The organism is Sporosarcina sp. E16_8 (genome assembly GCF_017347095.1).
Taxonomy (GTDB): Bacteria; Bacillota; Bacilli; order Bacillales_A; family Planococcaceae; genus Sporosarcina.
In genome coordinates, this window is sequence record NZ_JADPRZ010000011.1 from 1 (window position 1) to 57,671 (window position 57,671).

Genomic DNA, 57,671 nt, shown 5'->3' on the forward strand with positions numbered 1-57,671 from the left:
TCTAACGAGGACAGCGTCCTTCATTTCCTGCGTATATCTAATTGTAATTTCGTTCTTCATGTCGCACGACCTCCATCTATTATTTAAAGTATAACAGGAGAGCATCCTACGACAACTAGCCTAACAGAGGGGGGTCATACAGTGTGAACAAGAGCTACTGATTAGAATACCTAATAAATTTCCTTTAGTAATATCTTTTATATTAATTGAATCTTTACCATTAAATACTTCTACACTGTTCATTTTCCTTCCGATTCCTTTAGGAAATTGAGATTCTTCGGTTTTCTTTATTATTGATTTTTCAATTTCCCTTTTATTTTTATATACTACGACAAGTATTATTATTATTATAAGTACTAGCATTAAGTTTAAAATGTTCAATTAATTACCTCGTTTTTTATATTTTTTCTGAGATGATATTGGTTTTTTATGTGTCTAACCAACCATCAATAAACTCTCTATTTTCCTCACCGAAATACTCAATAAAGAATCGGGAAAAGTTCTTACTATTTACATACTTAAATTGGTGTTCATTAAAGTAATCAGATAAAAATTGAATTGCTTCTTCTTGTCCTCCACGTTCTCTAAAAAAATCCCTTAATATGAGTGGGGTTTTTCCATAAATAATGGATGTATATTCAGACTTTTTAAATTCATCTAATGAAAGATTTACTTTACTACTTGTACTAGTAATTTTTGCTGAATTACTAGCAAATTCATACCCGATTGTCTCGTCTTTGTACTTATCTGTTAAGAACATCGAGGCAACAAATACTGTTAAACTTTCATCGAGCCAAGCATCATGGTATGGATCATTCGAAACCATATTATAAAACCATTGATGTGCTATTTCATGAACAAGCGTATCCTCATAATTATCTTCACTATTCGAAACTTCTACTACATACGGATACTCCATATTCCCTCCATTTCCTATCAAATCTAGCTCAGGGTAAGGATAGTCCCCAATCTTCTTCTCAAAATAAGCAAAGACATCCCCTGCAACTTCAAGTTCTTCCATCAAAATTCCACTTCTGTTAAGTGGAAGAAATATCCTCAATGTGGTGTCATTAACTTTTAATGATTCACTGGTCCATTCCTTTGGATTTAAGAGTGCCATGTAAAAGTCTTTAATGTTTTCTCCTTCAAGTTTTCCTGTCATGGACGGACGCATGTCTCTATCTTCTACTGAACTAACCACAAGAAATTCTTCTGGAAGACTGTAGTTCACTTTATATCTACCATAACTTGTATGATAAGACTCTCCTTTCATATCATAGTCTTCAATATTCCAGCCATTTTGGTAGTGTGCTAACATTGGATACCATTGGGCCAAATAGAAGTTTGTACCCACTCTAGATAATCTGTTCCCATGTTCAGGGATTTTCATTGTGTAATCAATTTTCACTCGCTTCTTCGCACCTGGCAATAGCTCATTACCCAGTTTAAGTAACAGCTTATTGTTCAATAAATCGTATTGTATTTCTTCTCCTGATACCGTAACAGATGTAATAGAAACATCCGCGGCGTCCTGTAAAATTTTAGGTTTATATTCTTCAGTGAACGCATTTGGAATAAAATAGAATCCAATATCATTCCAAGTATCTGGAGAATCATTTGTAACATCTATTTCAGTACTTATTTGAAATAGATTATTTTTATCTAATTTAATGTCTATTAAGTAAGCCCCACTTGCACCAGGAAGAATAACCTCTTCCTCGGGTAACTTTATATCTGCGTTTGAGGGTTTCGAAACTTCTATCAGTTCCCCATCGGTTTTTAATTCCGTATTCAACGTAACTTTTTCAGACGATTCATTTTCTAAATTCGGTTTTGAAATTACTAAAAGCATAATAATACCAAGAAATATTGCTCCAGCAAAACTAAAGATAACTTTAAATCGATTTTCAGTTTTTTTAGAATTACTAAGTATGCCTTTAGCCCCTTCAATAGGTTGCATTTTCACCGCAATCCTAGATGGAATCCAACTTCCTAACATCCCTACTATAAATGGAATTAAACAACTTATTAGTGGTAACCATAATTCAGTTAGGGGTATAGGTCCATACATAAAGTAAATGATTATGAATGACAATACTCCACCAACTACGCCTCCAACTAGTCCTATAACTGCACCCTCAACTAACACCATTTTTCGTATATGTGAATTCTTCCATCCTAATGCTTTTAATAGGGATATCTCATTCCTACGTTCCTTAATATTTTGCCACATGATTTCCGTAGTGGTGAGTATAGAAATAATTAAAGAAATTGAAACAGCGATATAATGATGTATTCCAACTTCCATAGAAACATATTGACCTAACCAAGAGGTGTATAAAACACCGTTTAAACGAAAGGTAACATAGATAAACATTATTAATAATGCAGTTGGTAATGCTATTGCTAAGATAGAAACTAAATTTCTCTGTATTCTGCCCATCACTGTGTTGAAAACCATTGAGAATAAGCCTTTTGTTTTAATTACTCTTTTCCCTGTCAGATTAGTTTCACCTGTTCTCATTACATGCCAAGGGTGTATTTTAGTAATTAAAAGGGAAGGAAGTAAAGAACCAATGATATAAATAAATAATATAAAAAATGTTAATAAAAGAATCTCTGATATCGATAAAGTATCCGCGTCTTTAAAACTTAGCCCTAACTGAACCACGAATGTTAATACGGAAACAATTATGCCTATTAGAAAAGACTCTATTAAGAGAATATTTTTTAATTCCCTTAGTTTCCAGCCTATAGAAAGAAGAATCGCAAACTCTTTTTTTCTTGATAGATATGAAACTAAGTTGGTTGAGAATACATAAATAATCGCGACAAGGATTACACTCATAATTAATCCTGTGTACCCTAATTTTGTTTCTTTAAATATATTAATGGAAGATCCTTTTTTCAACCAAAGTTGTTCTACCCAACCAACTTCTTCATTCTTTCCTGCTTTAGGGATATTTATTAATAAAGGTTGTGGCGATGATCCTAACGTAATATCCGTATGCAGCCCTGTTTGTTTTTCAATTTCTTTTGCTACAATTTCTAATTTTTTCTGGCTCTCTTCACCAATTGTCGCGACATTCTTAACCTTTATTCTAATCGCAGATATTGGTTTATCTCCTAAAATTTGTTCCGCAGCTTCGATGGTTGTAAGCATTGTAGGTGGCTGCATTAAAAATCCATAAATGTTCGAATTAGAATTTATTTTTTTAGGTGGATTAACAGGTTGTCCGTAATTATTTAAAACATGAGTTGCAGTTGGGATACTGTATGTTTCCATTGGTAATTCATTCAATGGGTCCTTTGAAATGTTCAACTTTGACGGATCGTACAAACCAATAAAATATGGACTTAATCTCGGGTTACTTGCCATACTTTCTTCTGTTATTTGAGGTTTACGGTAGGTATCTCCCATTAACTCATTTGAATCGTCTTCATAAGGAATTACCTGAAGTGCTTTTTCCCACCTTTCAGGAAACGGACTTTCTATTGATTGATATGTAAGTGGTCCAGTTTTTTCCCGGAGAATACTACCTAAGCTTAATGTAGATGAATCATTTTTTTTAATTTTATCTCCTGTTTTACTATCAATTCCAGTCAAGTTCTCTATTAAAGATGCATGTACTTTCTCGGAATTATATGTATAATCTTTTACATCTTTTGATGACAACAACTTTAAGTATTTTTCTCCTCCATTTTTTTCAATAATGTCTAAGGACTTTTTCATCTTTGACTCGTTGTTAAACGGAATATCTAATCTTTCTAGTTTAAAGTTTAAATTCTGATTTAAAAATGATCTATTAGATAAGAGTATAGGGAATTTAGTATCTTTTACATTTATTTCCTTTCCGTCAATTCCTTCAAAGCTGAAATCGGTTGAATAAACTTTACTACTATCTGAAAAATACTTCTGTCCTTCTAATGGCAATACGGCATTTTCTAAACCAATTAGTCTTGCTTCCTCAATTGGATCTACACCTGCTAACAAGACTCTTGTATAACTTGATAAATTATTTTCAAAAGCAATTAATCCATATTTTTGATATAGAGTTGAATCAACTTGTTCGTAAATTCCCTTTGAAAAATATAACTCCTCCTTGTCTTCCTTAGAATCAAATCCCTCAAGATCTTGCGTTATAATTGTCAGTCTATAGATTCCAGGTTCCGATATAACAATATGTTTTAAAATAACATTATATCCAGTAAACCCGATCATACTAATAGGAGCTGCTATATCAATATCTTTGATTTCTTTTATTTTTTTGTAATCATCCAAAGAAATTCCACCTGATATCCCACTTATATAATTCGGATCAAAAAAATTGTCGTTTTGGGAAATACCTTTAGTACCTTCTGGTCTTACAACAATATGATAAGAAGCATCCCATTTCTTCTGTAAAGAATCAATTACTGTTCCTTTAGTTGATTCAGACAACCCGATTAATGTACTTAAGCCTCCGCTGATTAGTAAGGCACCTATCATCATCAGTAAAAATCGTTCCTTTTGCCTCATCCATCCTTTAACAATAAATGAAATCATACTGTTCTACCTGCTCGTTCTTTTATTATTGAACCATCCTTCATTTCAATTATCCGTTCTGCTTTTTCAGCTAATAATAGGTCATGTGTGACAAAAATTACTCCGCATTTTTCGTCTCTGTTTAATTGTTGTAGTAGTTCAAAGATAGTGTTACCAGTGTTCGTATCCAAGTTCCCTGTCGGTTCATCAGCCAAAATCCAATCAGGGCGAGCAATTAAGGCACGGGCAATTGCAACACGTTGTTGTTGACCACCAGATAATTGAGAAGGGAATGAATTTAACTTATCGGCAAGTCCTACTAAATTTAAGAGCTCTATTGCTCTCTCCTTTTTATTAAAGTTAACGGTTCTATTAAATAATGGAATCAAAACATTTTCTAAAGCAGTTAATGTTGCTAATAGATGGAATTGTTGAAAGACAAATCCAATATTATTAAATCTAATATCAGCTAATTCATCTAAACCAAGACCGTTAATTAGTTTATCTTCAAAATAAATCTGTCCACTTGTTTGTTGATCTAGAGTTCCCATAATACTAAGTAAGGTAGATTTACCCGAACCCGAAGGGCCCATAATTGAAACAAATTCCCCTTTAGTAAACTCAATACTCACATCAGATAACGCCTTATATTCGACTCCGTCACCTTTAAAATGTTTGGATACATTTTTAACAACAATATTTTCCAAAGATTACAAACCTCCCAAAGTAATTATAAAAATAAACAGACCCCTAAAGAGAAAGAGGCCTTTTGATTTCAAGCTATAAATAATCTATTAACCGACTTTAGCCATATTTAATGAAGTATTCTACAAACTTTTCCTTCGGATTTAGAGTAGATAATGTCTAATAGCTTTGAGATTTATTTGTTTAATATTATTTATAAAATACAGAATTAGGAGTTTATAGTTGTAGAAAAAAACTACAAAAATCCAGAGTGACATTATGAAAACCTCTTAATTTATATTAAGAAGTTTTCATAACTTTAATTAACAGCCACAGTACATGAAATACTTAGGACTACATTCTGAACCATCACGGTCATCGATTAACAGTTGATGACTTGCTTTGCCTGAACACTCTGGATGTGTACCACATACAATTGATACTTTTGTTCTTGTACATGGAATATACCTTGGTTGAATAAAAGAAGATAAGATTTTCATAATTTCACCCCTCTTAAAATTAATTTTAAACGAGAATATGCTAAAATTAACCTTAACTACCATTCCCATTTATAGTAACTTATAATAATGTAAAAAGTATATTCCGTCAATTTTTAATTAACAGTTTTTAATTATTGACAGTCATTTTTATGGAAATAAATTAATTAATGTAACAATTATCAATTTGATTACATTAATATGGAGGGATTGATTAGCATTATTTTAACTGTTTTATTTTATTTAGGGAAATTTTCTCTAGCGTTGGTTTTTCTTTTTTCTTTTGTAGACAAGATATTAAATAAGGAGAAACATCTTATATCTTTTAAAGCGTATAGAATCCTTACAGAACGCTTGGTTTATATTGGATTTTATCTTGTCCTGCTCTTTGAAGTGTTAATATTTTGTAATTTATTATTAGGAAGAATAAACATATTTACTGTCGTTATATTCAGTTCAGCGCTTTTAATATTTTCAATTGCAGTTACTAAAAATATAGTACTAGGAAATACAGACCAATCCTGTGGATGTGGCGGAATTTTAGAAAATAGTGTATTGCATTGGGGAATAGTTTTTAGAAATTTTTTCTTAATAATGGTTATTTCCCTATTATTTAAGTTGGAGAATGATAATATTCTATATATCATAAATTTTTGGGAAAAATTACTTATTTTTTCACTTTCTATATGTTTATTATTAACTATCATGATCAAAAAAGAAATAGGAAAAATAATTATCAAAAGAAATAACATTTTAAAATACTTATATTGAAAGGAATAATCATGTTATCAAATATATTACTATCAATCGTTCTTGTATTATTAATTATTCAATTTTATATAATACATTTCATCATCAAATATACTAGAGGTTTTCTAGAAGAAATAAGAGGGGTTAAAGGCTTTCAATTTAGCACTTTAGATATAGGTGATAATGCACCATTATTTCGTGTTTCCGATTCTAATAATCACAAAATAGTTCTGAAAGACAAACTAGAGAACAGCGATACTATTATGTTATTTGTTAATACTGAATGCTCAAGTTGTAATACTCTTATTCAGTCAATTTCAGAATCAAATTCCAAATATTCATTACCTATTTTTCTAATTAACAATGATACTAGTAACTCGGACTTTGTGTTTCTGGAGTTATTAAAAGACAAAGTTAATTATATAAAATCACCACAAATTTTTTCGAATTATCATATTAATATAACCCCATATTTTGTTTTAGTTGGAATGAATGAAAAAATAAAATCCCAAGGTGAAATAAAAGATTTTAAGCATTTACAATATATTTTAGTGAATTATATAGAATTGGATTCTCACAAACAAGACACTCTTATTACATCGTAGCAAAAATACTAAATAAAGATGTTACTGCCCAGGTTGTCTTTATACACATTCATTGTTTTACTGACTGTAGAATTCTAATGAGACTTTTTAGAGCCTTTTCGAGGGCGTACACTTCGAAAAGGCTCTTTTTCGTTATATTAAGTACTTTATGATTTCCCGTTCTATTTAACCAACATTTGTTCCCAAATCATCTGACGAAAAGATTATGGTATTGATTGTTTTACCGCAGCACCGCATATGCTGTCCGTTAGGGGCAATAAAACGTTGATAAAGCGCAATGTCATGCTTTGAATCGTAAAATTCTACCCTTGTCCCGCGGATGGGCATCGTCCTCGCAACTTCTTTTTGAATTCGATCGGCAAGTTCTTCGGAAATCGAGTACCCTTTCCCTTCGTCACCTAGCAGAATTACATCGACGGGTAAAGTGTTATCTTTTATGATTGTGTAGATCCTCGTTGCCGGTACACCTAATTGTTTTGCAAGTTCAGAAGGGCGTAGACCCGTTGGTTGGTTCTGCTTACGTTCTACTGCAAGCGCATCCACTTCCTCCCGCCTATACCTAGCTTCACGGTTCAATCGATGTGGATCCGCAATTTTTATGATTTTCTTTTGTTTTGCATAGTGATAAACTGTGGGTTTCGAAACACCGAGTATGTCTGCTACTTCTTGTCTAGTGTACCAGTCATTCAATTAAATCACTCCATTCTATTGAAATATTTGAAGTCTTTTTGTCATCCATTACACCCTCTATATAATTATGTCGCTTTATTGGGGTACCGTTAAGACTTATTAACGTACTGTGAACTGTTAGAATGCAGGGCTAGATTATCACCTTCTAATAATCGTTCAAATGATTTCTCCAACATCTCTGAAACGATCGAGTAGGTGGGTCTTGAACCAATGGTGTAGATAATAATCTCTTCAATAAATAAATCTAAAATGGGGGATACATACAGTTTCTCTCAAAATAATATAAACTCTGTAATGTCTGTTACCCATTTTACATTTGATTTTTCCGCCTTGAATTTGCAAACTCAAATATTGGGCGCAATCTTGCCAACTGTCCCCTTGTACGATCGATATTTCTTTATACGTACTAAACATTTCAAACCTAATTCTTTTATGATGCTGCATTTTTTTATAATTTGCGGTTGCAACTGCTTGATTGGCGGTAACTCCAAAATCATTCATATAGTTAAGTACATCCATATTATAGTGTAAATCATAACTTGAATAGGAAGAATTAAAAGCCTCTTCTCCATGTTCCGCATAAAGGAATACCCCGCTCTTTATAAGTGTTAAACCGACACCAAATATTTTCGCGAAAGCTTTAAAATAATCATTATTTTCCAAAAAATCAATAACGTCTTCTAATTTAGGGGATACTGAACAACTCTCTTTACGCAACTTTATACGTAAGTCTGTATTGTAAACGAGATAATATACCTTGAAGCCAGTTTTGGAAAATAGGCAAAAAAGAATCCCGGAGGATCTTTTCTATGTTCATAATGAGAAATTGGAGGGAAATGACTGTCTCACTCGTCTCCATAAGGCCTAGCCCATACTTGCGCTTGCCTTCACCGAATTTCCCTTCGATTGCGTTACGATCTGAATTATCCTTCCGTTCTATCCGCTTCTGTTCTGCATTTATCTGTTGGTCTTTTGAAGGTCTGCCCAGTTTAGGGCCGCTCAGCCTAATGCCTAAATCCTTGCAGTGCTGGCGGTTTTCACGGGTCCGATAGATTGTATCGGCTAGGACCGCTTCAGGATAGTAACCGAATCGCTCTTTGTAACTTTCAATAGATTCCTTAAGAAAGATACCTTCGTGATAGGCATCCCAACTTAATGTATCTATGAAGGCATACCCATCTACTAGGCTGACGGATAGCTTTGCACCGAATTCTACAGGGGCATTTGCCTTCCCTCTCACAATCGGGCGAATATGCGGTTGACTGATGCTGACAATCCGATCTTCGATCGAATGGGATTGATTCTTATACATGATACTCTGCTGACGATAGATTTCCTGGATGACAAACAAGTCACGATATCGTTTGGAAGTCAACTGGTCGAGACCGACTTGGGTAACAAGCTTCTCGATATGAAGCAGATTCCGTTTGACATAGCCCAATTGACATTCAATACCTTCCTGGATTTTCTGATAACCTGGCTTTCGTTGTTTCGTCAAGGATAGGTACTCTTTACGGGCTTTGACTCGATAAGTACGCGGTTTTTTCTGCTTGCCGGCAAGTGGTCGATGAAGCGTGTCGATGAACTTCTCGAGTTTCTCGCGTGACTTGTTTAGTAAACCGATATCCGTAGGATACGTGATGTCGGAAGGTGCGCAAGTGGCGTCTAAAAGTAGTTTACCTTGATTCGGAGGCAACACGGATTCCATCGAACTCGAAGAGTTAGGCTCTTCAGAAGTGTGTCCACCCCCATTTGGCGGCTCGTCATCGGGAACTTTTTCATCTTTCTTCCGCTGCGTCAACACGAGGGACTCATTGAGTTCATTGATTAGCTCTCCATTGAAACGCTTGCGAAAATGTGTCATGGAAGAGGAATGAAAGGGAGCTGTTTGTTGAAAGGAATGCAGCCCGATGAAGTATTGCAGATAAGGATTTTCTGTGATGGCTTCTACGGTTTCTTCGTCACTTAGACCCAGTCTTTCCTTGATAATCAAAGAACCAAGTGCAAGTCGGACATTGTAGGCTTTGCTTCCCTGTTTGGTATCTCCAAGCGTCTCGATATATGCCTCTTCGACTTCGTTCCAAGGGATGAGGGAAGCCATGACAACCCAGCGGTTATCAGGGTTCAACTGACCTCCGAATGGTAAGAAGAATTCGTGTGGCATGATGATCTGATTTTCGTTGTGTTCGTACATGGTAAGCCCTCCAAGTCTACATTCCTGAGTTTTTTGTTGTTTTGTCTTTGCATCTTTATTCGACAAATAATGCAAAAACCCTTTTAGATAGAGGGATATTGGGTTGTTCAGTATCCCCTAATTTAGTTCCCATGAATATTTTGTCATACAATAACTGCACCCCAATTGTTAGATAGTGCCTAACAATTGGGGTGCAGTTCATTTACGGTCCTTTTTGCTGTATTCATATTAAGCTAACGCACAACAGTTGAAAATTTACACTGATTAGAACGAACTACTAATCGAAATCCAAAAGCGAATTGTTACTTGTCACTTTTTTGATGCTTCTTTAAATAATTCTAACCTTCTATCCTTTTCCTCTTTGTTTTGGAAGCTTGATATAGCTTTACTCTTTGATACAACGTGTCCATCTTTTGAACGTTTTATTAGTTGATTAAGCTTATCTTGGATAAATTTTTCTGCTTTTTTATCTTTTGTCACAGAGTGCAATAATGTCAATTTCATAAAAGCGAAATCGTTTACTGCAGATGAATTATACTTATGCATTATTCTATTTAATTTTGACTGGTAATCGTTTGCGTTCGAGTCAATATATAAGAAAATAGCAAGATATTTTTCTACATCTGAAACGCTATCATTTTCTATATTTTCATTTAAGTAGTCTCGAATGACTGGCAGTAATTTCGTTGTACCTATCACTGAAAATAAATGTACCTCATGTACGACTAAAGCGAAACGAGTGAAAAAAGAAAAGAATGAGTACATTTCCGGATTACTTTTCATCAATTCCGATTTTCTATTGCTATCACTTAGATATAGCTCCATTTTCCTTTTATGAACAGATACTGTGATTAAAGAACACAACATAATACTCCTAAATGCTCGGTCTTTTAAATCACCAATTTCAACTTCTTCAGTGTTTTTCAATACTTTTGCAGCTATAATCCATGTTTTTTGCAGCTTTTCATCATTCGACAATTCAGATTGTGGGACTTTATTCGGAATAACAGATGAGTGCTCATTATCATTTCCACGCTCTAATAAACTATCATTGGCAGTAATAGCATCTTCATCATTTTGTTTATTTCTTTTCAGTATTTCATCCAATTGATTTTCTCTCATTGATTCAATAAGCGGCTTTCTAGAATCTGGATCACGTAATGAAAATAAATGATCGAAAGAAATAGTTATTGTATTGTCCGTAAATATAGATTGATTGAATTCAAGATAAGACGCAAAACACTTTTCCTTCCTATTGACTACCGATTCTAAAATATCGCCTTGAGTTCTATCTAGGCCTGTGAAGTAATCTATTTCATCGATAAACGTTAAATAATTTTCTTCACTTAAGACTTCCTCTTTGAAGTCTTTGTTAAACTCCATGTTCTTGGCTAAACAATATTGAAAAAAGCAATCTAATTTGAATTTGTAATACTCTGCACCTTGATCCAATTCTCTTACCAAAACACCTTTGTCAACAAACTCTGTTAATATCCAGTCATGGAATGCGATTGGACCTGATAATTGAATCTCCATTTTCTTTTTTTTATACAACTCCCTGATGAATTCTTTCAATTCCAAAGATTCAATTCGGTAATTAGCATTATTTTTCCTATACATTTGTAATGCGATTTGCGCTAGTAAGTGGATTTTATTACTGTAATCGAAGTCCTCAGAGAAAATCTGCTCTTTTGTATGTTTTTCAAATAACTTTTCGATAAAGTTTTGAACCATTGCAGCGTTATTAACTGGCCTAAAGTCCTTTTGTTTTTCATAAATCCATAAAAACATCGATACAGCGAGCGGTGTACTTGGAATGTTAAGATAATGAAAATTCTTTATTAGATGGTTCAATTTTTCATTCTCTTCTTGACTCCCGCCTGTATTAAACCATCTCTTCATTAACGACTGAATTTCCGTCGTTTGGAAATATTGAATATTAGCCGATTCGAATTCTTTTGCAATTGGACTATTCACAAATTCGATTGGTTTTTCTTGATCATTTATCGTTTCGGCTGAAGCTATAATTGATAAATTTGGAAATGTTTTAGACAACTCACTAATTTCTTCGAAAATCACATTTTGATGAACATGATTAAATCGGAAGTTGTCAAGTAGTAAAACAATTTTTTGGTTTTCTAATATTTTATTAAACTTACTCGTGCTTTTCCCAATGAATCTACTCATCTTTTTCTTGATATCACCTTTATTTAAACCTTTCAAGTCAACATAAATGGGAATTTTTTGATATAAAGCATGTTTATCAATGAGTTCAGAAATTATCCGGAATAAGATAGTCGTTTTCCCTGTTTCCCTTTGTCCGAAGAGTACCAGGTTATTTTCAAGTAAACACAAATCTTCTAAATTTAATATTTCCTCTTTCTTGTTTACTTCCTTACCATCATTGTTAATTGACGTTTCATAGTTTGACTTCACAATTCGTGGCAATACAAATAGACTTTTTAAATCCTTTGGTGCAACAGTATCTGTGTTATAACTAATTAAGTTTTGGTTTATATCGTCAGTAAAGATATCCTTTATATAACCAATTATTTCTGTTTGCTCATTATATAGCTTTTTGTTTTCTGTAGAACTAGATTCAAATCTCTTAGTGCCTGAATCACCTTCTCCGGCATCTGTATTACTGATAAATTGATTTTTCTCGAAGTTGAATTTCCTGAAGTGAAATTCTATATATTTTGATTTCCCCGGATCCTCAATTATATCAATAATATTATATCCATTTTGATATTTGGATAATGTTTGGTGATTATTACTGACCCAGTTTGCAGGTGCAGTGGAAAGTATGCAGCCATTTCCTAAACTAAATGACAATGAAAACGTTGAGGATTTATGAGTGTGTCCGACTAACAGTAAATCATAGTCCCTTACAATCATATCCCTTACAAATTCCGTGTCTTCAGGATGTAATGATTCATAACTATGATGCATCAAAGCAATACGTAAATCTAAATCTTGTCCCTCGAACGAATCTTGAATGAAGTCCAATTGCTTTCGACCAACAAACAATTTTTTATCATCACCATCGTCTTTACACATCCAAGACGAATTTATACCGCCGATACCTATCTTCTTACCGTTCAGCATATGCAAAAATGAATATCCAAATTTATTTGGCTTATATGCATCTGAATCATCATAATATATGTTTTCGAAAAGTTTGTACGGCTCCATTCCGCTAAAATCCGACGGCTTAATATTGTGCATAATGCTATCGATGTCATTTCTTGTGTTCATTTTATTTAACAAACCATCATGACTGTACTCATTAATTTTCGTACGATCAACATCATGATTTCCTGGTATGAAGAGGAATTGGTGTTTCGACATATTTAGGTTCTCTAGCAACGGCTTAATAAAATCCTCTTCAAATTTCTCGAATGCAATCAAAGGATCAACAGAATTTTTACCTGCGAAACCGCCTTTATCTATTAAATCGCCTGTAAAGCATATTAAGTTAATCGGCTTGTTTTTAGTGAATGATTGAAGATCCTTAATTAATGGGTCTAAGCAATACCTCTTAAAAGATTTTTGGGAAGGGTGATAGTGAATATCTGATAAATGTATGATTCTCAATGCTTGTCCCCCTAAATTGAATAATACATTTAACATACCATTTCGACAACAAATTTCCAATTTTGCAAGTCATCACTACAATGTTAGTAGTTCGATCTTCCCCTATTGATAGGTTTGTTGTGTGAGTTGCAGCCTCGTACATATGAATTATTCCAACACAATATTCCTAAGTAAAAATTCACCAAGGACAGGAACTCTATTTTTATCTCTCAAAAATCGGCTTTTCGCAAGTATCTGATGTGGTTGGCCACATAGTCCGATGATCCGTCACCAGATACAATAGAACGGTTTTGTATTTGGATGTGGATTTCTTGAATGTCTTAAACTAATACCTCTTGGTCTTTTTATCTGATTACATCGCTTTGACTTCAACAAAGAAATTCTCATAAGAATATAATGTGATTAACTTCTTTTTCTCTCATCTATCCCCCTCTTTAATCATGGACCTTCGCATTTCTTGTGATGACTAAGTATTACATATGGATTGAACCACTTGTGAGTAGTTTAAATAAACGAAAAAACTAGCTATCTTATCAATTTGTGAGCCTAAAACTTAAACACCTTTGTTTGTCATCTATCCAACACAATTCATCAAATGATCGATCTAAATTTCGAGCGCAACTAATTCCTCAAAGTAGATGGTTTTTTGTCGTTAATTGTCGAATGATTTGTATTCCATTTAAGGACCACGCACTAAAAATGTATATCAAAGATGAAAGACAAGAAACTATTTATCAAGGCTGGATTAACGAAAACAACTCCATTAGATACAACAATGGTAGGGGGCAGTTCGTACCGTTCGGTATACGGCGGTTCAATTAAGATTGATGATGCAAATTTGCGTAACGTGATAGTAGACTTTTGAGCCCTGGGGAACTCCAGTAGGAGTTCCTCAGGGTTCAGGACTTTTAGAAATCTTTCAGTAACTTTTACGCGAGTTACCCCATTCGTATGCCTTATCTTTCGGCGCACCTAATCCAATGAGCTTCCTCACTTTCGTACTTGGTTTCTTCCAGTTTTTCCACATACACATTCGAAGTCTTCTTCTAATCCATGAATCGAAAGCTCTGAAAACGCTTGGCGTATCCGCCAATGACCGCACCAACCCATAAGGTATTCATTTAGTCTCTTGATTCGATAATCCATCGAATAAGGTTTCTTCCTAGAGGTAATCTCACGGATTTTATTCTTCATCCGTATCATACTTTCTTTGGCAATCGGGGTCTACCGCTGATTTATTCAGATTAACTTTCAACTTAAGCATTCCTTCAATGAATGAAGTGACAGAACCCATGACTCGATTTCCCGCTTTCTTTGTTTTCACATATGGAAAAACTAATCACAATACCGAATAAGTAACAAGTGTACAATGTTTTTTATCTCCGGCATGTAATGTACATGCTTTTCTGTCCTAATAGATAGACATGAAAGTATGTACACCGTCAATTAAACACTGTGTTTGTAACCACTATTTTGTACATACTCTTATGTCCTTGTACAGATGAATTGTACAAGGATAAGAAACTGTTAAGACAAGAAAGTCTAAACTAACTCTCTTATTTATTTCATGGCACGTAGATTAGCGATAAATATACCCCATGCAAGCGGACCAGTTGGCCAAGTTTAGATTTTCTTGTCCATGGTTTCAGCAGTATATACTTTCATGTCCTATTGTAGAGACAAGAAAGTATATACTTAAAAATCAATGCCTTTATTTTTGGGAATACCATAATAACAGTTTAGACTATCAAGTCATTGTACAAGAATGTGCATGGACAAAATACACTTTACTTCATTTCCTTAATTTGAGGAGAATATACTAAAAATTTATATGTTCAATAATAAATCCATTAAAATATATTTATTCATATGTCTCTTTTCAATTAAATAGATATGATCTTAGGCATAAAATGTTCGTATTGTATTAAATCTAACGTATCTAAATTTGAATTTTGAAAAAAGACTTCTAATGCTTTGAAAGCGAAAGACTTTACCTCGTCTTGTAATAAAGAACGTTCATAATAGATATTAAAAAGATGTAAATTACGAAGATCCTTTGCTTCCATTATTGTCTGAGCTTCCTCTAAAATTTGGTCTACGATTTTAGGATCCTTAGTAATGGCACTTTTTAAATACATTGCACGTAATAAAAGTGTGATATGTCTAAAATCGGTATAGTTGTGTCGTTCTTCGAAATTAATTAGTAAATCTAAATATGTAGCAACTTTTGTATAATTTTCTGCCTGTAAATTGGTTGAAATAATAGAGTGCATTGTGATAATTAATAATTCGATTTGTATTTTATCTTCATATCTTGTTCTAATTAAATCATTTTCAATAAAACGAACCGTGTTTTTCTCCATTCGAACCGTGTATTGCGTTGGTGAGAATGGTGCAAAATAAAGAGTCGCCATTATGGAACGTATTATCATCTCTGTGTCTTTTGATTCTACAAAAGCACCTTTTGAAAGTTTCAACAATTCAATCCCCTCTTTATAATTCTCTGAAAACAAGTGCAAAAGGGCTTCTAGGTATTGCAATCTAGGATTTTTTCGTTTAACAAACAATAAATAAACGGAAGCCTTATCGTATTGTCTTTGATACATACAAAGGATTGATAGGTTGTAATAGACTACCCATGAAACTTCTATTTTATTAGTATCTAGTTCGTCAATAGCTTTTTTGAAATGTTCGTTGGCCATTTGATATTGTTTGTTTTTTTCGTAGAGTTCCCCTAATTTATGTTGCGCTTTTGCTCGCAAAATAATATCACCATTAGAGGAAGGAGTATAGTTAAGCATTTGGTAAAAAATTGAACTGGCGTTAAAATCATTCCCTGTTATTAAGAAAGCCTGACCTTCAATATATTTCAAATTTAATTGTAAAGTTGGGTGCTCGTCGATTTCCTTTTGAAAGTCTTTCTTTATACCCTCTATTTGTGAAAGGGCGTCAAGTCCCATATTAAATGACAAGCAGACTTGAATTTCCTCCATTTGTTGTAAGATCTTATTGTGTTCTATCACATTGTTATTTATAAGTAGCGTATATGGCAACTCTAACTTCTTGGCAATTAGAATTAAATCTTTTTTTTGGATAGCTGTAATTCCATTCTCGATATTTGACATTTTACCTATTGAACAAATCCCTTTAGCCAATTCTCCTAATGTCATTTTTTTCTTTTTACGGAAATTTCGTATATTATTCCCGACCACAATGCGGTCGAAGGTGTTCGCCATATTAAGATATCCCCCATCCAAGCGTTAGTCATTCCATTGTATCAAGTTTTAGAAGAAATCTAAACGAAAAAAAACCTTCCTGTGTAGGAAGGCGTTGGTATTTCTATGTAAATCAAGTATTGAGAATTAAATAAATCAACTTTTTTATTTTAATTAATTGGTTTTTGTAGATAGCGGGAGCCGCCGACTTCGATATGAGAGAATAGTTTTGTAACATCATCATTAGATAATCCTACTTGTGACCTTCCTTCCTCTTTCGCAAATACTTGGATTCGATTTCCGATTTCATTGTAATCAGAATCAACTTGAATAGAGGCGATACGTTTAAGTGGAATGGAAGCAGAAGTAATTGCACTTTTTGTCAGTATAACGCGTGCTAAGTTAATTGCAGCCTCTTCCTTTGTCATTTGCAGCCACCTGGTATTTTGTACTTGTTCATGGAAATTAAGTTCGTCTATAATTTGCTTTGCGCGTGGGTAGTTTTCAAATATCATTTCGTTTCCTCCCTTACAAGGTTTCTTTCCTCTTATGGTACGTCAATGTTGCATTTGACGCAAAATAAGTCAAAGGGTGCGTGATATTCAATCCCTTCGTTAGGAGCTGTTTACTCGACCATTCTTCGCCACCGCTAATATATCCGGAATAGTATGGTTGAAATTAATTGTGTGTTATATGGGATGTCCCATTATTTCCGATTACAGGTTCGTTTAGCTTGATTAGAGAGTAGCTGTGTACTCGATACAGGTACGGCAAGTTGATTGAGTACAAATCCCCCTCCAGTTGTTATTCAACACCGTAAACGACATTTAGGGGCTCTTTTCGAATCAGGTGGACTATAAATTTATAAGTTTACAAGTTGAGCGTAAAGAACTTTCCCTTTAAGGAAGGAAAAAATGCCTTAAGACAGGTGTCTAAAGGCATTTTTAGGACTTTGATGAATTCTATGGCAGCCATTGTTAAATGATATGACTGAAATTTTGGTATTTCTTTTTACAGTAACATCTCAGCCTCGTCGATTATATGAGAAACGATAGAAGTGCAATGCTGAAAATGATGAATAAAAAGAAGGTTCCGGCCGCTAGAAAAAAGCCGATGTGCTTAATTATTTGCGCCCAGGTAACACTTGTTTCATCTTCATTTTTTGAGAACTCCACACTCTTTCTGTTTTGTCCATATCGAAAACGCTCGATTGATGTGGACCTCATTTTGTACTCCATAATTGAATTCTCCGTTAGCATACGCATAGGTATACCCTCCTAAAAAAAGTTTTGATAGGCACAAAAAAATACACTTATCTATAAATGATTGAAAATTACTCCACTTTTAAAAAAAGTGCATCAATCGCTTATAGTTAAGCGTATAACTGGCATGAAATAAAACGTCTCTCCCGCGTGGGTGAGATTATGATAGAAAGTAAATAGTATGCCATTATTATAGCATGATGGGACTCTAATGCAATTGGATATAGGTGAAAAGAAGAACTGACGATGCCAGCTCTTCACTTAATTTTTTATCAGATTTAAACATCCGGGTAATCACATGAACGTAGAAAAGCGATACAAATTGCCATTTCACGTGAAGCGGATGTTGCAGTAAACTTCTTCCCACGATAAATATACGTACATGTGTATGAACCTCTTGCCTTGTTTTTTTTACAAGAACCATCATGTTCAGGAAGCAAGCTTATTAGACGTTTTGCATCCTTTTCACTTTTTGTGTATTTCGCAGGTCTTTTCAAACCATGCGCTTTTTTAATTCCTGTTAGGCGGTAGCGATGTATATACCAATCATGAATTACGCCATCCAATTCTCTTGAAGGGAGATAACCTCCGATGGCCTGGTGACTACTGAAGTTGTCCTGCATCTTCAAAATTGCCAAAGTTAGAGCCATCGAAAGCGAGAAAATTGATACGGAAAACGCAAAAACACCTTCAGAGGAAATTTTTTCACTTCCTCCAAATAGCAATCTGGTCGCATCGATTAATAATAAAGCTCCAGCTATTTGAAAAAAAGTAATAGCTCTTGTTAAAAATTTTTGTTTCACAATAAATTCCTCCTTAAAAAGTTTGATTATATTGTAAATTCAAGGTACAAAAAAGCACTCTATCTATAATGTTAATTCGTCAGTAAAAAGACAAATGAACACTGAAAATAAAGTGCTTTCATAAATTCTTCTCTCCCGCGTGGGTGAAATTAAAAATAGTGTAAGTTAAATATGTAATTATCATATCACACTAGTAGAAATTTACGAAAAAAAGAAGCGGAATGTACCGCCCCTAATTCTATTTCTTATTTAAAACAATATCGGTTTTTAATTTTCTCCATATTATAGGTGGTGCTACGAACAAATATCTGCTGGCAGCAAATCTCCTTAAAAAAGTTTTATAGCCATTTAAGAATCATTGTATCTAAAGCTATGAATTTATCAACAGAACCACGCTTCATGGCAACGTCTAAGTCAGCAATCGTTTGTAATCGTTCCTGGATTTCAGTTAGTGAATAACTTTCAGCTTGTTCTTCAGCTATACGAAGTGCATATGGATGCATCTTAATAACACTTGAGGGATTCTGACCAATTTCTTGGACAGCCTTCACTTGATGAATAATCCGGAATTGACGCGCAATCAACAGGAGGATTTTGATAGGATCTTCTCCGAGTCGATACAAATCTTCTAAAATCTTTAGAGTGGAAGGTTCTTTTCTAACGATGCGAACAATTAGTTTAAATACATCGCTTTCTAAAGTTCGAGAGAGAATCCCTATTAACATGTCTTCCTCAATTTTTATATCATCTGTATAGCGCATCGACACCTTTTGAATTTCGCTATTTAGCAAAAAGAGGTCGGTTCCGAGCTGTTGGGTCATTAAGTCAGCTGCTTGATTTGAGACTGTCTTACCTTCTTCTTTGAAGCGTTCTTTAATCCAACCTTGCACGTAGTGCATTGGTTTAGCTTCAAAAACCTTGGCGACCTTCATTACCTCTTTGACGACTTTTTTCCGTTTGTCGAGTTTTTCGTTTTGAACCATCAATATTAATATAGTTTGTGGGTTAGGATTGCTTATATACTGAAGCAAACTATTCAAATCATGATCTATCTTTTTTCGAGGCACTTCGCCAGTAAGGAAATAGCAATCTTGTAGAATCAAAGTTTTAACATCTCCGAACAAATCAAGTGTCCGGGCATCTTCCATAGCTGTTTGAAGCGTCGTTTCACGCATATCAAGTTTGGATATGCTAAAAGGATCAACGTTTTTAATAAGTTCTTGTCTCTTCTCGTGGAGTAGAAAAGCTTCTGCTCCGTACAATAGATGTATCATTTATATTCCTCCAATTCTTCATAACATTTCACTGAAAATAGTACAGCTATTCGGTTATGTGTTTGAACGTTGAACAAGTCAGAGTATGACTTGAGTGTTTGCATAGCATATGAGAAATCCTTTTATCCTGAACTCAGAACTGGCGACCAGCCTTTAGGGTGAACTGCAACGACTCCTAATATGTGCTCACGTAGATTTAAAAGGACGTTCACTGCCTCTTAAGTGAAGAATGCCCATAATCGCAAAATACTCATGACTGCGAAAACGATTCCCAAAACCTTTAGGACAACGTTATGGACGAACTTGACTACTATCCAAAAGATGAACGCAACAATTACGAAAACGAACCAACCGTAGTTATTAATAAGGAATGAAAACATCGATATTACCTCCTTCCATTGATATCAGCGCAAAAAAAGCACTTTTTTCAATGAATGAACAGAAAAATCCTGTTACATTCACTCAAAAAAGTGCTTACACATAAACTGCATGTTAAATGAACTGTCTTCCTCCCGCGTGGGTGGAATTTAATAAAGAATAAGTTGAATTGGTTATATTGTACAGAAAATAATTGAATATCGCAAGAATTCATTTCAAATTCGGATTCCTTTATTACTGGAATCAACTCCTTCTTTATTAGGTGAGTTTAGATAAGCATTCGTGACAAAAGTAGATTTCTTCACAATTACTACACTCATTTAAGAGACAATAGCTTTACCTTCTTTAAATTATTAGTTTTGTGGGTACGCCTTAGGGTCGAAATGCGTATTAACCTACAACTTCCTTATTTGCTTTTGGTAGTAATACTGCACTTCTTTTTGATGCACCAATGGAAGTGTTCGATAATGGCTAATAATAAAGTCAATTCAGCCATCAACTGAATATCAGACGAACATTCATCTTGTCTATTCTCATGATGTTTATTTTTATATAAAATAGAATAGTATTGAGCCTTCCTGTAGCCGATATATTTATTAAAATTATCCAATATGTTCATCCTTTTCTGTGTCACTTTATGCGTAGACTTTGTATGGATAAAAATCTTTCAAACCCTCACGACTCCTCAAAATATATTTCTTTAAAGATGGCACGAACGACCTGACCAAGTATTTCATCATTATTAATTTCCTTTACCAATACACCTATGTGCTCCGTTATCATCGAATCAAGAGCATTTATTCTGTCCATACCCCTCGGTTTAGGATTCTCCCTATCCCAAACAGCTAAATCTCTTCTAACGCCTTTCAGAACAGTCTGGGTGTCTTTTTCAACCTCGGCTCTTTTCACCCCGTTAGGACTCACAAAAAACGTGCTGCCATTCCATACAATATCTAGAACTTTAACTTTCATGATTTCTCCATTTTCTTTCTCTAGAAAAGCAGAATAATTACCAGCTCCACTAACAAGCTCAACTACCTTAGTTTTTTCTCTTTTATATATTACAAAATCATTAATTCCAACGTATTTCATTTTAGAAACACTCTCCTAAAGATTTAATTATATCGCCATTTGTACCCTTAGCGTAGCCACTGAAACGCACCTTTTGTTAGAGTATAAAAAAATATAGCTATACCGATACCCCATAGTCATCCAAAAATAATTTGGCTTTCAAAAGTTCTTGTTCTAATACTTCGTACTAAGAATACCAAGTGTTAAGGAAATTACCAAACATCATTATTATGGAACTTATCATTCCGATAACAAAAATTATCGTAAATACAACAAAAAAATTCTATTATCGAATCTTCTTTTTCTTTAAGCCACTTAAAACATTTCTTCACGCACACTCTCCTTGCTGCACTTACACAGTATTTCATTTATATACCCCTTTCATTTTGCGACACATAATGATCGTACTGCGCGTTACCACATAGCTTGCTCCAAAATAAAATGGTATACTTCCTAATGGAATCAGAACCTTCAAAAAGGTCTTGAATATTCTCAATGAAAAGGACGTGATACAAATGTCTACGGAAGCAGAACGACTTTCAAAAGCATTAAAATCCATCGCACGAAACGAAGATATCAAGGCATACATAAAAAACTCCAAGGAACTGTATCCTCTCTTTATGAAAGCCGCAACACGATTTGTCTCAGGCCAAACACGAACGGATGGACTGGCACGTATTTCCACGCTTGCCAAAATGGGTTATCAAGTATCCATCGAGTACATCGGTGAAAACACACGCTCGGAAAATGAATGTATCTTGGCAAAAAATGAATTTCTCGAACTGATTAACGAAATTGGCGCTAAAGAAATGAAATCAACCGTTTCTTTCGATCTATCACATTTAGGTATGTCAATCTCAGATGAACTTGCAACTAAACACTTAGAAGAAATCGCACAACAAGCACAACAATACGATATCCAGCTCATGATTAGCATGGAGGAATCAGAAAAGACCGATCAGATTCTTAACATATATAAAACATTGTCGCCGATGTATGCTAATCTCGGCATAACATTACAAGTACACTTACTACGTTCTCAATCTGACCTACATGAATTACTTAAATTCCAAGGTAAAATCCGCTTAGTAAAAGGGGCTTATCAAGAAAAGGAAGGTACATATATACCACGATCTGTAGAACTAGATAAGCGTTACGTTGATTTTGTTATGGCTTGTGTAGTGAGCAGTCATCCTCTGTCGATAGCTACACATGATGAAAAATTAGTAACAGTACTCAAAGAAAAAGGGCTGCTTGCTAATCCGAATACTGAAATAGAAATGCTAGATGGCGTTCGTCCAGATTTACTTAAATCATTGAGAGATGAGAATCTACAGACAAAGGTGTACGTCACATATGGAACGGAATGGTACTTGTATCTTGCACATCGCATTGCAGAGCATCCACCAAATCTGTATACGTTTGTGTCTGATATGATTGAGTCAAAAAGCTTACAGACCTCCCTTTATGAATAAAAAGGAGTATGGATATTTTAAAGGCAGAATGTTTTTCTCTGCCTTTTTTGTTTCGCAGTTTGTGTCAAATACGTATTAACGTTATCTAAAATCATTAATGCTTTGGGTAGCGACGGTAACAGTATTCGATTTTCTAACTCTGCGAGATACACAAGATAATTCCTTCACATAATCATTTAATTTTTGACCAGGTGAAAAGTAATAACGCAATGGTTTACCCTCTTTTAGATCCTTATATTTTTTTCGAAAGGCAAAACGTTCTCGGAAATCCTTATATCCCTTGAATGCTGCTTCACTTTCTTCATTCGTCATCGTCAACAAATTGGCTTCATCTGCAATAATAGGTAAATACTTATTTTGTTTCTTTTTTTTGTCGTTTATTCATTTACTATACATCCTTTCTTATGGAATATAATGGTCGTACTTTGTATTAAGCTAACCGCTTAGCAATCTCGTAAATCACAATTATATGAATGTTTTTGTGTTTTTAATAAAAGAAAACGAAATATTTGTCACCCCACTAAATCGTTCACTAACCATTGTATTAGTGGAGTAAGTACGTTGAAATTTAAAATAAAAATAGGTATGAGCATTATGAATGAGGCATTCATAATTTTGATGGCTGCATTTCTATTCATTTTTTTAGAAGATATATCAAGATATTCTGCTACAAACAGACCAAAAAAAGAAAAAAGTAAACCACAACCAAATATCAAATCTGTAATTAAGGGTATTCTTCCTCCTGGAATTAGAGTATTCACCCAAATAAACAGTGAAATAGAGACGAATACAAATCCTATTCTTCTTATTACCTTAGTGGTATCATACTTCACTTTCATTATGTTCTTCCTTTCTTATTACGCGAGATGTTTGTAATGTACTTTAACTTTTACAGTAATCATGCAACCTCTTTCGTGTGTTACATCTGCTTTTCGAGCGTATTTTCCATCATTCAATTGTAATTAAATTGCCGTTAAAACTAAATTTGCTATCCTCTTTAATTAGGCTGAATAAATGACCATCAATTCCATTTAACTCCTGTAGAACACCGATAATACTACCATGAGAAGTAAGGAGGTTGTTATAGTGTTTTCCATCTACAAATACGAAAAATTTACCAGTAGGTAGGACATACTCAACTAAGATCGCTCTACCCTCCTTAAATTTCACTACACTTTTTTTTGTGTAAATAAAGACACGAATATTCTCTTCATTCTTTAACTTGTATGATTTGTAGGTTTGAAACCATCTACTATTACTAATAAATCTCAACATTTCCAACCCCGTCCTTATATAGTCTTGGTCCTATAGCAGTTTCTGTAGTGTATTAGCATTTACAGGTATCAATTAACTCTTTACTACGCTCTGTACAACAGCAGCTTATGAACGTACAGTGAACTAGTTCTGTTTCTTATTGCATCTTGTCTATATCTTGATTGAGTCTAATCTTTTTACTCAATTTGACTTTTCCTTAATGAAGAGTTTGCAGCTACTACTTTTTTTCTTTTACCTTTCTTCTCAGCCGCTCTTTTTGAACTGCTTCTTCGAATGAAAACCCTTTTTTTTCAAGACGACTTACTGTTGAAAGGATGACATCATTTGCACGACAGGCAGAAGACCTACTAGGAAATGTACTTCCATTCACCACGACTTCTTCACCCATTCTATTTCTTGGCACATTTCCATTGTGTTTAACTGAAATACTAATTGCTACTTTCCTTGATATTCCGCGATTATCAATTAAGGATTGGACCTTTTGAGGATCTAATTCAAATTTAACGCAAAGTTCCGAAAGGTTTAGATACTCAATCCCCTCATTAATAACGGCATGTTTCTTGATTCCTTGTTCCACTTTTTCTTCAAGTAATCTTTCTTTCGAAATACCAGTTTTTTTGATTTTTCATATAAATAACTAGCATCTACCTTGAAATGATCGCATGCAACCTTAAAGCTTTTAAATTGTATATCTTTAATTATAAGCAAAACTACACCTTCTTTATGGTTGTTTTCTCTTCAATTTTGACTTCTTCCAGCCTATACATAATGCTGATATGAAGTAGGCAATGAATCCAACTCCTTATATATTCTTGTTCTTCGTCAATAAAACAACGAATTATATACCCCTGAATAATTGTGAGACCCATTCAATTATAATTTTGGCATTAAATAATAGAAATGCCGAAATTATTAATAAGGACCCAAAATAGACATTCGTATCGTCTTGTTCATTCCTTTCACGTTTAAAATAGACACTTTTCAAAGTTTTATAAATAGCTATTAATCCCCCTATAGATAAAACAGAAACTATTATTATTCGAATCATAAATACTCCACCATCCATTGTTACCTATAACCTGTTTACTATTGAATAATTCGTACTGTGAATTATTCGAGAATATCTTTCCGAAAGGTGTCTATAGCGACTTAAATACAAAAGTATTCTATCGTTTGCAAATCGAGCGACTCGTGTTCCAGTGCTAACTCTCTTTTGGCCATTTCAGTAGCATCGACATTAATGTGCAATCGAATTCGTGGTTCAAGTGTTGCCCATTCTTTTTTCGCAAACGATTTCTGTTCATGGGTTCCGTGAACAAGCATGCCGTTTAATAGGATCGCCTTTTCTAACATAACAGCAGCGTCAAATGAGTTAATTCCGGTGATAGTTGGTTCCATAAGACTCCAACTCCTTTCGTTATCTTTACCATAAAACAGAACCAGATATGGTGCAAATTATCTCAGGTCTGGGACCCGCCGGGTTTATTTAGAAATGCCAGGATGTAATGCAAATAGCTTCGAATATGCGTGATACGTTCGGTTAGTGATTGACTAACGACACGATAGAACGCCGCCCCCTCTTCGGTACTGTGTAAGTATCGAACGGTACGGCGCTCATCTGGCCAGTATCCAACTAATAAATTCTGTTCTTCCATATCACGTGCAACTTGATATAAGTACCCATTTGAAGGAGCCCATCCAAATAATGCATTAAGTTGATCCTCAACTTGCGCCATGTAAAAAGAGGACCGTGTCAGACTGATATGAAGGGCCATGTATCTGACCACATCCTTAACGGATAATAGTTTGGCAAGATAGGACCGGAAATCATCATGAAGCAAGGCAACCTCGCCTGAAGGTTGTACCCCATTTTTAGTGAGGTGGTAATAGAAACGATCAATGACTGCAGTAATTTCCGAAAATCGCTGAAAATATGTCTTTTGATATTCTTGCAGCCGCTTTTTGCCAAGCTCAGTGATGTGATAATATTTTTTGCGTGACTTAGTAAAGGAAGTGAGGGAACCCTCTTTTTCGAGTCGGGCACCAATACGGGCTACATATTCGTAGCCAACACGTCGCCCAGGGAATTGAACAAGAAAGTTGTCATAGAGTTCTCGTGGGTAAGTTTCCTGTTCTGAAGTTGAATGAAGCCAAAAGAGGGCCAGCGTATCCTGAACACTAAAACCAACGGTTTGTTGAAACGACGGTACCATCATAAAAAAACACACCCTTTTTCCAATTACTATACACCTCGTTAGTCTATACTTGCAATGCATTTGTCCGTTGCCGAATCTCCTTTTCGCCCTTCTTTCTTGTCCATTCTTAAAGACTGTTTTTTTATTCGAAATTACTTAATCCCCTCGAAGTGATCTTATAGATTCGAATTTATTTATTCGTTCGGGTGGGGGTGGGGCGTCGAAGCAGATAGGCGGTATGCGTTGGAGAACCTTTCGGTTCAGAATTGACATGGAGCGACCAGGGGGAAGTACAGTGGTTTAAGGATAGTCAAGATCAAGACGAGGATGCGTGAATCCATCTCTTCAGTGGAATATCATTGAACGGTACGGAATATCAAGGTAGTGGCATATGACTCTTTACAATATAGTCTAACGAGGTCTGCTATATTTACCATTTGAGCTTGATTAGTTTCCTACATCTCGGCTATTAAAAAAAATTTAAAATTTTTTTATTTAGTATTTCAATACTTGATTTTTGAGAAACATTTAACATATTAGACACTCCTCTTTAATTTGTGGTACGTGTAACCCAAGGCTATTTAGTGCATAATTATTCATTAACCAACTCCAGATACCGGTTTCATCATTTATCACAATAGATAGATCCTTCCCCGGTATATTGGTATCATTTTTTCTAATGTATTCGCTCATAGACATATATTTTTGTTTGGATATGTGCTGTATTGACTCCACAAGTTACTTGGCAAGTCAGCTGAAGTGCGTCTGTATCCACTGATCAGGTTCCATACGCCGTCCCCTGGTTACGAGACTCACCTAATACAAGGAATGACGGTATAAGGCGCTCTGTAATCGTTTCGGGAACAGAGACAGGTAATTTGATTAATCCACTTTTAATTGACAACTTTGCTCGTTTACTTCAATGATTATTAATTCCTTAGGTTGAGCATCCATAAAGCTTACCTCCTAATTAGCCATGCACAGCAGGTTTTTATAACGCTAGCAATATCCATTGATGTGAAGCACTGATTGTTAAGCATAAAAAAGCTCGAACTACATTTCTGCAGTTCAAGCTAAAAAACTTCATTTACTTATGATACGGTTCTTCTTGATATCTTAAGAGAGGATTAAGAAGGTAATATACTTTCTAAACAATCATCGCAAATTTTATATGCTTTTGGTTTTTTACTTACCATCTCAACATAGCCCTCTTGCTCTAAATAAGCCATCACTCTATTAACAATATGTCTAGTTTTATTTGACAATTCCATCAATTTTTGCACAGAAAAAATTTCTTGTTCATGTACAAATACATTAATACTAATCATAAAATATAATAATTCACTTTCTTCTTTAAGGTTTTCCCATATATCTTTATTAATATACTCATTAATACGCTCATGCTTCATTAAATTTAGCTCAAGATCTTCAATAATTCCTTTTTGTCCAGTCGAAAGCAATTCTAGCATATTAATTAAATAGAAAGTCATCTCTCCTTGATTCAAAGGTGATGGTATTTCCTCTAATGCCTTGTAATATTTCGATTTATCTTTATTCACTGCATAAGAAAAAGTTATAGCTGAATATTTTTCTAAGTACCTTGATAAATAACTCCCGACAATTAAACGACCTGTTCGACCATTACCATCATAGAAAGGATGAATATATTCATAATAATAATGACCTACCATATAACGATACAATGCAGGATGAGACTCATTTTGTAAGTAATTTAATAATGCTCCCAACGCTTCAATAATTCTTTCTTCAGTACTTACACCAATATGAGTGGTAACATTACCATCATTTACTTCAACATATCCTTTTCTAAACAGTTCTCCATCTGGAATATCTTCTGTTTTAATTTCATCTGCTACTAAGCTGTCGTATAAAGTTCTAAAACCTTGAACATTTTCAAATGATTTGATTTGTTCTATATAACGATACATTTTCATCAGACCTACAAAGCGCTTATTTTTAGGTTCCGACTGTCCTAATTCACTAAGTGCTTCTTTTAGTTCTTTTTTTGTACTACGAATTCCCTCAATTTCATTATTACTTTGTGCCTCATTAATAATTAACTTATTGAAATAAGGTTCTACTACAAAAACAGGAAGTTTACTAATGAGTGTGGATATTTTAGAACTGTTTAATAAAACTTCGCTATTTAAGTCCATTAAATCATGGGTATTTACATAGAATAATTCAAATGAATCGTTTGTAAGATGCCCTTTTCGGAAACCACGAATCATTAATGATGTTGAATAGCTACCGTAACTATTTTTCCTTTTAGTCACCTCATTATTATAAGAAACAGCACCCAATTTGTAATAAAGTTTAGTTAACTTCTCATAACTCATAAAATCACCTCTCTATTTTTAAAAATTAGATTTTTTTTAAATTATAGAGTCATTGTAACCTTTTTTCAATTAAAATATTCTAAATTTCTATAAAAATTTCCTCCAAAGTAAATTAATAATTTAGAACGACTTAGCACCTCATTTACTTATGGAAGGGTTCATCGAAACTAATACTAAAGTGTATTACTTCTTTTACATCGAAAGAAAACCTGCAATTGACAGTCCACCTAATGTTAATGAAGGATATCATTAAATAAAAATCTATAACAAACGTAACAAGTGATACGACAATCAATTCAATATATATTTTCTCTAGACTCTTGAATTTTTGAACGATATTAACAAAATAGATAGGTTCCCATTAGGAGATCAGCGTCACGTGATGAAATAATCCACCCGAGCCGTCAAAAACTAAAGGGTGGAATATTTTTTTGTGACATTTGATAGGCCAGAGCAATCACTGCTACGGTAAAAGTAGAAAAACTAATCATGATCACCAGCGCCTCAGTTATAGTCACTTCGCAGCACCCTCTTCCGTCAGGTAATATACCATGACCGGATCAAATTCTTCAATTATAGTTTAAGGTTTCTAGACTAGACCATTCTGAATGTTGCTTATGCGTACATCTGAAATGTACCGAACTTACGGCCCATCAATATACATAATATAAAACTGATGGAAACTATTTAAACGTCTTTTCAGAAATAGTTCACGGCTTATGCTTTATAATCTTTGTTCAAAGTTCTTTAGATAGTCTCTTAGTATGCCTATCTTCTCCTGGTTGGTTACAAATCCCTCATCTGAGTCTTCGTCATATTGGATAGTCACGTTGGGTGAATGGCTGTACCAACCATTGAATCCAATATGGTCAGCGACCGAAAATAAAATACGCGCAATTTCTGTTTCCCCACCTTCAACATCTAAGTCAATACTTTCAATCAATGATTCAATCGCTTTGAAAAGGATTTCATTATGACCTTTTTCGGTTGAAGTGATGGCTATTTCAATTTTATTTTCTCCTGATTCAATGTTACCTCTTGTTATTTGTAATTTATGATCCATTTCTTTGCCGCCTCTCGATTGTTGGTTAGATTCTTAATTAACATTATTTTTTGACTTGGAATTGATTTAATTTATACATACCGAAAAGTATTACTACCGTTAAAGTACCTGTAGACGCTGCACCGACAAATGCTTGTCCTTTTGATAGTGATTTAAAAAATTGAACAAAACTGTTACCCGTAGACCCTTCATTCAAAATTAATGGAACTAAATTTATTATTGTTAAGCCAGTTATTGAAACGGCTAGTAAACATACAATATATAGTTTCACTTTTCCCATTTTCAAAACCTCGTTTATTTAAGTTGATGTTTGAGTAGCATAGGTTCTCTAGTTTTGTTCTCGTTCAAAATTTTCACGTAAGACATCTTCAATATATTCGCTTATTGTTTTGTCCTGTTGTTTAGATATGTCGTGCAATGTCTCCCATATAGTATTTGGGAGGTCAACTGTATTACGCCTGTAACCACTTATAAGGTTACATTCCCCGTCCATTAGTTCTACATTACCAAGTGCAAGGAACGACGTGATAAGGCATTCTGTAATCGTTTCTGGGACTGGTATAGGTAATACCGTCAATCCGCTTTTAATAGATAGTGCAATATCTGTTTCACGCTCTCGCAAACGGATGTTTTCGATCCCCCACACTTGATAGACAAAATCGAGGAAGTCAAAAGACTCAACCAAATCTTTCGGCAGTACAAAATCTGTGTATGCCGCTGCACGTCTATTCGATTGATGGATTGGATACGCCGCCTCATACTTGAATTTATTAATCGCTTCCCTATAAGGAATCCAGGTGCGGGATTGTAGGAAGAATCCCCATTCTAGATTGTCATTCCGCAACACCCGCATATCCTGTCCGTTAGGAGCAAGAAAGCGTTGATAAAGGGAAATGTCATGCTTTGAATCGTAAAATTCTACCCTTGTACCACGAACGGGCATCGTCCGTACAACTTCTTCTTGAATTCGAACGGCCATCTCTTCTGAAATCGAGTACCCTTTGCCTTCGTCGCCTAGCAGTATTTCATCGACTGGGAGGTAGTTATCTCTGATGATGGTGTAGATCCTTGTTACGGATACGCCTAATCGTTTAGCAAGCTCAGAAGGACGTAATCCCGTAGGTTTGTTCCGACTCCGTTCTTCTGCAAGGGCGTCTACTTCCTCCTTCTGATACCTAGCTTCACGAGTCAACCGATGCGGGTCCGCAATTTTAATGATTTTCTTTTGTTTTGCGTAGTGATAAACTGTGGGTTTCGAAACTGCAAGTATGTCAGCTACTTCTTGTCTTGTGTACCAGGCATTCAATAAAAACACTCCTTCTATAGTTCTATTTGAAGCCGTTTTGTTATTCCTTGAACCATCTATCAGTCGCGTAGTTCTCGATAGACCAAATCCCTATGCCCTTCTACTTCGCCTTTTCCTGAGCCTTCTCATATGTATCCAAGTAAGGCCTCCCTTGGGGAAAGTGAAAAAGCATCGTACCTCTACTTTAGAGAAGCTATTAGGATCCTTAGGGTCTTGTGTTAGTAAAGTAGTTCCATTTATAGCCTCCATAATAATATCCATTTTAACATCTGGATATCGTGCATATTGAAACTGTGAGGCATTAGTTGCAGGATAGTTATATTGTATTACCATTCGAATATTGCATGTGACGGTAAAAGGTATGGCAATACCAAAAGTTCGCATATTTAACGAATGGTACATTACTCTAGACCCCTGATCTCTTGTTCTAATTTCACTTGAGAGAGCTCTAGGAGATAAAGTAGGGTCAACACCAGGCTCTAAATCCTCTGCAGGAGTTAATGCAAGTCTTTCAGTATAATCTTTATACTGCGCCGTAGTACTGGAACTGTTCTCTTTACTGCCTCGCTTAATAAGACTAAATCAAAAGGTTGAATAATAGAATCATTACATACTACACTATTTGATATTATTAGCAATTTCTTTTTTAAAAAGGTAGAATTCACAATGATTCATTTCCCCCCCCTTAACTTGATGCAAAAGTCGATGATACGCTTTCAGAACCATTTTGTTACCTAGTTACGGACCCAGATTTTTGTTCTAAGTTAAATTTCATCATAAAAAAACTACACCTACAATTGTTAGAGGGTGTCTAACAATTGGGGTACAGTTCAAATAGAGGCGGCCTGTTTTTTTTGTTTGCAGCATTTAATAATAATTCCTGATATTATTCTTCAAAATTTGAGCTTTATAATATAGTTATTAATCACTTAGCATTATCCAATATCTCTTCTATAGCCCCTGCCTTTAAAGACTCATAGAAATTATCATCTGCAGTCGTTAGCATAATAGTTAGATTTCTGTCAGGGTCATACTTAGCCATTAAAATTTGGGAAGTATCTTTCGAGTAAAAATATCGAATGCTATTGCTATTGTACTTATCTATTTTATAACTCTGATTAACATATTTATCGTTGTTATGAATAAATAAATTATCGTAATACTCAACATCTAATTCTTCAACCATTACAAATATTAATTTTTCTCGGTAAAAATGAAAGCTCGAATTACTATATTCCAGAATAGAATCAGCCCCAGTAACATTTACTTCAGAGTCAAAAATCTCTTTAAATTCTTTACCCATTTTTTCTATAACTCTTGATTTCGAGTCATTTAATGTAACTCCATAAATATAATAAAATCCATTTTCTTCAGTGAAAATCTCGTTTTCCGGTAATTCTTCTTCGATTTCCTTTATATCTTTAAAATTACTATCGACAGATTGACAACCAGATACAATCAACATAAACAAAATTAAAACTAGTCCAAATCGTGATGCAAATATACTCATATCCTTCTTCCTCCATTTAATTCGCTCTTTATGTTCACGATAGTATTCCTTTTTAAATCAAGAATAAATTCAGGAGCTTCAGCCACTACCATTGTATATATACCACTAAAAGTTTATGCAATAAACTTAACTCATGATTACGTCTAAAAAATGAAAAAGAGAAGAGGTTTCCGATGACGCTTCAGTTCCCTTTTTTCTAAATATAATTATTACTGCTTTTTTTTGTAATGTCCAAAGGAATTCGGGGAGAGACAGATGTCAAGTGGTTTACGAAGCTGTGACGACTTAGGCTGTAGGATTATTGGTTTCTTTGATAATCCTGAGTTACGGGTTCTAACAAAACAAATTTCAAAGGCCAACCGAACGGAAACATTTTATTGATTTCATAGAAAATCCTTCCCACTTCGAAGGTGAGTATGATTGCTCCATAATTTTCCGTAGTAATGTTCTATCTCACGATTCATAAAATATTGGTCGAAATAAGGAGTTCCTCCCCACTATCCGATTTGGAGAGGTGGCCCCTATTTTGGCGTTTTCAACCTTTTTTACTTAAACTCTGCATAGGGTTCTGGATACCCAATTTCAATTCTCTCTTGTGGACTCATAAGTGCCAACTCCTCCAAAGAATAAAAGAAAGGCTTTTCTGGTTTTAAATCATCAATTTCGTCTAGATTATGTTCCATAATTTCTCCTTCACTAACTAAAGAAGGAGGAACAACATCAAGATCATACCAAGTTCTTGGGTTGTAAGCAGTAGAACTTGTGCAGGCTGAAGTTGAACAATTTCTTGTTTCTAAATGTAAATGAACAGCTGTAGATGACCCAGTAGTACCCATTGTTCCAACTTTTGTATTACCAGTAACAGCTTGTCCATTAGTAACACTTATAGATGTTAAATGGGCATATCTACTTTGAACATTTACATATTTCATTTGGTTATTTCCAACGTGGTTAATATAAACTACATTTCCATAGGTTGTGTGCCATCCTGCATTGCTTACTACTCCGTTGTGAATTGCTCTAACAGTATCTCCGGCAACCCCCGCAGTTTTCCCTCCAATATCCAGGCCCTCGTGAAGTTTAGTTACGCCGTTGAGAGTCCGCATTCCAAATTCTGATGTAACTCTGGTTGAATCAGTTGGCCAATAGAGTGTTGCAGCCAATGCAAATGCAGCAAATGAGAAGAATAGAGTTAATCCTAGTATACCGCTAAATAACTTCTTCATAATTTCCCCCTTAGTTTTATATTTAGTATTAATGGAAATATAAGTAATCCCCCCTTATTCAAAATATAACACTAGTGTGAAATTTTTACAATATAAAAATTAATTATTCCGATTTCAATAACCCGAAATTCCGTTTGAAACTAGTGTTCTTACAAAAAAACGGATTGATTTAATTCCGAAAATCACAGCAACTCTTACAATCGTAAATAAACAAAAAAGGGGAGTTAATTCAACATTACCGCAATTACCTATTCTATAGAAATTATATAAATTATTTCCAAAATATCGTTTCAATCGCCGAATGTGTTTGTTCAGTGACTCCTTATAGACTCTCAGTTCATCACCTATTGCCCTTGGCGTTCTTTATGCATGGAAATATACATCGTTGAAATAACGGGCTTTCTGGCGAACGGCAGGCATGTCTAAATGAATAATCATGCAGATTCAGCTCAACGAGAACGGAAAACCTTCCCCGGAAAGTTATAAGGAGGGTTTCTATTGTGATTTTAGCATCTCTTTGATGGTCGGTTATTTCCCGCTGGTACTTTCCGATAATCTTCCTTTGGGCCAAATAAAGAAGAGTAACATTTTAGCCACTCTTTCAATGCACATTTTTCAATTAAGTTAATTTTAAATCTGAAAAAGTAATGAGCATAAGTAGTGTAGTCACTAAAATCCCCAAAATTACATAAGTAAAGACTTTCATTTTTCACACCTTTTTTTATTTCTATCGTTAATTCCAAGGGCGATAATACTAATCTTCACACTGTAGTATCGGGTAGGAAAGCAGAGTCTTACTTCACCTTAAATAAAATGGATGTGTGCTCTTTGTTCGATTACATTTTAGTCTAATTCACTAATGTCATCAACAATATAGACAGTTTCTGTCTCGCTGTTATTAAATTCCTCTTCTAATTGATAGTGTGGCGAAATAATGCTTGCTCCTTCCTTCTCTAAATAGCTGTACATAATGAGTTTTAAATCCCGTTTATCCAGTGAAGATGTAGCAAATGACGGTAAAAGGCCAGCCTCAATAAGATTGTTTAGATGGTAAGGAACCATGCTTGATGAACTCTGTGGATTACCAAAAAAATCGTGAATTTTTTGAATATCGTATCGATAAGAGTCAAACTTTTTTAAACCGTAGTAATGAGGCGATGGATAGATACTTAAATCAATGATTCTCATATTTTGTAGGTTCATATAAATTTCGAGAATGGATGGTTCTATTTTTTCGAGAAATCTACTGTACAAATTAATATCTGAAGTGAAGTCCATTGGTGCTGTGTAAAGGTCTAATAACTCCTCGATGTCGTATCTATATCCATAATCACCGTAACGTTTTTCATTTTCAACTTTTAATATATTAAGTTGTTCAAGAGGATCTTCATTCGCCGGAATTAATTTTTTAGACCAAATAACATTGAATTCTAATTGCTGCCTTTTGATTTCTCTAGTAATTTCGTCAATATATTCGTATCGTATCTTCGCATACTCTATTATCTCGTTAAAGTATATAGTTAATTCTTTGTCACTTTCCTCTGGATCGTTACTATATAGATAAACACTAAAATCGCCTCTACCATGACTGCTAGACCAAGAAGCAAAGTATTTTTTGTCAGAAATCACTCCGTCATAACTATCTAAATTTACTGGATGAACACCAAAAGCAGCCCTTATATGGGTGAAATATTGGTCATCAGAAATGCTTTTTTTAAATACAGTCTTGTCGTTACATAATGGGTAATTCTTTTTGTTGTAAAGTGCCCTGTATAATTGTTGGACTGCTTCTGTAAGTAAATCAATAGTACATACGAATTGAAGTACGTTTAGAGATTTAGCGTCATCATCCTTTTTGTGAAGATCGACGGAGGGCAAGCCGTAAACAACTATATGCAGCCAATCCCTCGCGGAGAAAAGCACACTTATTTTCTTCTTCCCATAAAAATTACTGTATTTATGTATTAAGAAGTCACTATGTTCATGGATAGCCAGTTTTAAACGCTCTAGGACAGTTGAATCTAAGAAATCGATTTCCAATATAACCACACTCCTTTGTTATCAATCCCCATTGAATTAGAAAAATGCCCTACTCCGAATTGAAGTAAAGCACTCTTTAGTCCAAAACAGTAGGTATAAAACCACCTTTTAGTTTTCACTATTCACTTTATCCAAACATAGATCAATTAATGCTATCATGCAATAGAACAATTAATCTAATTGTTTCATAGAACCAATTTGAATTTTATTAACCTCAAAGTGTCGGATTTGATATTTATTACCGATATCAGTAATTTTTATAAATTCACTATCCAGAAGAAAATCAAACTCTGCGGTTCCAGCAGCCATATTTGTAACCAACGTTTGAGCCGATACCTTTTTATTTTTAGGGTCATAGAACGTTTTTATTTTTTCAAATGCGATTTGACAGCGAACAACAATACTCTATATTTAATTGGGATAAATAATGGGATAAGAACGAGGAGAAATACGGAGATGATATCTAAAAAACACCAGGAACTGTTCCTGGTGTTATCATCATATAGCCTTACTAATTTAACTATCCAACGCTCACAAGGCATCCTATCATGGTCTTGTCGGACAACTATGATGTGGACTAGGGATAATATTTTTGCGCACAACTGAATAGGATGAGAGCTATTGGACATGCTGTTAAGGCACTCATTTTTAACATAAAGAGAATTTTTAAAAATATGGATAAATCTAAAGAGAGTTAAAAGTTTTAGACATCTTACTGTTTCGGTGAGTTGGAGTTAATTTCCGGACATAATTGATTAATTTTAGGAGTTAAGAAATAATCTATCGTATTTAACCCGTAAAATTTATGTTAATGTCGACTTTTTTAAATATATAACTTGAGTTCGGAAACTTATAGTGTTAATATGATAATATCAAAGTTTAGATAAGGGTGTCACAAGTTTAGAATTCTTGAAAACTTCTAAATAAGTTTACTTAGTTTCTTTAAAATTCACAGACATATTATAACTCATATAAGAATAAGCTTTTAGTCAATAAAAAAACTCCCCGTCGCCACGAGGAGTTTGATTGGTATCGCTGCGCAAACAGCTTTCAACCAATTCTCACTTTATATCTGTATCCCTATCTTTAATTTTTTGCACGGCTTTTTCTGCTGCTTTTTCCGCTACATTTTCTAAATCCTGAGTCTTTTGTTCGTCCAATTTTAACTTTCGTTCAGCATTCGAGTGCTGGACATTTTTAATTGCGATTGATGCCAATAAAATAAAAAGTGCTATCGAACCATAAATAGCCATCTGCATCAAAGACCCGTCTGACATTAAATGCTTTCCTGCTGCTGCCAACACTGCTTGATTTTCATCTTTTGATAAAAAAAGCGTAAAGTTGTAAAGTGCTGATAGGAAAAATGCGGTTGGTACTGCTATTGCCCATTTAAATCCACGATTAACTACTGCCCTCATTGTTTCTCACCTCTTTGACCACTACCCTACTATGAGATGAAGGGATTTGTCCTTTATTTACTTTTTTCCCAATTATTGCATCCACCTTTCTGAGTTTCGCTCTTTCTTATCTATATTCACGGGATTTCTCCACCTAATTAGAAGACTTGTCCTAATCTGCGCAAATCTAAAACATATTTTCATATTTTTTAGATACACTTAAACAATTTTACACCATCTGCTAGGCAGATAGCAAGCGGTAACTATCGTCCTACTAAAAAAGTAGAAAAATCGATATAATCGTCATTATATCTACCAATATCGACAATATAAAACAGTCAAGTTACTATTTTGATTGCTTTTTTTGTGTTTGAACATATTATATCCACCTTTATCACAATCTATTCAACTTTTCATCTTCTATTATACTAATTTTTCTTCTTTTTTTCCTATCATTATCGCAAGACCAAACGACAACATCCCACCAAGACTGTAAACTCTTACTTCTTCCCAAAATCCATAATAACTACATTGTATTGTGATTATGACGCTCAAAATACCCATTAAAATCGCTGGATAAAAGTACTTATTTGTATTGATGATATCATTCAACATTGCCCCCCCCGAATCTACACTAATTATACCTCACAAAGAGAGATAATTAGTTTCTCTGTTTTCCATTTTAAAAATAAATTTTGTTGTTATCGAATTGTCGAGTGTAAACTGTCGAACCACATTTTTAATTTAAAAAAATGAGTCTATTTTGGACGTCTATCTAGTCATTAGTGACCTTACATACACTTAAGTCGTTCCTAAATGCGTCAGAGAGTTTCTCTCATACACCTTTTTCCCCTCCCCTTTATTTGTTATACACAGCTTCCCGCAAAAATATTCCTTAAATCTACAATTATTATCTCGGTTGCATTTCTTTAAAACAAAAACACTGACGACCTGGCGTGCCTTTGCGGGAGATGTATTGCTTTAGGCTCTGCTGAATCTGCCCTTATCCGTTCTCTTTAGACTCTGAACTCTTCTAATTCATCCGCTGTTTTATCATCCGTCATATGAATCTTCGAATCCAAAGTCTTGTCCATCCCTTTTCCCATTTTTCTATTCATCATACCGAAATATCCCAATCCTATTGCTTTTAGCAAACAATACCTCGTATTGCAGGCCTGGCAAAACCTTTACAACCCGCCCATTCGACCCCTCATACGATTTGAGATAGTAATAATCCTCAACATCTTTCCCCTCTACATTCACAACGACAAACACGGTATCCCCAACAGCAAATACTCCTTTCTTTGGCACCGCATCAAAAATAGCAAGTTGCTGCACCAAGGCGATCACTCCTTCGTTTTTTCTTCCTTCACCCTGCTTCGATTGCACGAGTAACAAAAATTCAGGCCAGTATGGTTCGAGACTGGCCTGTACAAAGTCTTGCAACTCCTGCCACACTTAGGACATTCTTGCTTGTCGTATTTCACTCGTTTCCCTCCTTCACAAATCTCTGTGCATACCGAAAATGCTGCCAAACATACGGATCATCATGATTCCCACCACCGGCCAACCAATCCGTAATACATGCATTTTTATCTCGCAACGCTTCCAGCGGGATACGGTCCGCTACTTTCGTTATTTCATTTATTGGATTCATTTGTTGCTCGTTTTCACTTCTGCTAATTTCCTAGACATTATCACAGCTTTATTTTGGACCATCGCTACAATTAATCCTTTATTTTTATTAGATTTACAAGTTTTTAATTATTAAAGTATTCAACTTGAATACTTCAGTAACCCCTGCGGCAAACAGCTACTAGACAACGATATATCCTTAAGCTATCGTTATATATATAGAACGGTGGTGATTGAAAATGGAAGAACTTCGAGCGAAAAAAATCATTAATTTGCTTCATAAAAAAAGCCAGTTGAATCCAGTTAGAAGTGGTCTCGATTTCAGATCTCCTTATGTTCAAAACATCATCGAAAAGTTTAATAATAATGAATACATCGTAGGTCCGAAGAATTTATAATGATCGCCACATTCCATGCTTCGGGGCTTTAAGACAGCCCCGATTTCTTTTTGTTGTCATTGCGTATTATGGTCGTACTGTGTATCACTCACCGCCTCTTAGTTCGATACCAAGATTGAAGGTTTCGTTTACCTCGCTGTTATAGACTTTCAACTCTACAATCCCTTTGTTTGTATTCATCCTGGTTGCGAATATAGTCAATGTGTACTCTCATCCCTTTTTTAGTTGCTTTATTCCTCTTTCGCGGCTTTTGATTATTATTCAGCATGTGCATCTATAAATAAACTTTAGCCTTTGAATACTTCTCTTTATCAAAACTTATGTTCATGTCCGGATAAATGACCTCTCCGCTAACGAGCGTTAAATAATTCTCCATTTCCGTTCCTCCTTTTTGCTATTCTATGTGTCCTTCACGACTTTATTTAATCTTTAACTCTCCACTCATCCAACGACATTTCAAGTGCGTCTGCAATCTTGCACACTACTTGAAATGTAGGATTCGTATTCGAGCTATTTTCGATATTTCGCAAAGTTGACTAAGCAATCCCAGTCATTTTTAAGACCCTGTATCGCGAAATTCCTTTAGATTCACATTTCCGCCTAATACACAACATAGAGTGCACCCGCCCCTTGCACACCACTACATATGGTGTTATATTGTATGAAAGGAATATTCGTTCCCACAATTCTGAAAGGGGTGAAAATATGACTAACAAAAAACAAACTTCTAAGAGTGTTGCAAGTATCGCTAGTAAGATTCTAAGAGACGGACGTTACAGCGATGCTTCAAAATCGGTAGCAGCTTCAGCACTTTCTCAAACGAAAAAGAAATGAAAATCAAGGCATTCTTCAGGGCGACAGGTCACCATAGAAGTCTTAAATGTATTACTACTCATTAGGAAAGGACGGGATTATATGCAATTTGAAGGAGCGGTTATTAAAGAGCAGGGACAAACCTTTGCAGTAGTTATAGTTAAACCGCATGTATTACAATCGTCTGCTACGTGTGAGAATACGCGTAATGGCTTTTCACGCCATTTTCCTGGTATGCCAATTATTTTGATGGCACAAAATTCAAGAGGTGTACCAACTTACCATGGAAGAACGGACATTGCTAAGTTCTTAGCTAAACTTCATCCGAGTCAAATTCCTTGGAAACGCTATACAGTTTAACGGATTCTGGAACTGCGTCTTTTACATTTACTGCGGGTGCACTTTTTAGAATCTCTTCAATTTCTTTTGGATCTATCCGTATTCCATCAAGTTGGATGTTGGTCGTCGTTCTAGCGGCGACCAAAGCTTTTAACTCCGCACTTTCCTTGACAACTTTTTGTTCAGCCATTTTTCTCACCCGGCTTCCTCATCTTCATTTACGATTCCGATCAAGCACTAAGTGTGTCATATATAAACGGGCGTTTCCGGTAAAACATCTAAATCGAAACCTGATTCAATAAACTTAGTTGTTAGTTCTGGTTTTATAGCATTGCCTACATACATGTAAATACGTTCTATTTCATCACGATTAAAGTCCGTCCCTAGAGAATCGTTAACTATAGCTCTAACACGTTTTTGCCAGTAATTACTTACACCTTTACATGATGGACGTGATAACCATTCAACAACTTTGCATTTTAGGTCTAAAGATGTTTTTACGCTACTTAATCCGAAATATATATTCCAACTAGACACAACAATAAGCACGTTGTTATGGTTAATCAAACACTTCGGGAATGATTCTGAATGTGACCTATCAATTTAACCGATTCAATTTCTGCTTGGTCATCAGATTCTCCCACTAAAATGCACATAGTCACCGTATGTTAGGGTAGGAATAATAGTGTCGACAATTGAGTCGTAATGGTTTGAATCGCAAGCTGCATTATGTACTTCACTTTCATCTGAATTGGTTCCGTTTTTAGTGCAAATTAATTGAGTTTCTTCTATTATAATAGGCATTTTTTATTCCTCCTCGTTTTATGGCCAGCCGATTTGTAATTCAACATGATAGACAACTGCTATCTTGTTTCTGACCTCGACCTCGTATTGTAATTTAAGATGTTCTAATACCTTCAGAACTGTACCCCATTTTTTTAAAAATCCTGCAAAAAGAAATACAATTCCGGATCATGCCGCTCGTTTCAGGTATGGTGATTTGAACACGATCCCCTATTTCTAATGGTGTGTCTATTACTTTTTCTTCAACTTGCGCTATCTCTTTTGTTTACTCTCCTACTTTTTCTTCTCCTTGCTCAAATAGTGAAAGTTGATGTTTATCGTTCACTTTTTTATCCCCCTATATCAAAACTAGTGTAACTACAAAAAAACAACATTTCCTACACGTTAGTGTAATCCGCATAAAACGTAATAGCGAAAATGCAATGCATAAGAATAGCAAACGTAAATAAGAGTTATTCTTTTTATATAAACAAATGGATGATTTTTTTATGTTGTATTGAATATGTGGTAGAATCAATGTGACTTACAAAAGGCGAAGCATGTGTTGAGTTGAAGAATATTAAATTACAATGGTTTATCTGTTAATTTATACAACTGATAAAAGGAGTGTTGTAAACATGTCTTTAGAGATGATGGAAACCGGTAGGTTGCATATGGAACAATTGAAAATGGTATTACAAGACCAACTAACTCTTCCCTCCCTCCAAATTCGTTTGGATGCAGCTGAAAAAAATGGGGAGACACCTTTTCATGATTTTACAGATCCAGAAATGATAAAATGGTTTCTATATGAGCGCCGCCATCTTAACGAAGAGAACGAACGTTCGCGTCGAACTGTTCGGGAGTATGAGCGTGAGCTATTACTCTTCATTGAACAGCTTTTAACATATAGCGTGGCAATTGATATAGATGTTGCCTATATAATAGAAGGTTCTCTGTTTAAATCCCTCCAATCACGTCATTTAAGGCGCTACCAGGAGTGGTTAGCAACCGATAGTCCGTATGTTTTACGTAAAGGAGCGTACTCTGCTGCCACACTTGAACGAAAAACGACCATTATCAAAGCATTTTTCACCTTTTTACACGAAAAGGGTTATATCCAGGAACCTATTCAAAAGGGGCTGCGCATTGCATCAGTACGTAAAGATGACCGCCCTAATCGCGACTTGGGTCCTTTAGATGTAATCACGCTACTCAACACCTTTCGGGACCTTCAACACCCTGTTATGTTTACGATTGTTCATGTATTAACCACAACTGGGATCCGGAATGAAGAGTTTTGTGTGCTGCAGGTGAAGGATTTGAAAGTTGATGCTATCCTGGGTGGCTACTACCTGGAAATATTAGGAAAAGGAAATAAGTTGCGACACGTTCCACTAAAGGAGAAAGTTGTCCGCAGCATACGTATGTTTCGCCATGCCCGAGGGCTTCTTCCAATTGAACAAGCGCTACAGGAGGATCCACTCTTTACAACGAATACCGGTCAGGCCTATTCTCCATCCTACTTATCTCAATATGTAAAAAAACAGATTGCCACAACTGAGCAAGTGATGCTATCGGATAAAACGCTTAAAATAACACCTCACGTGTTCCGTCACGCTTTTGCTATTATATCCAAGTTGAATGGGGTGGATATCTACGATATTATGCGTTCACTAGGGCATGAAAAAATCGAAACAACGATGATTTACTTGGAGAAAGTTTTCGAAAAAGAACGACATGCCATCCACTCATGGAAACCTGAAGTGTTCGGGGACTATATTTAAGAGGACAATAATATCAATTCATGCAAAATACCCTCGCGCAATAACCCCGAAACGGTAGTTTCAGAGTTATTGCGCGAGGGTACTCCTCTTAAGTCGCTGTCTATATAATTAATGCGTCAATTATACCACATCATGTTTAGTGATAAAAGTCTTATATCCATTATTTTTGTATATAATAAGCAAATTGTCATCTCTACTGAAGCTAAACCACACTGGGAGCATCCGGATTGGTTTAGCTTCTTTTTTTCATATTCTCAAACCAATATTCCATGGCGGCAGTTGATAGTATCCACTCTTTGGGGTAGATATTTACGGCGTCATGAGATCATTAGGACATGAGAAAATTGAAACGACAATGAACTATTTGGAGAAGAACTTTGAGAAAGAATGCCATGCGATTCATTCATGGATGCTAGACTTATATGGGAGTTATATCTAATTGACAAAAAAACTCGCGGAACAGGACTAAAACCGTGGTTTTAGTCTTGTTCCGCGAGGGTACTCCTCTTAAATCGCCGTGAATTTACTTTGTGAGTTAACGACACTGATAGCTTCGAAAGTTGAGTAATTAATGTGAAAAGATGTTTTCCAATTCTCTAACCTTGTCGCCATCCATCAAATTAGACACACCAAAAGTTTCCCCTTCGCCATTCTTGTTGATAGCAACATCAAGATCGTTCAATAGTCGCTTCATATATTCGAACGATAATTCCATATCTTCAGGAACAGGCTTCCAGTCCTTAACATAGTCAAGATTGGTCTTGTCTGTATTATTATTGATATGTGCTGTTCGCACAAATTGATTATGACTTATTGCCGCAGCTAAAAGACGCACGTTTGAGAAGTCTTCATCATATCCAACTTCTTCAGGATGAATTTTTTGATACATACTTTCAATAGCTTCTTGCGCTTTTATATAATATACTAGTCCGACATCGTTCCCAGCTTCGTGGAATCGTTCTTCGGGTGGCCGGTTAAATTCTGCCAACGTTTCCGCAACCCATTCTTTCGTTTGCGGTAGAAATTCAGGAAGTTCGTGTGCAGCTACTTCTTCCTTTCCATTATCTTCATCGACCATGACTTTTGAGATTCCTTTGTTATTTATTTCATCTTTTCCACATGCCGCCAGTAATCCGACGACCAAAATGCTAACCATTCCAATTTTGAGCAGTTTCAAGATTGTCCACTCCCTCCTTGGATTTACCTAATCTTACCATTCGCATTTTGTTAGGTCAAACGAAAAAGATGACGCTCCTAATTAGTGAGGCAGAAAAAAAAACAACACCCCGAGGGGTGCCGCCTTTAGATCATCGAGACGCCGCTTTGGTTATTACAAGTGACTAAATGAATCCGTAGTACCTGTAACATTTGTCGCAAGCACGACACACCTAACGCGAAATTCCCTCTTGTCTGCGTAGTTCGTGGTGAACTCGTGGCTTGTTCCGCTTTTTGAAGCCACTCCTGTTCGTGATGCAACATTCATCCAAAGTTGTGCGACTGGATTATATTGTTCCAAATAAATCGTGTATTGGAAACTACAGTTTAAAGTCGAAGTAACACTAGCCGCAATGTAACCAGTTTGTGAACTTGCACAAATTGTTCCTCTTGTCCCGATATCGCATACCCCTGGTATGAATTCTTTACATTTCATAATATAAAACCTCCTGTTGTTGTTTTGCCGGCTTGTACCGGCCTACACTTATATATGTGGGGTGAGATTCATTATTTGTGACGCAAGACAGAAAAACAACACCCCGAAGGGTGCCGCCTTTACATTTTCGAGACGCTGTTTTGGTTATTACAAGTGACCGAATGAAACCGCATGTACGACATAACTAATTCCCTCTTTTCGTATAGGACAGGGCGAACCTAACACTTCAGTTTATTTTAAAGTAATACGACTCTCCTCATCCTAAGTTATTAGCCGAATCAATAATGGCAAAAACACTTTTCATTTTTATGAGTACCGGATGAGAGGTTAAACATTCGTATTTACTGTAGATTGCAGATTCAACTCTTTTAGTTTTGATGCAATTCGGTCTTTAACTAATTTCGCACGCCCCTCGTCTAGGATGCGATGAGGACAATTCTTTCTCTTCCCTTTACTGTTAATCCAATCGTTATGCCATTTCACACGGTCGATACCCCAACCATATTGTTTAAGTACATGAGCAACGTATTCTATTGCATTTTCTTCTGCTTTTATATATTTCAGACCGCCTGATTTGCTGTAACAGATCTCTATGCCGATAGATTTACGGTTCCCCGGACCTGTTACACCGTCGCCTGCATGAAAACCATTTCGCTTAAACGGGATAGCTTGTACAGCGTGCTTGTTATCAATCGCAACATGGTAACTTAATGGTTCCGGGTTACGATGCATGAATGCTATTTCGTTAATTGCAGTCGCATCGTTATAAGTATTGTGAAGAGTGATATATTCCGGCGTCATGCTGTATGGCGCTTTTAGCTTATATAAGGACTCCGGGATGTAATTATTGATGATAGTGTAAGACATATCTCTTTCTCCCCTTATCTCTTCCTCGATATTTCTATTTGACGATATAATTGAATTGATTCGTCAGGAATATTCGTGTTATTCAGTAGTATTTGTAATAGAAAACAATGAGTATGGTATTATTGTTCATAACTAATACTTCCTGGGAGTGAAAAAATGAAAAAGATATATATTGCTTCATTATCTTTATCCTCCATCGTTCTATTGTTTCTTATAATGAAGTTTTTTGGATGGACTGTTGTGATCAATCAATTGGTGTTTGATAAATGGATTGCATTGATCGCCGTCTTTTCCGTTCCTACTTCTGTTTACATGATTTTAAGCAAACTCAAAACTCATTCGGGAACAGTGAAAAAACTTGCTTTATTTTCAGTAATCCTTACATCCCTGTGGTGTTTATGGGCTTTTAAAGTACAGCCTTATTATTTTGCATATGTTGGACAGAATGATATACTTCCACAATCGTATTTGGTCTCTGAGAAAAGGAATTCAAAAACTCCAGAAACGAAATTTGATGTTTTTGATACCAAATACACTATATTTAAATCCGTTACCCCTTTCCTTTTTAAAAAGGAGTCAACAATAGTTAATGAACGTGGCATCATTTTCATGTCAAGAAAAATTGTGAAAACGGTTATTATAGATGGAGATATCTATATAACAAATGGTGGAGGCTTATTGCCTGTTAAATAATAGAGGGCACCAGTAATAGTAAACTGGTACCCTTTTTTTTATTTGGTTTTATTCTCTTCCTAGAAGTACTAAGAACTTATCTCTCCAAGCTTCACAAACTATCTGACCAATTTCTGGAGTATAATAAGGAATATTGAATTTAATCCTAAAAGCTTGTCTTATACTTAAATATGTTGGGTTATCACCATTTATTAAACCATCAGCCTTACCATATAAAATATCAGGTGATGAATCAAATTTTTCTTGATAGAATTTGGAATACCTGTTCTTCCAACCATTTGAATAGTAATTCCTTACTACTTCAGATAATCCTTTTGAATTATTATTTTTCACAATATCCATACCAATATTATATCCGTCTATATCTGATAAAAGATCAGAATAAGAGAAAGAGCTTTCTCCTATACCACCAATAGTGGCATATGCAGCCTCATATATTGTGTCGTACCTACCACTCTCTACAAGGCTAATAGAGTCCCTTAAAGCTGTTAATAGATCGCCTCCCCATCCCGCATAATCAGAAATAAAGGTACCCTCGTCTAAAATCACTGAATCACAGGTTGCAGCCAAATGGGCTAGATCGATAATATAGCTTTTGGATTCTGGATCGATAGGTTCTATAAAATCACGTGCTAACCCAAATTCACCTGCCGCTTTTTCCACGAAAGTTGCATCTAATGGGCCTGCTATAGCAACCCACATAGCCCCATTAAATCTTTCGTTTCGAAGGTAATCTAAACAGCTATCATTTTGTTTGCTGACACCGCTACCATCTTTAGCAGCGAGTTTTTGCAATTCGTCCATTTTGTTTAAAAAAGCGTCGTTTAGAGAAGGTGCTGTAGTAACTGAATTTTGTCCATTATCCCTACCTGATTTGATATTCTTATCAATAGCGATTTTACCTTCACCACTCCCAATTGCATATTCTAGAATTTGGTCAAATGCCCAATTTTTAGGAAGTGGATAACCTAAGTTCCCACTAAATCCTGTAGACATCCCGCTTACAAAACTGTAACTTATCCCATCTAATTTAGAAACTTCAATACAGATCGAACGCGGACCGTATACACCGACACTATATTTACCACCTAAAACTGTAATAATGGCTTGATAATAATCTAAAATCTTTGGAATATCTCCACCCAATGCATCATAGTCTACCGAAAAGTAGATCGTTGCACCGTCTTTAAATCCATATTGTTGAGCACTGATTAGAGCCTGTTCTCCATCAATGGCTCCTTGGAGCGGACCAAAATATGCGGATGAAGCACCATTAGTTTGATATATCGGAAAGACAGTTAAGCCAGCATCAAAGATAGTTTTCAATTCTCCAGGTTGAATTTTCTTATTTAAGCCTCCTGGAACATTTACCAAATACCTTCCAATGGTTTGGTATCCAGCGTTTTTCAGGGTTTGAGCTCTAGCAGGAGTTATTTCAGTAATGCAATCACAAGCTGTTCCTTTCCGATTAGGATCACCAGAACTGGTGAGAACGGATAACCAGGCCTGTTTCCCTGCAATACCATCTGCATCTAATCCAACAAATTTTTGGAATTCAGTAACAGCTGATTTTACACCAGTTCCATATATGCCATCAAAAGTTCCCGAGTCATAGTTGTTAACATACAAAGCATACTGAAATAATTTCACGAAATTGCCCCGGCTACCGACTAGTAACGTAGGGAGTCCAGCTGTCGTAGCCGGTCCAATCGAACCTGTTTGGTTATTCGGGGCAATGCCTATCTCTGTTTGTAGGCCGTAGATTAGAGCTTTGTTTGTGTTTCTTTGGTAGAAGCCGTCAGTAGGTTGAACACCCGCTGTTTTGTAGTAACTGTAATTTAGGTTTTGTTGAATGTCTCTAATTCTTGAATTGCCCCCTGCGGTGAGGACATAAGCATCCATGGTTAAGAATGCTTTAAACACATAATCATAAACTTTCCCGTCCCTCACTGGTAATCCGGCATCAGTTTGTAGTTTTTGTACTGCGGATTTAAGCCCATCACCGAAATTGCCATCAAATCCCCCTGGATTGTACCCTTTACAGTAACAAGCCCCTTGAAGTATATATACAATTTGCTTCCCTTTCGAATCAGTAGGAACTGAACCAAGTTGCATTTCTCCCCACTTATTGTAAGCAGCTGCCGTTCCATCCCCAAAATTATTGAACGGATTAGGTATTCCTAATTCAATCTGCAACGCCCGGGTTAAAGCATACATCGTTGACCAACCTGTTTTTCCGGTTAGCGAAACCACTTCAAATCCTGGATCATTACTATACTCTTGGTTAAGCCATTTTTGAACTCTTAATACCATTTCATCCATTGTTAACTCTCCCTTTTAATAATTTTTTTTAAGTATTTGCAGATTTGATATCCCTTTATATATGAGCAACTTGTCCGCGTTAAAAAGTTCGACCATCCTAAAGGAAGGGTATATCTTGAACTTATAACAGTAATTAATTACTTTTTGAGTATTTCGACAATTGGCGGCTTTATATAACACCAATTCATCTTTTTAGTGAGGGGCCCTTTCACTGTTATATGTGTAATGATTAAAGCGATTTGTGACTTCATACAGCACTTTTTACCGCTGGCCCATTATTTACTCCTTAAATGGCTTCAAGTGCTTGTCCACGATAAATCTTATTAAGATGCTCTATTGATCAAGTATTTTGCAAATGATTCTTTTGATCGTTGTACCAGTTTTCGAAATTTCGGATTGTTCGAATCTCCTTCACCAGTAGCAATTGCTAGGTCGGCGCCTTTATAACCAAGTGATATGAATTGAATTACATTAGCATATCTTTCATTGACTTTTTTAAATTCAGAGATAATCGATGTTACTTCGATTTGATCAAAATATTCATCCTCAGCAGAGTACACTTCGCTAATTGAAATGTCTGCAAGTGTTCTTTCACTTTCTGTAGCACTATCAATTCTTCTATCCAACGAAATAAGCCTAGCGGATTCGTATGAAATACCATTTTTGTCATTTTCGTTGCCTTTTGTTTTATACTGTCTCCATGTGTGTTTTTCAGCGAAATCAAATCGACGCACTACAATATTTTTGAAAGTGGAGCCGTCACCTTGAAATGATTCAACTGCTTCCCAAAGGTATTGCATGAACCTTGATTCAAAATCTTCCTTCGGTATTACAAGACCATAAATTGCGGTTTTCTTATAAGCGTTGTTCACACTCTTCAAAATATAACCTTTCATTTCTTCGAATATGTTTAATAGAATTATTTCTTTCTTTAATACTTCATTTTCATCGTTATATATCCCCGCCATTTCTTCAAGATCACTCCAAAAACATTCTCTTTTTATTTCCCTCATGTAACCACCGCCCCCCCAAATTAGTTGTACACTGGGAAATGTGGCTAAATTTTCTTGTTTGTGACACTTGCGAAAGAATTTCTCGAACACTAGTTCTATATTATAGCAAAAAAAAGAAAGTCCCAATTAGGAACTTAATAGATATAAAAATAAAACGGATTATTATAATAATCTAGACGCAGTTCTTCGGGAACTTGTGATATAAAACGAAATCACGGCACGTCAAACTGGCGTCCTTTTGTATACGTGATTACATATTATTGGTATACTGTGCATAAATCTGAATGGGGGAATTTACATGAAATCCAAACTATTAATAGGTTCTATTATTCTTGTGATTGGAGTTGCAATCGTGGGTTTACGTGATTACACGGGAGAAGCGAAGGCAAGCGGTGACGAAATAAAGAGCATAAAGGTTGACAAAGTTTCAAAGGAATCGAACGAACCTGTAGCTATAGTGTACGACAAGGAAATCGGCGTGTGGCTTTCAGAAATGAATGCTATGCTTTCCGCACCGTTGGACGACCCTCGATTGAAAGAAGCTAACAATGACGAAGGGTTCGAATATTACTTGAAAGCACAAAAAGTCATGGACTCATACCCGAACCAAACTCCGACCTTTTTAGGTGACGCTAAACTAGAAATAGAATTTAGTAATTTGAATATGCTTGAGGGTCGCATATCGCTTCTTCAATTTTCCCGCACGTCGCATCTAGACTCGTACGGCCTAGCGAAGGAAGACACATCACTATACGACCAATGGAAACCGAGCGACGATGATATGCGACAAGCGTTCGAATACTTTAGTCAGTTGGTGAACGACCTTGACGTTGCATTCAATCATGGCGGGGAAGGCGAAACGTTTGGCGTTACTCATCTATTGAACGGGGCCAAGGTTTCTGAAATTGAACCATTTTTAAACAACTTGGAATAACAAAGAAGGCGGCTGTAGGAGCCACCGACTTGTTAAAACGAAAGAAACTGAGGCACAATGAGTACTATGATATGCAATATCATTTTGATTCTTTATACGCTCAAAGTGCTGATGGTCAAAATTATTATGGATTACTCGATTTAATGCAATCCGATGAAAACATTCGATTAGCTTATCGTAATATTAAACGAAATACCGGCAGTAAAACGGCTGGATATGATGAATTAACGATTGAAGATATAAGTCAATTGTCCGTAGTGGAAGTTGTATCAACGATACAACGAATGTTTGAACGTTATACACCCAAAGCCGTTCGGCGGGTTTTTATCCCGAAGGCAAATGGGAAAACACGTCCATTAGGGATTCCGACCATTTGGGATAGATTTTTCCAACAGTGTATTCTTCAAGTGCTTGAGCCAATTTGTGAAGCAAAGTTTTACAAACATAGCTATGGTTTTAGACCGAATCGCAGTACACATCATGCAAAAGCTAGGTTCGAGACGCTCATTAATCGAGCGTGTTTATATCACTGTGTAGACGTCGATATTAAAGGGTTCTTCGATAATGTAAATCATGCCAAACTATTAAAACAAATGTGGTCGCTTGGTATTCGTGATAAGGCACTACTCTCTATTATCTCGCGTCTTTTAAAAGCTGAAATTATAGGGGAAGGATTCCCAACCAAAGGTACACCCCAAGGGGGCTTATGCAAAGCTTCGCATAATCCACCTTATGCAAAGAAGATGATTATGCAAAGTAATCGAAGGAAACCTTGTAAGTACGGTATTTCAATTTAATTTACTTTGCATAATTATTTCAAAAAAACTCTGGAGTCAATCCTGTTAAAGCAGGAAAAGTACAACAATCGGAACTAAAATAAAAAGTTCGGGTAGATTTTCAGGATTATTGAAGTAAGGGATCAAATATATTATGCAAAGTAAATAGGGACGATATCCTTTAACAATAGGATTGATACTGTTTACTTCGCATAATTACTTTCTTTGCATAAGGGGGGATATTATCGCCCCTGTTATCTAACATTGTATTAAATGAATTAGATTGGTGGGTTAGTAATCAATGGGAAAGCCTAGAAACACGAAAGCCATATAAATCGTATGCTGGCAGATACAATGCATTGAAAAAATCGAACTTGAAACACTGCTATATTGTAAGATACGCTGATGATTTTAAAATTCTTTGTCGCACTCGCTCACAAGCGATAAAAATGCATTATGCAGTGAAAGATTTTCTTCAAACAAGGCTTCACCTTGAAATTAGTGAGGAAAAATCAAAAGTGGTCAACTTAAAGAAAAACTCATCAGAGTTTTTAGGATTTCGTCTTAAGGCACATCGGAAGCAGACGAATAAAAGAACTCTTTACGTTGCACGATCACATATGACCAAAAAGTCACTCGATAATGCACAGATAAAGCTTAAACAAGCAATAAAGGTAATTCAGAAACACCAATCACCTGAAAATGTTTGGCGATTCAATACGGTAATAATGGGAATACAGAATTATTATTCCGCAGCATCGCACATCACATTAGACTTAAATAAGCTGAGCGGTCGTCTTAATAAAGCGTTATTCAATCGTTTAAGGGAAATGAGGAAAGAAGCAACGTTTCAGGAACTCACAAAAACCTTACAGAAACGGTATAAGGGTTATGAATGTAAACTTTATAAAATAAAAGGAATGGTACTTGTCCCAATTCATGCCCAACGTTGTAAGGTGAATCTTAATTTTTCTCAATCAATCTGTAACTACACTACCGTAGGTAGAAATAAAATCCACCAAAATTTGCGGGCAATTAATAAACAAGTACTCGCTTATGTGATGAAGCTATATATACCAAGTCGGTCTATTGAATATAACGACAATCGGATTAGCCGATTTATTGCACAATACGGGAAATGTGCCGTTACAGGAATTGAATTAGGACGGAACGATTGTCTCTGTCATCATAAAATACCATTTCATCTAACACAAGATGATTCATACGGAAATTTAATGATAGTATACCAACCTGTTCATCGTCTCATTCATATGAAAAATCAAGAGAAAATACAAGCGCTTTTAAATATGCTTAAGTTAAATGAAAAGCAACTTAAAAAGGTCAATGAATTGCGTGAGCAATGCCTAAACGAAGCAATCTGATTCTACATTTCATCTTGCAAATACATATAAATATTGAATGAATTGGATTAGTTGGAACGCCGTATGAAGTGAAAGTTTCATGTACGGTGTGAAGTGGGGGAAAAGCTGGCGATAACTTCAAAGGCTTACCTATCACTATAGACCCTTCGGCCAGCTACATTGAGCTTAACAATATTTCACCTAACGGATTTTGGGTGTGAATTTATTATTGCATTTTTACGCTGCACAAAAAAAAAATTTGCAAATCTTTAAGCTCCATTCAATGGTATTCAATCGTTCATCCATTATAGAATGAACTTCTTTTTTAGTTAGGTTGTTATTTGCAGATCAAATCTCCCTTTATAAAGTGTTAGGGCAATAAACTCTGACAACAAAAAAATATTGGGGGTAATTAATTATGGCATCAACAGCTCAAGAAATCATCGTATTCGCAGGCTTATACGACCACTTAATAACACTACAAACAAATCAAAATGGTTCTACGGTGGATGTATCTATTGCAGTGAAACAACAGGGGGGCGGTCATGGACAATCAGCAAATACGAACTGGACGATGTATCTGGAACGTGCAATCAATGACGCTTGGATTCCTATTGGCACTCGCACTGGTTATACATCGAATACTAGCCCATCTAATCGTGACTTCCCAAACATTCCTAAGGAAGATAATCCTTTACGAATTCGAATGGTGTACAAAGGTTTCAATCCCAATACTAACAAACCACAAGATTATCATCAAAACAGCAAAGTTTGGATTCGGTAATTGAATGTCGGGAGAAGGAATTATTCCTTCTCCTTTTTTTATTCGCGATAAATTAATCGGATATTTATAATCAAAATTCAAATGAGGGAGAGGCTCCTGAAGGTTGGCCATACATAGGAAACATTCGATACAAATTAGAATGTGCAAATTGAAGTATGGCAGAGTGTTGCGACAAAGAACGTAGGATTATGGTCAGACTCATCAATAACAAAGAATATGTTACATTTACATCGTGAGCCCTAGAAGATTTATGCGAATTGAATTCTATCGAAATAGCAACTACACAGAGCTTAATGGTGTAGTTTCCACAGGTCCATTTGAAAGAGAATTATTGATATAAGACAAAGATAATAACAAATTTGTAGTCCTATTGTTTATTTTTCAAGGGTTTCAACTTGATTCAACATCGACTTATAGCTCATGTCGGAAATACAAAAAAGGAAGAACAGTTACAACTGTTCTTCCTTTTTTGTATGGAGATATTCAAAAAAACCGGGGACATTATTGTCTATTTTACCTTCTTTAATTTTACGTATGATCATTTCTTTTAAATCTTGTTCAAGGTCTTTTCTATTATTTAAACTTGTTTGAGATAAAGAGGCTGCTATCTTAGGCTGAACTCTGCCAATAATAAATTCGATATCTTCTTCTTTTAAGTCTACCATTATTTTCTCTCCTTGGATGATAGTACGTTTGTTAGTTTATTAAGAGCAATTTCTAATGTCTCGATTTTTTTTTCAAACCGAATAAGAAGATAAACGGTTACAGCTATAGGAAAACCTAAATTGCTTATCATCATTATAGTATCTTCATACAACTTCCGACATCTCCTTTCTAAGTCTTGTAAGGGCATTTCTTTTAGCTTTAGTTACAGCCTGCTGAGATATCCCAAGAAATATTGCAACCTCAGTGTCTTTCATATTATCCATGTATATAAATTGCAATAGTGTTCTCTGCTTGTCAGTTAATCTTTGAAAAGCTTTGTATAGAACGGGGTCATTTATTTCATGTTCTAAGTTCCCCTTACAATCCATTTTATAATGCTGATGATCTGCTATTAACTCAATATTTCTGTAACCACTCTCGTTTTCTTTATCTATTGATAAAACAAAATTATTTCTGTGTTTTCTTTCTTTTATATCAAAATGCTTACTTTCGAAGTGAATCATTTTGATAAAATAGCTAATACACCGTATCTTATAAAAGTACTTTTTAAATTGCTTGTCCAACTCTTCTCTTGTCCCATTTGTCGGGTTTTCCATGTAGCTTCTATAAGTCTCCGCATTTTCATCTATTGACAGAAAATTATTTAAAACGTAATCGGTTTCGAACATAATTCTACCTCTTTCCTGTTGTTAAATATTCACATTCGTTTGGTTTAAAAAAACAGTTGTTTTAAAAAGAGCAATTACCTCTCTAAACAACAACTAAATAAGCAAAAATGAACTTTTTTATGATATATAATCTCATCTCTTAAAAAAAGCTGCTGGACATTGAAAAACGCCAGCTAGGAACGAATATTCGAAAAATCTATGGCCTATAGGTACCACACACCGTTATATGTGTAATGATTTGTGCGTTTTGTGACAGCATACAAGTGAAATGAGGAGCGATATTGACTTGAGGGTTTAATCAGGTGAACGACAAGAGTATGCAAATTTACTAATACCCTAACACCAATACACGCTGCCCTCATATTACAGCGAAGGTCGGTGTTTCTATATTCGACACAATATGCCCCAAAACCAATTCCCCTTTAGACAGCCCGCAAAACTCGTAAATGATACGCACCCTTCCCTCCACCACTAATCTATGGGGATAACGGGGGATCGACGTCATGAGTAGATTAAAACGACAATGAACTATTTGGAAAAGAACTTTGAGAAAGAATGTAAGCCATACTTATTTGGAGTTTATATTTAATTTAAAAAAACTCGCGTAACAAGACTAAAACCGTGGTTTTAGAGCTGTTGCACGAGGGTTCTCCGAAGTCGCCTTATATTTAATTTGTGAGTCAATTATACCGCGTGGTTACCAGAATGGATTTAAAATTAAATTACGATATTTTAAATGAATTTGCGATGCAAAATGTTGCGATACTTTGTTTCTTAAGTGAGTTTTAATTATTATTGAGCATTTGCGAAAGGGAAGAGCAAGAAACAGATCTTGCTGGATTTCGTTGGCGTAATTTCTCTCACTCGAGCCAAGTCCCTGAATTCACGGAATGGTTGTACCTCTTTGAACTTGGGAATTCTTAATTGAGTAGAATAGTAAAACACAAAACAATGCTCACCACTAAGGCGAGCATTGTTTTGTGTTTTACTATTTAATTCTTTCTTCAAGAACCAAAATTCCATAGCACCCGTCGATATAATCCACTCTTTCCTCCTGGTTTATGAAAATATTTAATGAAACCATTTTTAATCATGTGTTCAATTTCTTCGTTATTTGCAGTAGAAGGTTTGGTCTTGTTTTTCACAGTCTCCGGAGGGAACCCAAATTGATCTGCCGCCCTTTATGGCGTTATATAATCATTAATGTTAAAGATACTCTCATCCTCTGTGTCGATTGTTTACAGTCGAACTTTGTATTACCTGCCATCCAGTCCTGCAGGATTGGAAATTCTTAATCGAGCGTAACAACTTTTCATTGTTAACAGTTAAAAATATTTCATACCAATCGCTTCAATTACCACTTTTAAATTTTCACTGTCCAGTGAGTTGAATAGGGATTTGATGGTCGGGAATTGAATTTCACCTTCTATTTCATATAGATTTACATCATTAAACAATTGCCACGCAATTTCAAGCATTGCTCTTTCAGAATTCGACCATGCTTTCGACATATCTAATAATAATTCCTTATCAATATTGCAATCGTCTAATGCGGTCATAATTCCCTTTTTCTCTATTGCTGCAGCTACGAAGGCAAATGATTTGTAATAGGTGTCATCATTGTTCAATATGCTAGTAAATTGATTATATAATTCTTCATGATATTGGTTTTTATAAAACAATTTTCATACACTCCTCTTTTTTTAAGAATATTTATATTCCCCTAAAGATATTTTTCTTTTAAATAATTAACAAAATCTATTACGGGTGTTGCACAGTAACCTGTTGGGTTGAAATCTATAGTAGGGTACGATCTCATATTTGTTTTAACCGCTATCCCATGGCGCTCCAGGCTCTTTATATCTGAATTATAACACTTAACTAATGTGGATTGTGATGTTACTACTCCTGTTAGTTTGTCTATCCATCATACTCTAATGTAATTTTGCATTATTCCTAAAGTTTCGTAGTGGGTTTCTATATTATGAACTCGCTTGAATGCTATCCATTCTTTAACTCGATTCGCTGAATGATAGTACTGTCCAACAAATTTTTTGTGATTTTAAGGAGTTTATTTCGTCTTAGATTGTATGAAAAGTCGGTTAAAATCTTGAAAAATACGAAGTTGACCAAACTTAAAAGACTATTTTTTAATAAATTTTTGAATTAGGTTGTTAAAAATAAAAGAAAATCCCCTATATATAGTGTTGAGTGATTAGCTAATCAATAACAACAAAAATCATATTATATTAGGAGGAACTACATTATGGCATGTTCAAAAGGTTTTATACAACTAGCATCAAGTGCTCCTGTTGTCCACACTTGTACTAGTAATAGTGGGTCAACTGTTAGTGTTACACTAGAGGGGGCAGGGGGCGAGAAGACGCCGTTCAACGGTGTTGTACGCTTAATTCTACAACGTGAAGCATCTAGCACGGATGCGTGGGTTCAAGTCGATTCTAAGGACATCGGTGCGTGGAACTCTAATGGCGCTAATAAGAACTCTTCATTTTCTAACGTTGCATCAGGTTACACTTATCGAATTGTCCCGGCATTTTACATTAACACCAACTATACAAACCCGGCTGGTGGGAGCGCTACTCACATCTTTTACAAGTAATAATAATTAAAACGAAAGCCTCCCGATTAACTGGAGGCTTTCGTTTTTTCGCTGTTATTTTACATAATCGAGTTGATATGGTATTTTTGTAGGTAATTCTCAAAAGAGGTGGTAAAAAAATGAAGTTGATTCATATTTTAGTTCTAGTTGTTTTGACGGCGATGTTGAG

General features: G+C 35.3%; 54 protein-coding genes and 3 pseudogenes (1 of these 57 running past the window's edge). 13 read left to right on the forward strand and 44 right to left on the reverse strand.

Annotated elements, in window-relative coordinates; all coding sequences use genetic code 11:
* Window positions 1-120: 120 nt before the first annotated feature.
* From I2484_RS09745 to I2484_RS09755, 3 genes are read right to left on the reverse strand one after another with little or no spacing between them, the layout of a single operon-like run.
* Window positions 121-381 (reverse strand): hypothetical protein, encoded by a 261-nt coding sequence (locus tag I2484_RS09745; protein WP_207150840.1) that lies wholly within the window; start codon window positions 379-381, stop codon window positions 121-123.
* A 46-nt stretch (window positions 382-427) separates the two neighbouring features.
* Complete coding sequence (locus I2484_RS09750; protein ID WP_207150841.1) at window positions 428-4,546, reverse strand: FtsX-like permease family protein; 4,119 nt, start codon at window positions 4,544-4,546, stop codon at window positions 428-430.
* Window positions 4,543-5,232: an ABC transporter ATP-binding protein gene (locus tag I2484_RS09755; RefSeq protein WP_207150842.1), complete on the reverse strand. Its 690-nt coding sequence runs from the start codon at window positions 5,230-5,232 to the stop codon at window positions 4,543-4,545. The genes I2484_RS09750 and I2484_RS09755 overlap by 4 nt, the downstream gene beginning before the upstream one ends.
* A 684-nt stretch (window positions 5,233-5,916) precedes the next feature.
* Here I2484_RS09755 and I2484_RS09760 point away from each other — a divergent pair.
* Together I2484_RS09760 and I2484_RS09765 are read left to right on the forward strand one after the other, a co-directional pair.
* On the forward strand, window positions 5,917-6,477 hold the full coding sequence (locus I2484_RS09760; RefSeq protein ID WP_207150843.1) for a MauE/DoxX family redox-associated membrane protein: 561 nt from the start codon (window positions 5,917-5,919) through the stop codon (window positions 6,475-6,477).
* An 11-nt stretch (window positions 6,478-6,488) separates the two neighbouring features.
* On the forward strand, window positions 6,489-7,061 hold the full coding sequence (locus I2484_RS09765; protein WP_207150844.1) for a redoxin domain-containing protein: 573 nt from the start codon (window positions 6,489-6,491) through the stop codon (window positions 7,059-7,061).
* Between the two features lie 165 nt (window positions 7,062-7,226).
* Here the strand turns inward: I2484_RS09765 and I2484_RS09770 are convergent, their stop codons facing one another.
* From I2484_RS09770 to I2484_RS09825, 12 genes and pseudogenes are all read right to left on the reverse strand, one after another.
* Window positions 7,227-7,751, reverse strand: coding sequence for a helix-turn-helix domain-containing protein (locus I2484_RS09770; protein ID WP_207150845.1), 525 nt, complete (start codon window positions 7,749-7,751; stop codon window positions 7,227-7,229).
* 116 nt (window positions 7,752-7,867) lie between these two features.
* Window positions 7,868-8,188 (reverse strand): annotated as a pseudogene (locus I2484_RS09775) (IS3 family transposase); the annotation flags it as partial.
* Between the two features lie 272 nt (window positions 8,189-8,460).
* Window positions 8,461-9,945: an IS5 family transposase gene (locus I2484_RS09780; protein WP_207150846.1), complete on the reverse strand. Its 1,485-nt coding sequence runs from the start codon at window positions 9,943-9,945 to the stop codon at window positions 8,461-8,463.
* A 309-nt stretch (window positions 9,946-10,254) separates the two neighbouring features.
* On the reverse strand, window positions 10,255-13,542 hold the full coding sequence (locus I2484_RS09785; protein ID WP_207150847.1) for a metallophosphoesterase: 3,288 nt from the start codon (window positions 13,540-13,542) through the stop codon (window positions 10,255-10,257).
* A 919-nt stretch (window positions 13,543-14,461) separates the two neighbouring features.
* Window positions 14,462-14,745, reverse strand: a pseudogene (locus I2484_RS21970) (group II intron maturase-specific domain-containing protein).
* A gap of 680 nt (window positions 14,746-15,425) precedes the next feature.
* Window positions 15,426-16,778, reverse strand: a complete 1,353-nt coding sequence (locus tag I2484_RS09795; RefSeq protein WP_207150848.1) for a helix-turn-helix transcriptional regulator — start codon at window positions 16,776-16,778, stop codon at window positions 15,426-15,428.
* A 149-nt stretch (window positions 16,779-16,927) separates the two neighbouring features.
* Window positions 16,928-17,272 carry a hypothetical protein gene (locus tag I2484_RS09800; protein WP_207150849.1) on the reverse strand — a complete coding sequence of 115 codons (345 nt, stop codon included), beginning with the start codon at window positions 17,270-17,272 and terminating at the stop codon, window positions 16,928-16,930.
* Window positions 17,273-17,794: 522 nt separating this feature from the next.
* Window positions 17,795-18,022, reverse strand: a complete 228-nt coding sequence (locus I2484_RS09805; RefSeq protein ID WP_207150850.1) for a hypothetical protein — start codon at window positions 18,020-18,022, stop codon at window positions 17,795-17,797.
* 275 nt (window positions 18,023-18,297) lie between these two features.
* Complete coding sequence (locus I2484_RS09810; protein WP_207150851.1) at window positions 18,298-18,822, reverse strand: hypothetical protein; 525 nt, start codon at window positions 18,820-18,822, stop codon at window positions 18,298-18,300.
* Window positions 18,823-19,160: 338 nt separating this feature from the next.
* On the reverse strand, window positions 19,161-20,096 hold the full coding sequence (gene holA, locus I2484_RS09815) for a DNA polymerase III subunit delta (protein WP_207150852.1): 936 nt from the start codon (window positions 20,094-20,096) through the stop codon (window positions 19,161-19,163).
* A 218-nt stretch (window positions 20,097-20,314) separates the two neighbouring features.
* Window positions 20,315-20,476, reverse strand: coding sequence for a hypothetical protein (locus tag I2484_RS09820; RefSeq protein ID WP_207150853.1), 162 nt, complete (start codon window positions 20,474-20,476; stop codon window positions 20,315-20,317).
* Window positions 20,477-21,149: 673 nt separating this feature from the next.
* Window positions 21,150-21,566: a hypothetical protein gene (locus I2484_RS09825; RefSeq protein ID WP_207150854.1), complete on the reverse strand. Its 417-nt coding sequence runs from the start codon at window positions 21,564-21,566 to the stop codon at window positions 21,150-21,152.
* A gap of 494 nt (window positions 21,567-22,060) precedes the next feature.
* Between I2484_RS09825 and I2484_RS09830 the strand changes: the two genes are divergently transcribed.
* Window positions 22,061-23,020, forward strand: a complete 960-nt coding sequence (locus tag I2484_RS09830; RefSeq protein ID WP_207150855.1) for a proline dehydrogenase family protein — start codon at window positions 22,061-22,063, stop codon at window positions 23,018-23,020.
* 81 nt (window positions 23,021-23,101) lie between these two features.
* On the opposite strand, the gene I2484_RS09835 is transcribed toward I2484_RS09830, so the two are convergent.
* The 18 genes from I2484_RS09835 to I2484_RS09915 all read right to left on the reverse strand — a co-directional run bounded on the left by I2484_RS09835 (window position 23,102) and on the right by I2484_RS09915 (window position 39,049).
* Window positions 23,102-23,338 (reverse strand): hypothetical protein, encoded by a 237-nt coding sequence (locus tag I2484_RS09835; protein WP_207150856.1) that lies wholly within the window; start codon window positions 23,336-23,338, stop codon window positions 23,102-23,104.
* 194 nt (window positions 23,339-23,532) lie between these two features.
* Window positions 23,533-23,859, reverse strand: a complete 327-nt coding sequence (locus tag I2484_RS09840; RefSeq protein ID WP_207150857.1) for a hypothetical protein — start codon at window positions 23,857-23,859, stop codon at window positions 23,533-23,535.
* Window positions 23,860-23,968: 109 nt separating this feature from the next.
* Window positions 23,969-24,295, reverse strand: coding sequence for a hypothetical protein (locus tag I2484_RS09845; protein ID WP_207150858.1), 327 nt, complete (start codon window positions 24,293-24,295; stop codon window positions 23,969-23,971).
* Window positions 24,296-24,512: 217 nt separating this feature from the next.
* On the reverse strand, window positions 24,513-24,872 hold the full coding sequence (locus tag I2484_RS09850) for a UBA domain-containing protein (RefSeq protein ID WP_207150859.1): 360 nt from the start codon (window positions 24,870-24,872) through the stop codon (window positions 24,513-24,515).
* Window positions 24,873-25,444: 572 nt separating this feature from the next.
* A complete protein-coding gene (locus I2484_RS09855) occupies window positions 25,445-25,693 on the reverse strand; it encodes a hypothetical protein (RefSeq protein ID WP_207150860.1) in 249 nt (82 codons plus the stop codon).
* Between the two features lie 62 nt (window positions 25,694-25,755).
* The gene (locus I2484_RS09860) at window positions 25,756-26,511 is read right to left on the reverse strand and encodes a helix-turn-helix transcriptional regulator (RefSeq protein ID WP_207150861.1); all 756 of its coding nucleotides are present in this window, start codon (window positions 26,509-26,511) and stop codon (window positions 25,756-25,758) included.
* Window positions 26,512-27,617: 1,106 nt separating this feature from the next.
* The gene (locus I2484_RS09865; RefSeq protein ID WP_207150862.1) at window positions 27,618-28,850 is read right to left on the reverse strand and encodes a Fic family protein; all 1,233 of its coding nucleotides are present in this window, start codon (window positions 28,848-28,850) and stop codon (window positions 27,618-27,620) included.
* A gap of 404 nt (window positions 28,851-29,254) precedes the next feature.
* A complete protein-coding gene (locus I2484_RS21975; protein ID WP_481886343.1) occupies window positions 29,255-29,368 on the reverse strand; it encodes a putative holin-like toxin in 114 nt (37 codons plus the stop codon).
* Window positions 29,369-29,574: 206 nt separating this feature from the next.
* Window positions 29,575-29,913 (reverse strand): hypothetical protein, encoded by a 339-nt coding sequence (locus I2484_RS09870; protein ID WP_207150863.1) that lies wholly within the window; start codon window positions 29,911-29,913, stop codon window positions 29,575-29,577.
* A gap of 43 nt (window positions 29,914-29,956) precedes the next feature.
* Window positions 29,957-30,193 carry a hypothetical protein gene (locus I2484_RS09875; protein WP_207150864.1) on the reverse strand — a complete coding sequence of 79 codons (237 nt, stop codon included), beginning with the start codon at window positions 30,191-30,193 and terminating at the stop codon, window positions 29,957-29,959.
* A gap of 48 nt (window positions 30,194-30,241) precedes the next feature.
* Window positions 30,242-31,219, reverse strand: a complete 978-nt coding sequence (locus I2484_RS09880) for a helix-turn-helix domain-containing protein (protein ID WP_207150865.1) — start codon at window positions 31,217-31,219, stop codon at window positions 30,242-30,244.
* Between the two features lie 925 nt (window positions 31,220-32,144).
* Window positions 32,145-32,729 (reverse strand): hypothetical protein, encoded by a 585-nt coding sequence (locus I2484_RS09885; RefSeq protein WP_207150866.1) that lies wholly within the window; start codon window positions 32,727-32,729, stop codon window positions 32,145-32,147.
* A gap of 545 nt (window positions 32,730-33,274) precedes the next feature.
* Window positions 33,275-33,955: a M23 family metallopeptidase gene (locus tag I2484_RS09890; protein ID WP_207150867.1), complete on the reverse strand. Its 681-nt coding sequence runs from the start codon at window positions 33,953-33,955 to the stop codon at window positions 33,275-33,277.
* 843 nt (window positions 33,956-34,798) lie between these two features.
* Window positions 34,799-35,995 carry a hypothetical protein gene (locus I2484_RS09895; protein ID WP_207150868.1) on the reverse strand — a complete coding sequence of 399 codons (1,197 nt, stop codon included), beginning with the start codon at window positions 35,993-35,995 and terminating at the stop codon, window positions 34,799-34,801.
* A gap of 1,061 nt (window positions 35,996-37,056) precedes the next feature.
* On the reverse strand, window positions 37,057-37,413 hold the full coding sequence (locus I2484_RS09900) for a hypothetical protein (protein ID WP_207150869.1): 357 nt from the start codon (window positions 37,411-37,413) through the stop codon (window positions 37,057-37,059).
* A 402-nt stretch (window positions 37,414-37,815) separates the two neighbouring features.
* The gene (locus tag I2484_RS09905; RefSeq protein ID WP_207150870.1) at window positions 37,816-38,004 is read right to left on the reverse strand and encodes a hypothetical protein; all 189 of its coding nucleotides are present in this window, start codon (window positions 38,002-38,004) and stop codon (window positions 37,816-37,818) included.
* 498 nt (window positions 38,005-38,502) lie between these two features.
* Window positions 38,503-38,838 (reverse strand): hypothetical protein, encoded by a 336-nt coding sequence (locus tag I2484_RS09910; protein WP_207150871.1) that lies wholly within the window; start codon window positions 38,836-38,838, stop codon window positions 38,503-38,505.
* Window positions 38,839-38,875: 37 nt separating this feature from the next.
* Window positions 38,876-39,049 (reverse strand): DUF6877 family protein, encoded by a 174-nt coding sequence (locus tag I2484_RS09915; protein ID WP_207150872.1) that lies wholly within the window; start codon window positions 39,047-39,049, stop codon window positions 38,876-38,878.
* 217 nt (window positions 39,050-39,266) lie between these two features.
* On the opposite strand from I2484_RS09915, the gene I2484_RS09920 reads away from it, so the two are divergent.
* Window positions 39,267-39,425: a hypothetical protein gene (locus tag I2484_RS09920; RefSeq protein WP_207150873.1), complete on the forward strand. Its 159-nt coding sequence runs from the start codon at window positions 39,267-39,269 to the stop codon at window positions 39,423-39,425.
* 422 nt (window positions 39,426-39,847) lie between these two features.
* Here the strand turns inward: I2484_RS09920 and I2484_RS21980 are convergent, their stop codons facing one another.
* Window positions 39,848-39,955 carry a hypothetical protein gene (locus I2484_RS21980; protein ID WP_481886342.1) on the reverse strand — a complete coding sequence of 36 codons (108 nt, stop codon included), beginning with the start codon at window positions 39,953-39,955 and terminating at the stop codon, window positions 39,848-39,850.
* Between the two features lie 175 nt (window positions 39,956-40,130).
* Here I2484_RS21980 and I2484_RS21475 point away from each other — a divergent pair, with 175 nt between their 5' ends.
* Window positions 40,131-40,259: a hypothetical protein gene (locus I2484_RS21475; RefSeq protein ID WP_255550421.1), complete on the forward strand. Its 129-nt coding sequence runs from the start codon at window positions 40,131-40,133 to the stop codon at window positions 40,257-40,259.
* Between the two features lie 292 nt (window positions 40,260-40,551).
* Here I2484_RS21475 and I2484_RS09925 read toward each other — a convergent pair whose 3' ends face one another.
* On the reverse strand, window positions 40,552-40,776 hold the full coding sequence (locus I2484_RS09925; protein ID WP_207150874.1) for a hypothetical protein: 225 nt from the start codon (window positions 40,774-40,776) through the stop codon (window positions 40,552-40,554).
* 1,222 nt (window positions 40,777-41,998) lie between these two features.
* Here I2484_RS09925 and I2484_RS09930 point away from each other — a divergent pair.
* Window positions 41,999-43,147 (forward strand): tyrosine-type recombinase/integrase, encoded by a 1,149-nt coding sequence (locus tag I2484_RS09930; protein ID WP_207150875.1) that lies wholly within the window; start codon window positions 41,999-42,001, stop codon window positions 43,145-43,147.
* 568 nt (window positions 43,148-43,715) lie between these two features.
* On the opposite strand, the gene I2484_RS09935 is transcribed toward I2484_RS09930, so the two are convergent.
* The 3 genes from I2484_RS09935 to I2484_RS09945 form a co-directional block, all read right to left on the reverse strand.
* On the reverse strand, window positions 43,716-44,324 hold the full coding sequence (locus I2484_RS09935) for a hypothetical protein (protein ID WP_207150876.1): 609 nt from the start codon (window positions 44,322-44,324) through the stop codon (window positions 43,716-43,718).
* A gap of 153 nt (window positions 44,325-44,477) precedes the next feature.
* Window positions 44,478-44,798: a hypothetical protein gene (locus I2484_RS09940; RefSeq protein WP_207150877.1), complete on the reverse strand. Its 321-nt coding sequence runs from the start codon at window positions 44,796-44,798 to the stop codon at window positions 44,478-44,480.
* 327 nt (window positions 44,799-45,125) lie between these two features.
* The gene (locus tag I2484_RS09945) at window positions 45,126-45,665 is read right to left on the reverse strand and encodes a peptidoglycan recognition protein family protein (RefSeq protein ID WP_207150878.1); all 540 of its coding nucleotides are present in this window, start codon (window positions 45,663-45,665) and stop codon (window positions 45,126-45,128) included.
* 156 nt (window positions 45,666-45,821) lie between these two features.
* On the opposite strand from I2484_RS09945, the gene I2484_RS09950 reads away from it, so the two are divergent.
* Window positions 45,822-46,358, forward strand: coding sequence for a hypothetical protein (locus I2484_RS09950; RefSeq protein ID WP_207150879.1), 537 nt, complete (start codon window positions 45,822-45,824; stop codon window positions 46,356-46,358).
* 48 nt (window positions 46,359-46,406) lie between these two features.
* Here the strand turns inward: I2484_RS09950 and I2484_RS09955 are convergent, their stop codons facing one another.
* On the reverse strand, window positions 46,407-48,680 hold the full coding sequence (locus I2484_RS09955; protein ID WP_207150880.1) for a glycoside hydrolase domain-containing protein: 2,274 nt from the start codon (window positions 48,678-48,680) through the stop codon (window positions 46,407-46,409).
* 323 nt (window positions 48,681-49,003) lie between these two features.
* A complete protein-coding gene (gene bacL2 / locus I2484_RS09960) occupies window positions 49,004-49,693 on the reverse strand; it encodes a BacL2 family protein (protein ID WP_207150881.1) in 690 nt (229 codons plus the stop codon).
* A gap of 298 nt (window positions 49,694-49,991) precedes the next feature.
* Between bacL2 and I2484_RS09965 the strand changes: the two genes are divergently transcribed.
* The 4 genes and pseudogenes from I2484_RS09965 (at window position 49,992) to I2484_RS09980 (ending at window position 53,548) form a co-directional block, all read left to right on the forward strand.
* Entirely contained in the window at window positions 49,992-50,627 is a 636-nt protein-coding gene (locus I2484_RS09965) for a hypothetical protein (protein ID WP_207150882.1), read from the forward strand.
* A gap of 71 nt (window positions 50,628-50,698) precedes the next feature.
* Window positions 50,699-51,325 (forward strand): annotated as a pseudogene (locus I2484_RS09970) (reverse transcriptase domain-containing protein); the annotation flags it as partial.
* Window positions 51,326-51,642: 317 nt separating this feature from the next.
* Entirely contained in the window at window positions 51,643-52,785 is a 1,143-nt protein-coding gene (locus I2484_RS09975) for a reverse transcriptase domain-containing protein (protein ID WP_346014176.1), read from the forward strand.
* Between the two features lie 397 nt (window positions 52,786-53,182).
* Entirely contained in the window at window positions 53,183-53,548 is a 366-nt protein-coding gene (locus I2484_RS09980) for a hypothetical protein (RefSeq protein WP_207150883.1), read from the forward strand.
* 449 nt (window positions 53,549-53,997) lie between these two features.
* On the opposite strand, the gene I2484_RS09985 is transcribed toward I2484_RS09980, so the two are convergent.
* From I2484_RS09985 to I2484_RS10000, 4 genes are all read right to left on the reverse strand, one after another.
* Window positions 53,998-54,213, reverse strand: coding sequence for a hypothetical protein (locus tag I2484_RS09985; RefSeq protein WP_207150884.1), 216 nt, complete (start codon window positions 54,211-54,213; stop codon window positions 53,998-54,000).
* On the reverse strand, window positions 54,213-54,401 hold the full coding sequence (locus tag I2484_RS09990; RefSeq protein WP_207150885.1) for a YvrJ family protein: 189 nt from the start codon (window positions 54,399-54,401) through the stop codon (window positions 54,213-54,215). The genes I2484_RS09985 and I2484_RS09990 overlap by 1 nt, the downstream gene beginning before the upstream one ends.
* Window positions 54,358-54,882 carry a sigma factor-like helix-turn-helix DNA-binding protein gene (locus I2484_RS09995; protein WP_207150886.1) on the reverse strand — a complete coding sequence of 175 codons (525 nt, stop codon included), beginning with the start codon at window positions 54,880-54,882 and terminating at the stop codon, window positions 54,358-54,360. The genes I2484_RS09990 and I2484_RS09995 overlap by 44 nt, the downstream gene beginning before the upstream one ends.
* Window positions 54,883-56,207: 1,325 nt before the next feature.
* Window positions 56,208-56,564: a hypothetical protein gene (locus I2484_RS10000; protein ID WP_207150887.1), complete on the reverse strand. Its 357-nt coding sequence runs from the start codon at window positions 56,562-56,564 to the stop codon at window positions 56,208-56,210.
* Between the two features lie 584 nt (window positions 56,565-57,148).
* On the opposite strand from I2484_RS10000, the gene I2484_RS10005 reads away from it, so the two are divergent.
* The gene (locus tag I2484_RS10005) at window positions 57,149-57,502 is read left to right on the forward strand and encodes a hypothetical protein (protein ID WP_207150888.1); all 354 of its coding nucleotides are present in this window, start codon (window positions 57,149-57,151) and stop codon (window positions 57,500-57,502) included.
* A gap of 119 nt (window positions 57,503-57,621) precedes the next feature.
* Window positions 57,622-57,671, forward strand: partial view of a DUF6241 domain-containing protein gene (locus tag I2484_RS10010; RefSeq protein WP_207150889.1) — the start only. The gene runs 568 nt beyond the window's last position; the window shows 50 of its 618 coding nt (coding positions 1-50); it begins with the start codon at window positions 57,622-57,624; its stop codon lies off the right edge, out of view.

What these genes read in the sequence shown, in the direction of transcription:
- I2484_RS09950 (WP_207150879.1), top strand. Translation starts at nt 45,822, where the DNA reads ATGAAAAAGATATATATTGCTTCATTATCTTTATCCTCCATCGTTCTA.
- I2484_RS09995 (WP_207150886.1), bottom strand. Translation starts at nt 54,882, where the DNA reads ATGTTCGAAACCGATTACGTTTTAAATAATTTTCTGTCAATAGATGAA.
- I2484_RS09965 (WP_207150882.1), top strand. Translation starts at nt 49,992, where the DNA reads ATGAAATCCAAACTATTAATAGGTTCTATTATTCTTGTGATTGGAGTT.
- I2484_RS21475 (WP_255550421.1), top strand. Translation starts at nt 40,131, where the DNA reads ATGACTAACAAAAAACAAACTTCTAAGAGTGTTGCAAGTATCGCTAGT.
- I2484_RS09875 (WP_207150864.1), bottom strand. Translation starts at nt 30,193, where the DNA reads ATGGGAAAAGTGAAACTATATATTGTATGTTTACTAGCCGTTTCAATA.
- I2484_RS09845 (WP_207150858.1), bottom strand. Translation starts at nt 24,295, where the DNA reads ATGTTGAGATTTATTAGTAATAGTAGATGGTTTCAAACCTACAAATCA.
- I2484_RS09795 (WP_207150848.1), bottom strand. Translation starts at nt 16,778, where the DNA reads ATGGCGAACACCTTCGACCGCATTGTGGTCGGGAATAATATACGAAAT.
- I2484_RS09890 (WP_207150867.1), bottom strand. Translation starts at nt 33,955, where the DNA reads ATGAAGAAGTTATTTAGCGGTATACTAGGATTAACTCTATTCTTCTCA.
- I2484_RS09830 (WP_207150855.1), top strand. Translation starts at nt 22,061, where the DNA reads ATGTCTACGGAAGCAGAACGACTTTCAAAAGCATTAAAATCCATCGCA.
- I2484_RS09945 (WP_207150878.1), bottom strand. Translation starts at nt 45,665, where the DNA reads ATGTCTTACACTATCATCAATAATTACATCCCGGAGTCCTTATATAAG.
- I2484_RS09930 (WP_207150875.1), top strand. Translation starts at nt 41,999, where the DNA reads ATGTCTTTAGAGATGATGGAAACCGGTAGGTTGCATATGGAACAATTG.
- I2484_RS09920 (WP_207150873.1), top strand. Translation starts at nt 39,267, where the DNA reads ATGGAAGAACTTCGAGCGAAAAAAATCATTAATTTGCTTCATAAAAAA.
- bacL2 (WP_207150881.1), bottom strand. Translation starts at nt 49,693, where the DNA reads ATGAGGGAAATAAAAAGAGAATGTTTTTGGAGTGATCTTGAAGAAATG.
- I2484_RS09860 (WP_207150861.1), bottom strand. Translation starts at nt 26,511, where the DNA reads ATGATGGTACCGTCGTTTCAACAAACCGTTGGTTTTAGTGTTCAGGAT.
- holA (WP_207150852.1), bottom strand. Translation starts at nt 20,096, where the DNA reads ATGATACATCTATTGTACGGAGCAGAAGCTTTTCTACTCCACGAGAAG.
- I2484_RS09915 (WP_207150872.1), bottom strand. Translation starts at nt 39,049, where the DNA reads ATGAATCCAATAAATGAAATAACGAAAGTAGCGGACCGTATCCCGCTG.
- I2484_RS09900 (WP_207150869.1), bottom strand. Translation starts at nt 37,413, where the DNA reads ATGAGGGCAGTAGTTAATCGTGGATTTAAATGGGCAATAGCAGTACCA.
- I2484_RS09825 (WP_207150854.1), bottom strand. Translation starts at nt 21,566, where the DNA reads ATGAAATACGTTGGAATTAATGATTTTGTAATATATAAAAGAGAAAAA.
- I2484_RS09750 (WP_207150841.1), bottom strand. Translation starts at nt 4,546, where the DNA reads ATGATTTCATTTATTGTTAAAGGATGGATGAGGCAAAAGGAACGATTT.
- I2484_RS09780 (WP_207150846.1), bottom strand. Translation starts at nt 9,945, where the DNA reads ATGTACGAACACAACGAAAATCAGATCATCATGCCACACGAATTCTTC.
- I2484_RS09955 (WP_207150880.1), bottom strand. Translation starts at nt 48,680, where the DNA reads ATGGATGAAATGGTATTAAGAGTTCAAAAATGGCTTAACCAAGAGTAT.
- I2484_RS10005 (WP_207150888.1), top strand. Translation starts at nt 57,149, where the DNA reads ATGGCATGTTCAAAAGGTTTTATACAACTAGCATCAAGTGCTCCTGTT.
- I2484_RS09870 (WP_207150863.1), bottom strand. Translation starts at nt 29,913, where the DNA reads ATGGATCATAAATTACAAATAACAAGAGGTAACATTGAATCAGGAGAA.
- I2484_RS09840 (WP_207150857.1), bottom strand. Translation starts at nt 23,859, where the DNA reads ATGAAAGTGAAGTATGATACCACTAAGGTAATAAGAAGAATAGGATTT.
- I2484_RS09805 (WP_207150850.1), bottom strand. Translation starts at nt 18,022, where the DNA reads ATGCGTATGCTAACGGAGAATTCAATTATGGAGTACAAAATGAGGTCC.
- I2484_RS09940 (WP_207150877.1), bottom strand. Translation starts at nt 44,798, where the DNA reads ATGAAATGTAAAGAATTCATACCAGGGGTATGCGATATCGGGACAAGA.
- I2484_RS09855 (WP_207150860.1), bottom strand. Translation starts at nt 25,693, where the DNA reads ATGGAACCAACTATCACCGGAATTAACTCATTTGACGCTGCTGTTATG.
- I2484_RS09865 (WP_207150862.1), bottom strand. Translation starts at nt 28,850, where the DNA reads ATGAGTTATGAGAAGTTAACTAAACTTTATTACAAATTGGGTGCTGTT.
- I2484_RS09885 (WP_207150866.1), bottom strand. Translation starts at nt 32,729, where the DNA reads ATGAGTATATTTGCATCACGATTTGGACTAGTTTTAATTTTGTTTATG.
- I2484_RS09980 (WP_207150883.1), top strand. Translation starts at nt 53,183, where the DNA reads ATGGCATCAACAGCTCAAGAAATCATCGTATTCGCAGGCTTATACGAC.
- I2484_RS09820 (WP_207150853.1), bottom strand. Translation starts at nt 20,476, where the DNA reads ATGTTTTCATTCCTTATTAATAACTACGGTTGGTTCGTTTTCGTAATT.
- I2484_RS09985 (WP_207150884.1), bottom strand. Translation starts at nt 54,213, where the DNA reads ATGGTAGACTTAAAAGAAGAAGATATCGAATTTATTATTGGCAGAGTT.
- I2484_RS09800 (WP_207150849.1), bottom strand. Translation starts at nt 17,272, where the DNA reads ATGATATTTGAAAACTACCCACGCGCAAAGCAAATTATAGACGAACTT.
- I2484_RS09765 (WP_207150844.1), top strand. Translation starts at nt 6,489, where the DNA reads ATGTTATCAAATATATTACTATCAATCGTTCTTGTATTATTAATTATT.
- I2484_RS09990 (WP_207150885.1), bottom strand. Translation starts at nt 54,401, where the DNA reads ATGCCCTTACAAGACTTAGAAAGGAGATGTCGGAAGTTGTATGAAGAT.